Below are 57,671 nucleotides of genomic sequence, written 5' to 3' on the forward strand. Positions count from 1 at the left end.
CCCATAATCAGTATACATACGCGCATTGCCCGCATGATAATTGCCTGTGCCCAGATGGGCATAACGGATCAACTGAGCATTTTCACGGCGTACGATCAAAATCATTTTGGCATGGGTTTTATAACCGACAATGCCATACACCACCACCGCGCCCGCTTCTTGCAAAATATTGGCCACGGTAATATTCGACTCTTCATCAAAACGCGCCCGCAACTCAATCACGGCTGTGACTTCCTTGCCATTTCGTGCTGCTTCTGCCAAGACCTGTACAATTTCAGAGTCAGGTCCACTGCGGTAAAGGGTTTGTTTAATCGCCAGCACATTTGGGTCTTTCGCTGCTTCTTTTAATAAACCAATCACAGGCTGAAAAGAATCAAAAGGATGATGCAACAATACATCCTGTGCTTTTAAGGTATCAAAGGTACTTTTTTGTTTACGCAAAACTTTGGGAATGACTGGAATAAACACTGTATGCTTTAATTCAGGCCGGTCACAACTGGTGCTGAGGCGTGAAAGATTGATCGGCCCATCAATGCGATAAAGCTCCTGCTCGGTTAAATCAAACTCCTTAAGCAAATAATCAATCACCGTTTCGGGGCAGTCATCTTCGATTTCTAAACGCACCGCACGACCAAAACGGCGTGAAGACAGCTCATCTTTCAATGCCACCGCCAAATCATCAACATCTTCCGACAAAATCAGATCGGCATTACGCGTCACACGAAAAGCATAACAACCCGTGGCTTTCATCCCCGGAAACAGATCACTGATGTGCTGCTGAATCATTGCGGTTAAAAAAATCTGCGTGTCGATATTGCCTGCCACGTTTTTCGGCATCTGAATTAAACGCGGTAATGAGCGCGGTGCAGGGACAATCGCCATTTCAATGCTTCGTCCAAAAGCATCTTTACCTTGTAAACTCACAATGAAATTCAGACTTTTATTCACGAGGCGAGGAAAAGGATGTGACGGATCTAAGCTGATTGGGGTCAAAACCGGTTGAATTTCTCTGGCGAAATATTCTGCAATCCACGCTTTATGTTTTTCTAAAATATCTTGGAACTGGATGAACTGAATGCCTTGTGCTTGTAACTCAGGCAAAATCGAATGATTTAAAACTTCAAACTGTTTTTTAACGGCACGATGAATGGATTGGGACAGGTCTTCTAATATCACTTCAGTGGGAACAGCATCAGGGGTTCGTGCTATCACATTCATATCGCGTTGTTTCATTAAGCCCGCAATACGAATTTCAAAAAACTCATCTAAATTACGTGAAAAAATAATTAAAAAAGTTAAGCGCTCCAGCACAGGCAAACTCGGATCTAATGCTTGTGCTAAAACCCGCTGATGAAACTCAAATAACGATAGCTCTCGGTTAAAATACGTCGCCGATGAATGCTGAAAATTATCCATACCCTCTCAATGCTGTTTGCAACAGTCTGTTATGAAGTGTTTGGCAGGGATGTTAGGTAGTCTTTATGACAGTTTAGTTACAACCTCATGCCAAATAGAAAATTCATCCTGACTTTATGCTTAAAGCTGCAACAGCGTACAGTATTCAAACCGACATATGTTCCTTTTCACTTTTTTCTTTGGCTGTAGCGTCTGCTTTCGCGGCCCAATAACTGGCTAAAATTGGCCCTGAAATGTTATGCCACAAACTAAAGATTGCGCTGGGTACAGCCGTAATTGGCGAAGCGGCAAAATGTACAGCTGCCAAAGCCACGCCTAGTCCTGAGTTTTGCATACCAACCTCAATCGAGACCGCTTTACAGTCGGCATGTGGCAAGTGAAACATCCGTGCAGCTCCAAAGCCAAGTAAATAACCAATCGCGTTATGTAATGCCACCACAGCTAAAATCAATAAGCCTGATTCTAAAATTTGTGCTTTTGAGCCGCCAATAATCGCTGCCACAATCAGCACAATCGCCACTACAGAAATTAAGGGCATCACCGAAATATAGCTTTCGACTTTCTGTTTCAGCACGGCACGTACCACCAGCCCTAAAATAATCGGGAACAGAACCACCTGTAAAATTGAACTCAGCATCGACCATGCATTAATTTCAATCCATTGGCTGGCCAACAGATAGAAAATCGCGGGAGTCAGAACAGGCGCCAATAAGGTCGATACCGTAGTACATGCGACAGACAAAGCCGTATTGCCTTTCGCCATATAAGTAATCACATTGGATGCTGTGCCACCCGGACAGCAACCCACCAAGATCACCCCGATCGCAATTTCAGTCGGCAAGCGAAACAATAAACACAACAGATAAGCCACGCTTGGCATCACCACAAACTGAGCTGCTACCCCAATTGCAACCGCTTTAGGGCTTTGCATCACCCCTTTAAAATCATCCAATGTCATGGTCATGCCCATACCAAACATGATTAGACCCAACATCCATGTGATATAAGCTTTCATCCAAACAAAAGTTTCAGGGCTCAGGAGCGCAATGCCTGCAAATAACACGACCCATAGAGCAAAGGTTTTTTGAATCCAAGCGGTAAATTTTAAAAAAGTGCCCATGACCTTTCCCTACTGCATGTTTTTATAATGTCGATATTGGTGATTGAGGTGAGCCGATTGGCTCAGCGCATCAATTCACGGCATATTGTTGCACAATATCTTTGCAATACAGACGTTTCACACCATGGGCCAGCATTTCTTGCCATGCATGTTGTAAAGAACCATGTAAATCAATACCTTTGGTGGCATCAGCAATCACATAAGTTTGAAAACCGAGTTTGCAGGCATCTATTGCCGTCCATGCCACACAAAAGTCAGTTGCAATCCCAACAATAAACACGGTATCAATCCCACGCTCTCTTAAATAGCCTGCGAGTCCCGTTTGGGTTTTATGATCGGCTTCTAAAAAAGCAGAATAACTATCAATGTGCGCATGACATCCTTTACGAAGGATCAACTGCGCTTTGGCAAGGTCAAGATCGGGATGCAGTTCAGCATCCTGTGTGCCTTGTACACAGTGACGTGGCCAGAGTACTTGTGTGCCATAGTCTAATTCAATGGTTTGAAAGGCCTGTTGATCGGGATGGTTGTCTGCAAAAGAAACGTGATTTTCAGGATGCCAATCTTGGGTGAGTACAATAGTGTCAAAATAAGCGCCAAGCTGATTAATTTTAGGAATAATTTGATCTGATCCTGCTACCGCTAAATTTCCACCAGGCGTAAAACCATTTTGTACATCCACCACAATCAATGCCATATTCTTCTGCATTCTTCTCTGTCCTTTTAGTTCTGCGCTCGAAGGCCAAGCTTAGCTTAATTTATAAAACAGTATTCATCCTCACGGGTCAAAACTAAATGACTACAACCTTGAGTGCAATGGGTATTGCGGCAAATTGAAGCAAAAATAAAATATAGAACAAAATGTTGGACATTGATCTATAACATTAAAAGGACGATGTCGTCGCTGTTTAGAGAAATCGTGTAAGCGTTAAAAGCACTTCAATCCTGACCTTGCATCCCAATATTCCGTTTGATCGGGTTCTAAGCCTCAATTGAAATGAAGAGATTCTTTCTTTAAATACCTCAATCCGCGGCCATAGGTTATGCAAAACGCCCTTTTCAGATGCAAAATAAGATGCTTTTCTTTGTCTACCATTTGAACAAGCTGTATTTTTGTAGCGAAAGATAAAGTTTTTATACACTTTGACTAAAGCATATTGTTCTTCATGTTGTGTTCGTTCATAATTTGCATAAGCATTATTCAATGCATCAGCGCTTTGAAAATGCTATAAATTAAAATACGCACCCATCCAATCTTATGTTTTTCTGGCCTAACTGGATGGACAAATAGGATATTTTTTTAAAATGACTCAGCAAGCACAGACCATCCAAGGCTCAATTGTCGCAATCGTCACCCCTATGTTTGAAGATGGCAGCGTAGATTGGAAGGGTCTAGAGAAGCTCGTTGAGTGGCACATCGCACAAGGCACAAATAGCATTGTTGCTGTCGGTACAACGGGTGAAGCGTCTACTCTAAGCATGAAAGAGCATACACAAGTGATTAAAGAAATCATTCGTGTCGCAAACAAACGCATCCCTATTATTGCGGGTACTGGCGCGAATTCAACGCGTGAAGCCATCGAGTTGACTAAAGAAGCCAAAGAACTCGGTGCAGATGCTGCTCTTCTGGTTACCCCTTATTATAATAAACCGACCCAAGAAGGCTTATATCAGCACTATAAAGCTATTGCTGAAGCTGTTGATCTTCCTCAAATTCTGTATAACGTACCTGGTCGTACGGGTGTCGATATGGCGAATGAAACAGTTATTCGTTTGGCCGATATTCCTCAAATTGTGGGCATCAAAGATGCCACAGGTGATGTCCCGCGTGGTCAAGCACTGCTCGAAGGCCTTGCTGGCAAAGCGATGACCGTCTATTCAGGTGATGATGCAACGGCTTATCAACTGATTCTGTCGGGAGCAAAAGGCAATATTTCTGTGACTGCAAACGTTGCACCCAAAGAAATGAGCGATGTTTGCGCGGCTGCACTGGCAGGCGAAGCTGAACAAGCTGAAAACCTAAATACCCAAGTTGCAAATTTACACGAAATTCTATTTTGCGAATCAAACCCAATTCCTGTGAAATGGGCACTTCATGAAATGGAGTTAATCGAAACGGGTATTCGTTTACCATTAACACCACTTGCAGAACAATATCGCACACCGCTCCGTGAAGCACTCACAACGGCGGGTGTCATTAAATAAAGAGCACATCAATATGCAATTACGTTTAGGTCTTACTCTCGCACTTTCAGTCGTCAGTTTAGCGGGTTGTAGTTCCCTTGCAGTCAATAACGGTAGTTTGGACTATAAAGAAACAGCAACCTTAGAACCTCTTAAGTACCCTGAAGGCTCTATGGTTCGACCTGCAACGCCGTTGTATCCAGCTCCAACGGTTGAAGCACTCGCTCTTGAACATGCACCTGTACTTGAAAACAAGCGCGGAAACCGTTTTGCAATGCCGCGCCCTCAAGCTGCTCAAGTCATGTCGAATGCAGAATCAACGGAAACAGTTGATACAGCTGTGAGTCGCCCTCAATTGATTATTGACGGAAATAAGAATCCGCTGCTCAAAATTGAGGGAAATTCTGCTACAATTTGGCAATATACGCTTGCCACCCTCAGCAGCCTCAACCATCAAATTGTTGGTCAAAGCAAAAATGGTTATGAAGCAACCATTAAAATCGATCAACAGGTCTATGTGTTAAGACTGACCGCGGTCGGCAGCAGCAACAACCTCGCTGTGTTCAATGCCGATAACAGTTTTGCAGCGCCTGAAAAAGCCACAGAATTGTTAACCCAGATTTACCAAAATTGGCCAGCCTAGTCGTACTAGGCATTTTTTTTTGAAAAAGGTTCCCTCATGTTAAAACAAACCTTGCTCTATACTGGTAAAGCGAAATCTGTCTATGAAACAGACAGTGCAGACCACCTGATTTTAGTCTTTCGTGATGATGCTTCGGCATTCAATGGTGAAAAGATCGAACAACTAGATCGTAAAGGTAAGGTGAACAACCGTTTTAACGCCTTTATCATGGATAAATTGGCTGCGGCTGGCATTGAGACTCACTTTGAAAAACTTCTTTCTCCAACAGAAGTTCTAGTGAAAAAACTCAGCATGATCCCTGTTGAATGTGTAATCCGTAATTATGCAGCAGGTTCTTTATGCCGTCGCTTAGGTGTAGAAGAAGGCAAGGAATTAACACCGCCGACTTTTGAATTATTCTTCAAAGATGATGCACTTGGCGACCCAATGGTCAATGAGTCTCAAGCAATTGCTTTAGGTTGGGCAACTGCTGAGCAACTTGAGCAAATGAAAGTCCTCACTTACCAAGTGAACGAAGTTCTTAAAAACTTATTTGACCAAGGTGGCATGCTACTTGTAGACTTCAAACTTGAGTTTGGTGTATTCCATGACCGTATTGTTCTTGGTGATGAGTTCTCTCCAGACGGTTGTCGTCTATGGGACAAAGAAACCAAGAAAAAACTCGACAAAGACCGTTTCCGTCAAGGTTTAGGCGGTGTGGTTGAAGCGTATGAAGAAGTTGCTGCACGTTTAGGTATCGACCTTTCTGATATCTAATCAGTTACAGATTCAAGAAAACCGAGCCTAAACGCTCGGTTTTTTTGTTTTCAGCTCCATAGCTATTACAGTACTTCAGTTTATTTGTGAGCTATTCAACACTGAAAAATAGTCTTGTAAAACACTGAGCCACTGTTAAAAAATCAACAATCCTGTACGTCATAGCGCACAAGACTTCAGGTATATTTCAGCTATGTCTCAACTTCATTTTTTAATATGATAAAAACATATGAACAGGACGTTCTCAGATAAAAATTATTCCAACCGAAAAAATACCCTTATTTCCTCATCTCTCATGGCGACAAGATCCATCGATCCCCTAAGAGCAGAAAACTGGTATAGATGTTGCTTTTATTCAAAAGTACTCAGTAGGGTAAGTTCTATCTTCGTCTTATTTCTTAGATTTGATTTTTTACGGATGGCTATATTTAAAATGAAAAACTGGCAAAAAAAATTACTACTTTCCACTACATTCGTAGCCGTAGCACTGAGCAGTACTGTCCAAGCAAAAGAATGGAAAACCATTCGTTTTGGCACAGAATCCGCATATGCACCTTTTGAATATAAAACACCAGACAATAAGCTGGTCGGTTTTGACATCGACTTGGGCAATGCCATTTGTGCCAAATTAAAAGCCAAATGTGTGTGGGTAGAAAACTCCTTTGATGGGATGATTCCTGCACTCAAAGCGAAGAAATTCGACGGTATTCTGTCTTCAATGACAGTTACTACAGATCGCGCAAAACAAATCGCGTTTAGTAATAAAATTTACAACACGCCTACCCGCATGGTTGCAAAGAAAGGCTCTCCTTTACTCCCTACGCCTGCATCCCTAAAAGGCAAACGTGTGGGTGTACAACAAGGTACGATTCAAGAAGGCTATGCAAAAGCCTATTGGGCGCCTAAAGGTGTGAATGTAGTTCCTTATCCAAACCAAGACGTGCTTTACCAAGACATGGTTTCGGGACGTCTAGATGCAACATTACAAGATGCGATTATGGTCGATGCTGGTTTCCTAAAATCGGCGAAAGGCAAAGGCTTTGCTTTTGCAGGCAATAATGTGGTCGATGCCAAAACACTCGGTGTGGGTGCTGCAATCGGCTTACGTAAAGAAGATGTCGATCTGAAAAAGAATATTGATAAAGCGTTAGCTGAAATTATTGCCGACGGTACCTATAAGAAACTCGAGAAAAAATACTTCTCCTTCAGCATTTATTAATCTATAGGGTGTCGGTTCAACACCGACACCCTATATATATTGCTGATTTATAAAATTTTATATTTTTACTCGGAGAAACTGAGTATGTTTCTGTCTGGCTATGGTCCCGTATTACTCAGTGGCACTTGGATGACCATACAGCTTGCTTTGTTATCACTGGTACTTTCGATCATTATTGGATTGTTTGGGGCAAGTGCCAAACTCTCTCGTATTCAAATCTTACGTCACGTTGCAACTCTCTATACCACGCTCATTCGTAGTGTTCCTGATCTAGTGATCATGTTGTTGTTGTTCTATAGCCTGCAACTTGGATTGAACTTGATTACCGAATCGATCCATATGGAGCAAATTGACATCAATCCCTTTGTGGCAGGGGTGATTACTTTAGCCTTTATTTATGGGGCCTATTTTACGGAAACCTTCCGTGGAGCATTTCAAGCCGTCCCCAAAGGTCAACTTGAAGCTGCATATGCCTATGGCATGACCCCATTTCAAGTCTTCAGGCGTGTCCTCTTTCCACAAATGATGCGCTTTGCCTTACCTGGGATTGGCAATAACTGGCAAGTCCTGATTAAAGCCACCGCCTTGGTGTCCTTAATTGGTTTGACCGACATCGTCAAAATTACCCAAGATGCAGGTCGAAGCAGCATGCAAGTGTTCTATTTCAGTATTGTTGCAGCCGTCATTTATCTGGCCATCACCACCCTTTCGAATTTGATTCTCATGTGGCTGGAACGTCGTTATTCTGCTGGTGTGAAAAAGGGACAACTATGATTGAAATTATTCAACAATACTGGCAGTCCTATCTGTGGACCGATGGTTTTCAAATGACTGGGGTCGCCATGACCGCGTGGCTACTGGTCTTATCGATTGCGATTGGTTTTGTTCTGGCTGTGCCTTTGTCAATTGCTCGAGTTTCTGAGCATGCTTTTTTACGTGCACCTGTTTGGTTTTTTACCTATATTTTCCGTGGTACACCGTTATATGTGCAGCTGCTGATTATTTATACTGGGATTTATAGCCTCGAATTTGTCCATGCCCATGAACGGCTCGATGAGTTTTTTAGAGAAGGGCTCAATTGCACCATTTTAGCGTTTGCACTCAATACAGCGGCTTATACCACTGAAATTTTTGCAGGGGCGATACGTTCGATTCCCTACGGCGAGATTGAGGCGGCAAAAGCCTTTGGCATGTCACCTTGGAAACGCTATACCCGTATTATTATTCCATCTATGCTACGCCGAGCATTGCCGTTTTATGGCAATGAAGTCATTTTGATGCTGCATGCAACCACCATTGCCTTCACTGCAACCGTGCCTGATATTCTCAAAATTGCACGGGATGTCAATGCTGCCACTTATGCCACGTTTGATGCCTTTGGCATTGCCGCTGTGCTGTATGCCTGTCTGGCATTTATCCTCATTTGGATCTTTCGTAAATTGGAACAACGCTGGTTGGCGTTTTTAAAACCATCGAATCATTAGGAGAAACAATGGAAAATTCAGCAAAACTGGTGATTCGAGACCTTTGTAAAAGTTTTGGCGATCATGAAGTCTTAAAAGGGGTTTCACTTGAGGCACGCGCAGGTGATGTGATTAGTATTATTGGTTCCTCAGGTTCAGGTAAAAGTACCTTTCTTCGTTGCATCAATTTTCTAGAACAACCAAGCCAAGGCAGCATTCAGCTCAATGGTGAACAGTTAGAGACCACTTTAGATAAAAATAGCGATCTCAAAGCGACAAATCCCAAACAACTGCAAAAAATGCGCACCCAACTGATGATGGTCTTTCAACATTTCAATTTATGGTCGCATATGACGGTATTAGAAAATATTATTGAAGGACCCATTCATGTCTTGGGGCTAAAGCGGAGTGAGGCGGAAGAGCGTGCACGAAAATACTTAAGAAAAGTTGGGCTTGCTGAAAGTGTCGAAAAGAAATATCCGTCTTTTTTGTCAGGAGGACAACAACAGCGTGTTGCAATTGCCCGTGCCTTAGCGATGGAACCTGAAGTGATGTTGTTTGATGAACCGACCAGTGCTCTAGACCCTGAACTGGTGGGTGAGGTGTTGAAAGTGATGCAAAGTTTGGCTGAAGAAGGCCGAACCATGATTGTGGTCACCCATGAAATGGGCTTCGCACGCCATGTGTCCAATCATGTCATTTTCTTAGATCAAGGCAGAATTGAAGAACAAGGTGATCCAAAAGAAGTTTTAATTCACCCCAAAAGTGAACGCCTACAACAGTTTTTAGAGGGTAACTTTAAATAATTGAATAGTCTTCAAGAGCTTGATGCAGCAATGATTCAACATTCAATGCTCTGTTGAAAAGATAAAGTGCCTCGTTTGATCTGATCCCGCGAAACTATATGCATTCAGTTAAAAAACCGAGCGGTTTCGCTCGGTTTTTTATCTTCCCACCTAAGCATTTATAGATTGGTGTATCGATTTTTAGTGGTATCCATCACCAAAAAACTGGTGATCGAGCTAATGGATGGAATCGTTCCCAAAACATCAGTATGAAACTTTTTATAAGACTTGATGTCTGCCACTTCAACCCTGAGCAAATACTCAACCAAGCCTGTAATGGTATGACACTCTGTGACTTCATCCGTGTTTAGTCCCGGCATTCCATGTGTCGGGGTTTGGGCTGTCGGTGGTCTTTTCTTACGCAAATATCTGATGAAACCACGCTTTGCCTTGAGCTTTAACATCACGATGGCAATCGCCTTATTGGTCGCTGTGTTACCTGTGGCATTAAAATTGATAAATACGCACATCGGAACATAAAAACGCTACAGTGCTTAAAGACAAAACTGCTCAATGAATGTGACTAAATCCTAAGCCCCAAAAACAAAAAGCCTGATTTATTCATCAGGCTTTTTTATTACTGCTGCTGTTGCTGTTCTTGTTGCCAACGGCGTTGCTGTAAACGCTCTCCCTCAACCTCACGCTTATTGCGTGCCGACTCATACAGTTTGGTTCCTTTGAGCTCAGGGGGTAAATATTCTTGCATCACAAAATGCTCTGGATAGTTGTGCGGATACAAGTAGTCGACGCCATAGCCCTGCTCTTTCATCAACTTGGTCGGAGCATTTCTTAAATGCAACGGCACAGGTAAATTCGCTGTTTTCTCGGCCAAGTCCAATGCTTTGTTGATGGCAAGATAAGTACTGTTACTTTTGGCACTGGTCGCCAAATACACTGCACACTGTCCAAGAATAATTCGACACTCTGGCATGCCCACCACTTGAACAGAACGGAAGCATTCTCCAGCAAGCAGAAGTGCATTAGGGTTTGAGTTGCCAATGTCCTCAGAGGCTGCAATCAACATCCGACGGGCAATAAAAACAGGATCTTCACCGCCTTTGAGCATACGTGCCATCCAATACAAAGTAGCATCAGGATCACTCCCTCGAATCGACTTAATAAAGGCCGACACCAAATCATAGTGCTGCTCACCCGATTTGTCATAACGGGCGATATTTTGCTGTGCAACTTTGACCACCATTGCATTGGTCACGATATTTTCAAGGTCCGGTTCGAAGGTGCCCGCAATCAGTTCAATTAAATTCAAGGCTTTGCGGGCATCACCTGCAGCAAACTGCACCAATGCTTCAAATTCTTCAATTTGAATATAACGCTCTTTTAAAAATGGATCGTTCTTAATCGCTTGCAGTAATAAAGTTTGAATCGCATCGGCATCGAGCGCATTTAAGGTATAGACCTGACAACGCGACAACAACGCACTGTTGACTTCAAAAGAAGGATTCTCGGTGGTGGCACCAATGAGGGTAATTTTGCCTTTCTCCACAGCATTCAGTAAGGCATCTTGCTGTGATTTGTTAAAACGATGAATTTCGTCAATAAACACCACAGGTGGCATTAAATCTCCGCCATCAGCAATGATCTCACGGAGCTCTTTAACCCCCGTATTGAGCGCAGATAGACTGACAAATGGTCGGTCGATTGCTTGCGCCAACAGTAAAGCAATCGTGGTTTTCCCCACACCTGGCGGCCCCCAAAAAATGATCGATGGCAAATGCCCTTGATCGATCATTTGGCGGAGCGGTGCCTGCTCACCCAATAAGTGATCCTGCCCAATAATTTCAGATAAATCACGCGGGCGTAAACGTTCAGGCAGTGGAATATTGCTATCGGACATAGGGCTAGGACTTATCATGCGTTCATCGAATGCTTATGTTATGGCAAATTCAGGCAAATGACACAAGCTTTTCATGCAATTTGATGGTGCTTTTATCGACTAGCGAACCCAACGCACAATATAGTCTTCAATGTCGTCATCCTGAATCTCTTCTTCAGAAATACAACGTCCTGCCGCAGACTTTTTCGCTTTCAGAATACTTTGCCGTGAGCCCGTGTTCAAATAGTGCCATCTGGGCAAATTTTTACCTTCATGCAGACGGCGGTAAGCACAGCTCGGAGGTAACCAATGAATCGTGTCTAAAAGTTCGGGCGTGAGCTGGATACAATCGGGCACATGCTGCTTTCGGTTCGGATAATCCCGACAACTGGCCGTTTGACAGTCCAGCAGTTTACAGGCCACTTTGGTATAGGCGACTTCTTGGCTTTCTTCATCTTCAAGTTTCACCAAACAGCATAGACCACAACCATCACACAACGCTTCCCACTCTGCTGAACGTAGCTCAGTGAGCGCATAATGCTTCCAAAACTCTGGTCTTAATTCGTTGGACATAACCACTGCCAATAAAACTGAATGCACTATTATAACCTATAGTCACATGGCTTTCAGAGCTATCTAAAGTGTCAATATTTACATCATATTCATAAACTTAAAATACAAACGGAACACTTTTTAAACAAAAGTAACACAGTGTGTCCGAACGTTGTTTCTATACTAATAGAGTAATAAATAAGAACATCTATGGAGAAAAATTATGTTTCGTTGGGCGATTATCTTCGCAGTGATTGCACTGATTGCAAGTTTACTTGGTTTTGGCGGCGTAGCAGGTTTATCCAAAGACTTTGCGATTATTTTATTGGTGATTGCTGTGATTCTTGCGATTGTCGGATTTTTATCCCGTGGCAAAGTCTAAAGTACACAACTCTTAATAAAGAAAAAGAAGGATTCAGATCCTTCTTTTTTTATATGTGCCTTTAAAAAATAATTTCTCACATTTCTCATGTACATCGGAATATTTTTCAAATCCTTGTAAAAGTTTTTATGCTTTAATCAGAGCAGATCATCTATCAGGATTTGAGCATGACAATCAGTATTCAAACTCGAGAAATTCAATATAACGCAGCCGATGGACAACGCTTAGTTGGTTATTTTGCAGCACCAAGCTCTCAAACACCGCATGCAGGTATCATCGTTGCACCCGAATGGTGGGGCCGAAATGAATATACTGAACAACGTGCTCGCGAACTGGCTGAACACGGTTATGCCGCACTGGCGATTGATATGTACGGCGACAAAAATGTTACCACAGATGCGAAACAAGCCTATGAATGGATGATGCAAACTTTTGCCGATGCAGACACCATCGTCAACCGTGCGCAAGCAGGTTTAGATACACTTGCAGCCCAGCCTGAAGTGAATCCCACTCAACTGGCGGCGATTGGTTTTTGTTATGGCGGTAAAGTGGTTTTAGACTTAGCTCGCTCAGGTGCACCGCTTAAAGCAGTGGCGACTTTCCACGCGACATTGGCACCGAAAGCCCCCGCGATCGAAGGTCAAATTCAGGGTGAAATTTTAGTTTTACATGGTGAGTTAGACAGCATGGTTACTTTGGATGATGTTGCCAGCTTCCGTGAAGAAATGCATGCTGCAAAAGTGGACCATGAAGTCATCATTTTTGAAGATGCGAAGCACGGTTTTAGCAACCCATTGGCCGATGAGCGTGCCAAAGCCAATGGCGTAGACTTGGGCTATAACCCAGAAGCAGAAAGACAAGGGCTAGATGCAATGTATGACTTGCTAGAACGCAATCTCAGTGCTTAACTAGAGCTGAGAATTCAAATATTTGATTTTTCAGATCCAACAGGATACATAATTAGATTTTAGAGGAGATAACAATGACTGAGACCCACTGCCAATATTGTAATTTTGATGAATATGACGTGCTTGATAAAAATGACTTTGGGGTGATTTTGCCCGAACCCAATGCACTGTCTAAAGGTCACTGTGTCATTATCCCTCTACGTCATGTGAGCTCATTTTTTGACATTACCGATAAAGAACGTAAAAGTTTAATGTCTTTGCTGGAACTAGCACGTAATGAACTCCAATTACGTCATCAACCTTCAGGCTTTCATATTGGTTTTAATGACGGTGAAATATTTGGGAATGTGTCTGAACACTTACATATCCATATTATTCCACGCTACAAAGACCAAGAGCTAAAACTCGATGCACGTTGGGGCATGACGAAAGACTAAGTTTTTATGGTTTTAAATGGCGCGTAAGCGCCATTTTTTATGCGCAAAAACTCGGGCTCAGAAAAGACATTCAGTTATACTAAGCCGAATTTTTTGCTTGTGCCTCCGATGTCTCCTTTCTCTTTTTCAGATGCATTACTGACTTGGTTTGATGTTCATGGTCGACATGACCTGCCATGGCAAGTGGCCGATGATCCCTACAAAGTCTGGGTGTCTGAAATTATGCTGCAACAGACCCAAGTCAAAACTGTGCTGCAATACTTCGAGCGTTTTATCGAACGCTTCCCAACGGTTGAAACTTTAGGGACAGCATCATGGGATGAGGTCGCACCTTACTGGGCAGGTCTGGGCTACTATGCCCGTGCACGTAATCTGCATAAAGCCGCAGGGGTTGTGGCCCGTCGGGGGTACTTTCCTCAAACTTTAGAGGACTGGATTGAACTGCCAGGTATTGGTCCATCAACCGCAGGGGCGCTGATGTCTTTGGGTTTACGTCAGTACGGTGTCATTATGGATGGCAACGTAAAACGCGTGCTCGCGCGTTTTTTTGCCATTGAGGATGATCTAAGCAAACCTGTGCATGAACGCAGCATGTGGCAACTGGCCACTGAACTCTGTCCAACTGAACGTAACCACGACTATACCCAAGCCATCATGGATTTGGGGGCAACCGTCTGTACCCCTAAAAAACCGCTGTGTTTATACTGCCCAATGCAGCAACACTGTAAGGCTCATGCACAAGGGCTAGAAACTGAACTGCCTTTTAAAAAACCCAAGAAAGCTGTGCCTGTGAAGTCAGCCCAAGTTTTGGTACTGCGTCATCACAATCAATGGCTGTGGCAACAGCGTCCCAATAGTGGACTCTGGGGCGGTTTATGGTGTTTACCTATTTTTGAAAATCGTGATGAGTTCTCGCAACTGTGCCAAAGTCTAGGACTAAAACAAGTCTCGCAACGCGCTGACATTTCGCATAGTTTCACCCATTTCACTTGGCAACTAGAAGCGCTTTGCTTTGAAGTCGATGCCGACCAGCTCGAACATTTAGGTATAGAATTGGCCAGCACATGGCTAGACATACAAAACGTCACAGAAATGGGCATCCCAACTGCGATGAAAAAATTGATCTCGGCAATTCAACTGTGACATAGTTGGGTGATCCATTGGGTTCACCCTGACACTTTAAAATTAGATCACTGAAATAATAAAGGATTGTTCGTGCGTAATTGTTTGCCCCGCCTTTCTGCGCTTGCCAGTTTATGTTTTGTGATTCTGTTACTCGCAGCTTGCCGTACTACGCCGCCTGCGCCGAGTGGAAGTCAATTACCGGCCTCACAAGTCCAACAGCTGAAAAACATGCGTTTAGCTCAGCAGCTGCCTGTACCCGTTCAAGGCATTAAACGTCACGGGCTCACAGATACTTGGGGAGCGTCCCGCAGTAGCGGACGGACGCATGAAGGCATCGACATTCTGGCTCCACGTGGAACAAAAGTTTTTTCTGCCACAGAAGGACTCGTCGCAGACTTACGCAATAACAATTTGGGTGGTAAAGTGGTTTGGATTATGGGGCCAGCAGGCACTTGGCATTACTATGCTCATCTTGATGACCATAAACGTGGCTTAAGTGTCGGCGACTATGTCAAAAAAGGCGACCTGATTGGCTATGTCGGCAATACAGGCAATGCACGGCACACAGCCCCACATTTGCATTATGGACTTTATTTACAAGGTAAAGGCCGTGGTGCAGTAAATCCCTATCCTTATTTACGTTAACTTTAGGAATTTTTCATGTCAGAAGCGTTGATCAACCGTCTGGTCGAATTTGCTGAATCAGGCAATCAACAAAAAATCATCTTGGCTGGACAAAGCCACCAAGGTTGGATCATGGAAATTACCGAAGATGCGCTTTTAATCAGCACTGGATTTACTGAAAAAACAGGAAAAGATGTTTGGATTAACTTTTCCGACCTCGAACACGCCCAATTATTTTATTGGGACAATCAACACGACCAATGGGCACCTTTTACCCTATAAAAAGATCAGGAGCATGTTCATGACCACTCAACGCTGCGGATGGTGCTCCTCAGACCCACTTTACATCGACTACCATGATCATGAGTGGGGTAAACCACTACATGATGAAAAGCAATTATTTGCGATGCTCTGCCTCGAAGGTCAACAAGCGGGGCTGTCATGGATTACTGTCCTGAAAAAGCGTGAACATTATCATCGCCAGTTTTTTCAATATTCCATTGAACAGATTGCGGCTTTAAGTGATACAGACTTAGCCGAAAAAGTCCAAGATATCGGCTTAATTCGCCATATCGGGAAGCTGACCGCCATTCGTGACAATGCGATTGCATGGCAAGCCCTGAAACAACAAGGCATCAACCCCGTTGAGTGGCTCTGGAACTTTGTCGAGCAACACGCAATCAACAATGATGTCCCAGACTACCGCACAGCGCCTGCACAGACACCTCAAAGCCAAAATATGTCTAAAACCCTAAAAAAACAGGGCTTTAAATTTGTCGGACCCACCACCTGCTATGCCTTTATGCAAGCGGTCGGCATGGTCAATGACCATGAAAACAGCTGCCATTTTAAATAAAAGTACATAAAAAACAGGAAAATAAGGATATAGAATATGACGGACAATACCATTCGTGCCTATGCGGCAATGCAAGCAGGCGCAGCATTACAACCCTATCAATTCGATGCCGGTGAACTGCAACCCCATCAGGTCGAAGTCCAAGTCGAATATTGTGGATTATGCCATTCCGATGTTTCGGTCATTAATAATGAATGGAACTCTTCGGTCTATCCCGTTGTCGCTGGTCATGAAATTATTGGCACCATCAGTCGCTTAGGCTCCGAAGCCAAAGGGCTTAAACTTGGACAGCGCGTCGGTATTGGTTGGACGGCAGAAAGCTGCCAACACTGTGACCCCTGTGTGTCGGGCCAACAAGTGCTCTGTACAGGTGGGTCGACAGCAACCATCGTCGGTCATGCAGGTGGCTTTGCCGATAAAGTTCGCGCAGGTTGGCAGTGGATTATTCCTTTACCAGAAGAACTGGATCCTGAGTCTGCGGGTCCTTTATTGTGCGGCGGAATTACCGTTTTTGATCCGATTTTAAAACACCAAATTCAAGCCATTCACCATGTCGGCGTGATTGGCATTGGTGGTTTAGGGCATATGGCTATTAAATTACTTCGAGGATGGGGCTGTGAAATTACGGCATTCACCTCGAACCTCGACAAAACTGACGAGCTGAAGGCCATGGGTGCAGATCATGTGGTGAATAGCCGTGATGTGGATGCGCTTAAAACCCAGCGAGGCAAATTTGATCTCATCCTCAGTACGGTGAATGTCACGCTCAATTGGCCTACCTATATCAGTACACTGGCACCAAAAGGCACGATCCATTTGCTAGGCTTGCCTCTAGAGCCCATCAAATTAAATGCAGGTAGCCTAATTGGTGGAGCAAAGTCTATCACGGGTTCACCCACTGGCTCCCCTGCAGCATTACGTCAGCTACTCAAATTCGCTGCACGTAAAAACATTGCGCCACAAATTGAACTGTATCCTATGTCACAGTTGAATGGAGCACTGGAACGGTTACATTCTGGAAAAGCTCGTTATCGTATCGTCCTCAAAGCCGATTTTTAATCCATAAGCGCCTAAAAAGAGGCGCTTTTTTATACCGCTTTTTTGACCAGCGTCGAACTGCTGAGTTGCGCTTTCACCCAATCGGCCAACAAGGTGACCGCTGCGCGGATATCTGTTGAAAGTTCATGGCCTGCATTGAGTCGGATACAGTTTTTATAACGCTGCCCTTCACCAAAGACTTCACCCGGCACTATATTGATGCCGTGCTGCTGAGCAAAATAGTACATATCTAAACCATCGATACACTCGGGCAGCTGTAACCACAGTGCATAGCCGCCTAAGGGCTGGTTGATACGTAACTCAATTCCGATAAAGGCATGCTGAATCATGTGTCGGTATTGCTCAACTTGCTGTTTCAAAATCGGCTTTAACTGCTGTAAATGCTCCCGATAAGCACGACTATAAATGAGATCGGCCAGTGCCAACTGCAAGGGTGTATTCACTGTGATATTTTGCATCAGCAACGTAGCCTTCAAATGCGCTAAGCGCTGCGGAATACAAAACCAACCTACCCGATACGCAGTTGAAAGTGATTTGGAAACCGAACCACAGAAAATCACATAACCCTGCTGATCCCAATACTTAATCGGCAACGGACGACTCGAACTGAAACAACATTCACCATAAATATCATCTTCAATCACATAGCACTGATAGCGCGCAGCCAGCTGTGCAATTTTTTCTTTTTCTGCATTGCTTAAGCAAAACCCCAATGGATTTTGATAATTGGCCGTGAGTAAGCACGCTTTTGCGCCTGAACTTTGCATGACCTGCTCTAAGCGTTCAAGATCAAAGCCTTGAGTATCGGCTGGAATTTCAATAATTTTTCGCTTTAACCCCGCCAACATTTGCAACTGACCATTAAAATTTGGGGTTGGTACAATTACGCTGTCGCCTTCCTTGCTGAGGTGTTGAATCATCACCGACAACGCAGGCATACAGCCATTGCTGATGTAGATATCATCCTGCGAAATATAAAAGCCATCTTCAGCCCAATGCTCAGACAAAGCCTGCCGCAAGCGAATATGACCTTGCTTATCGCTATATAAAAAATCTTCAGGTTGACTGTGTTTTAAGGCGCGTTGAATGGAGCGGCGGAGCGCTTCTACAGGCACATGTTTTGGAGAAAGCTGAATCGCTCCCAAATGGATGAGACGGCTATTAATGGAAGACTGTTGAATTTCCAGCTGTAGCTCTAAATTAGAAATATCACGGGCTTGAGACTGAAAATCAGGATGCTGCGGTACAGGAATAGATGGGCTGGTATTTTTTTGATAACTGACAAAATAGCCCGACTTATTTTTCACATGAATATACCCCTGCGACTCGAGTAGCTCATAACAGCTCTTGGCCGTATTCAAGCTGACCTTTTGTAAGTTGGCAAACTGGCGTAACGACAACAGCTTTTGCCCTGCGGGTAATTCAGCATTTTGAATTTTTTCAAGCAACTGTGCAGCCAAGCTTTGATACTGAAATGCCATTCATCTGTACCTATTTTTTTAACTTTTATGTATCTGTATCCATTATGCCAACAGAATTATGCTTCTGTCATTCGTTCACAACCATAAATAGGCACTTTTATGAAAAAAATAATCATATCTCTCTTTTGCTTATTGAGCTTATCGGCTTGCCAACCGACACATGTTTCACAGCAGGTACAACAGCAGCATTTTATTTGTAAAGCCCTGATTGAAGGGTTTCTGAAAACGCAAAATTTAACTGATTATCAGTTTTTAAGTTTAGCGCCGAGCTTGACTGAAACCTCGACCCAACGAACCTATCAATATCGGTTGAACAATCAACGTGAAATGCAGATGAACTTGCCTCGCCAGAAAAATTTACAGTTCCAATGTGACCAAAGCAGTGCTGAAAACTTCAAGATCTCGCTCGCTGGTGAAGGACATGCCATGCTCAGTTTAATCCAGTTAGACCTGCCTAAGGCTTCAACCTTAGAGCTGCTGAACGCTTATCAACAGCCTTAAGTTTTAAAACATAAAAAAGCCTGCATTGCAGGCTTCTTCGTCTTTAAAATTAACGTAAGGCAGCTGGTAAATGGGCAGGAGTATCTTCTTGTTCCAGCAATTGATTTTTCATTTTTTGCAGCATTTGATAGGGTTGTTGTTGGACAAACATATTCACAAACTTCAGTGGTATCGATCCCTCAGGGTTAGCATAACCTGAGGTCGAAACCTTGACTTTATTTGATCCCAGTTTCTGAAAGGTCCAATCGCCCTCATAATGATTTAGGCGTACATAATCTGGATTTTTAAGGATGTTTTTATCAATCGCTTTATTTTTAATGCTAATAATGCCCTGACTGTCCTTGGTCATTTTCCCCTGCACCACCAAGTCGCGATCTTTTAAAGGAAAAGGAAAATCCAGCACCATATACAGCTGAAACTCGCCTTTTTTATCATCGCGCGACAAGACTTTCACACTGCCCATATACGGCACCCATTTCACCGCATGGTCAACATCTAAGATCAATGACACTGCTTTTTCAATCGGTACATCAAACGTGGTTTCAGCCTTATATAAAAAGACCGGATTTTGCGCATTTTGATAGGTCCAAACTTTAATATTATTTTTATGAATACTGAGTTTGGCTTGATCCATAGGTTTGGCCTGTGCTGTCGTCATCACGGCAACAACACAAGCCATATATATGACTTTTTTCATTCTATTCTTCATCTTATTTTAGTTTTTTATCTTGTTTTTATGGCGAATGAAGCAGGTTTTTAAACTTGAATGTCGTTAAAACCCAGTACATCTTTCATGTCATATTTACGTGCTTCACGTCCTACCACCCAAGCCGCAGCACGTACCGCACCCGAAGCAAAGTTCATACGGTTGGTCGCTTTATGAGTAATTTCAACGCGCTCACCATCGGCAATAAACATAGCCGTATGTTCACCGACAATATCGCCGCCTCGAATGGTTTGGAAACCAATACTTTGACGCTCACGGGGTCCTGTATGACCTTCACGGCAATACACTGCATCGGTTTTCAAGTCACGCCCTAAAGCACCCGCAATGGCCTCACCCATCATCAATGCGGTGCCTGATGGTGCATCGACTTTATGACGATGATGCGCTTCAATCACTTCAATATCCACTGTGTCGCCAAAGACTTTTGAAGCCAATTCCAATAATTTAATCGAAACGTTGACCCCCACAGAATAGTTGGCTGCATAGACCACAGGTATTTGAGTCGCAGAGTCATCCAAATAAGCTTTTTGTTCGTCATTCATACCCGTGGTCCCAATGACAATGGCAACCCCAGCTTCACGACAAATTTTTAAATGCTGAACGGTCGCTACTGGTGCAGTGAAATCAATGATCACATCACAATCTTTCACTACCGCTTCCAGACTACCCACCACCTTCACGCCTAGGCTGCCAATACCTGCAAGCTCACCTGCATCTGTACCAACCAGTGAGCTTTCAGGGCGTTCCACTGCCGCAGCCAGTTGATAGCCTGCTTCATGTACCGCTTGAATAAGGATGCGACCCATACGACCGCCGGCACCTAAGACACCAATGCGTGGAGCTGCTGACATAACATATTCCTAATCTAGCTTCAAAATTGCTCTTACTATAGCAAAACTGATTGCCCAGACTAAGGTTTGTTGGGCATTTTCATCGAAAAAATCGCTTTATTTTCAAACATGATTTCTCCAGCTTTTCACAAATTTGCAATCAATCTTACGCAGACTAGGTTCGCGTTTAAAAACAACTTTAAAATGAGGAAAATAGAATGAAAGCAAAGGTACTTTTTCTAGCGATGGCGTTTGGGGGCAGTTGGGCACAGGTTCAGGCTGAACCCGCTGTTCAAGTGGGAGACACGTTGGAAAGTTTGTCACAAGTCAAAATTAGCACCAGTACACATCCAAAGGCCAATACTGAACATCAAGCACCATCAGTTGCACCTGTTGAAGAAACTGTCTCTGTAGATCAGATTGATCAACCTGAGTTGCCAGCAGAAGCGCAATAACATAAAAAAAAGCGGGAAAATATTCCCGCTCTTTTCAACACCAATTCAGACGTACTGTATTCAATTAATCAAACAGTCGGTCAAAGAAAGACTTTTTCTTTGGTGATGATTTGTGATCATCTCCATCTAAAGTTTCTTGCAACTCTTTCAACAGTTCACGTTGACGTGCTGTTAAGTTGACTGGCGTTTCAATCACGATACGGCAGAGTAAGTCACCTTGCATACTGGTACGTACAGGTTTAACCCCTTTGCCACGTAAACGGAACATTTTACCTGTTTGTGTGCCTTCAGGAATTTTCAAACTCACACGACCTTCGAGTGTCGGGATTTCAATTTCTTTACCCAAAGCAGCATCGGCAATGCTCACAGGGACATCCATATACAGGTCTGCACCATCACGTTGGAAGATTTCGTGCTCACGCACCACCACTTCTACGTACAAGTCGCCTGACTGACCATCACGAATCGCTTCGCCTTTACCCGTTAAACGAACGCGGTCACCGTTGTCGACGCCCGCAGGAATCGTCACTTCTAAGGTTTGTTGACGGTCTTTAACGCCTGAACCATGACAGGTATTACATGGATTCTTAATGATCTTGCCCTGACCGCGACAGGTACTACAGGTCTGCTGTACAGAGAAGAAACCTTGCTGCATGCGAACCTGACCTGCACCATGACAAGTTTTACAGGTTTCAACATCGTTCGGGTTTTTAGAGCCTTTACCATCACAGGTTTCACATGGCGCTGGTGCAGTAAAAGTAATGGTTTTTTTCACCCCTCTTACTGCTTCTTCCAACGTCAGTTCCATCACATAACGTAAGTCAGAACCACGACGTGCACGCTGTTGACCACGACCGCCGCCGCCGCCAAATGCGCCGCCGAAAATGTCACCGAATTGACTGAAAATGTCTTCTGCGCTGAAACCACCACCGAAGCCGCCTCCGCCGCCCATACCACCTTCAAAGGCTTGATGCCCCATACGGTCATACATGCTACGCTTTTCGCTATCCGATAAAATTTCATAAGCTTCAGCCGCTTCTTTAAATTTCTCTTCAGCTTCAGCATTGTCAGGGTTGCGGTCCGGATGATATTTCATCGCCAACTTACGGTAGGCTTTTTTAATTTCATCATCACTAGCGGTTTTAGCAACACCTAAAACCTCATAATAATCACGTTTAGCCATGTCTGGCGATGCTCCTCACGGAATTTATTTAATACTCAACTGTGGTCTGAAATTGGGTTCAAACCAAGTTTTACAAGGGGGTGTTTGAAAAAAAATCAGTAGAATTAGAAAACTGCTTTATTTTTCAAAAATTTAGACAGGCCTTTAAACCATGCATTTAGAAGGAAGAGAAATGCAATACAGCTAAAAACCACACCTGCAACCGTGCATGCAGTCACCCACAATGCGCTGTCCCAAGTGAAGAAAATAAGAGGAATAAACCACAGTGCTGCAAATAAAGCCAAAATACTATAAATCACAATATTGCGCATGACCCAAAGTGCTTGCGCTTGTAGCCACACTTCGGCATGATCAATTTGCGTGACTTTTCGGGCATACCAATAGGAAAATGCGCCACTAATCACAGTAAACAAAGCCAAAAACATGAAGACATAAGAAATCGCGATAGAGCGGCGATACTTGGTTACATTGTCTTGCATCATGCGTTTAACCCCATTTGCCACATCGTTGGTTTTTTAATGTGTAGCAAAAAACTGCTTTATAAAAATGCCATAAATTTCAGGTGCTACTATATTGAAATTTTCAACGTTTCGCACCTGATATTGGCATAAATTTACAGCTTATGGCTAATTTTTTTTACTTTAAACCACTGCGCGTACAAGGCAGGTAAAAAGAACAGGGTTAATAACGTCGCCACAATTAGTCCGCCCATGATCGCAACGGCCATAGGTCCAAAGAAAATACTTCTAGACAATGGGATCATAGCCAGAACAGCTGCCAATGCCGTCAGCACAATTGGTCGACAACGTCGCACTGTCGCATCGATGATTGCATCCCATTGTTCATGCCCCGCTTGAATGTCTTGCTCAATCTGATCAATCAAGATCAGCGAGTTACGCATGATCATGCCTGACAAGGCAATGGTGCCCAACATTGCAACAAAGCCAAAAGGTTTGTTGAATAGTAGCAAGAACAACACCACGCCGATCAAACCTAAAGGTGCAGTGAGCAAGACAATCGTGGCACGAGACATACTGCGCAGTTGAATCATCAGCAAAGTCATGACCACGGCCAAGAATAAAGGCATACCCGCTGCGACCGATTTACCCCCACGTGCAGACTCTTCCACTGTGCCGCCAACTTCAACCAAATAACCATTCGGCAGTTCCGCACGCAGCTGATTCATCTGCTCCGCCATTTCATCCACCACAGTGGCAGGTTGTAACTTGGTCCGAATATCTGCACGTACCGTAATGGTCGGTAGGCGGTTACGATGCCAAATCAAACCTTCTTCAAAGCTATAATCAATTTTTGCAATTTGTGCCAACGGTACTGTTCCGCCATTTGAAGTTGGAACTGCAAGGCTCGCCAATGATGCCACTTCAACCCGCTCGGCTTGATCGCCACGTAAACGGATTTCAATCAGTTCACGTTTCTCACGGTACTGGTTAATGGTGGCACCCGAAATTGAGCTGTTCAAGAAATTGGCCAAATCTAAACTCGATACCCCCATTTGGCGGGCACGGTCTTGGTCAATCTCTAAATTGATCATCTTGCTTGGTTCACCCCAGTCCAAGTGCACATTGGTGGTGTTGGGGTTAGCACTCAGCATTGCCGCGACTTTATCCGCCCAAGCACGCACTTGGGTTAGGTCTTCACCCGATACGCGATATTGAAGTGGATAACCAACAGGTGGACCGTTTTCAAGTAAAGAGACACGAGTACGTACATCGGGCAATAACTGACGGATTTGGGTGTCTAAGGATTTGCGAATTTCATTGCGATCATCCAGTGAAGAAGCCAAGACCACAAACTGAGCAAAGCTGGCTTGTGGTAGCTGCTGATCGAGCGGTAAATAAAAACGTGGCGAGCCTGTGCCCACATATGCCACATAATTATCAATGCCTTCTTGCTTCGACAGGAACTGTTCAACTTTTTTCACCGCATTTTCAGTTGCGGTTAAAGATGCTCCTTCTTCAAGTTTTAAGTCGACCAAAATTTCGGCACGATTCGAAGGCGGGAAAAACTGCTGTGGTACTAACTTAAACATCAACACCGAGAGTACAAAAATAGCCACAGTCGTCGCAATGACCGTTTTACGATAGGTCACACACAGATCGACCCAACGGCGAAAACCTTGATAGAACTTGGTTTGATAAGGATCGTGATGCTCACCTGCATGATGCACCATCGGCTGAGGTTCTGGCTGTTTGCGCAAGCGTGCCCACAAACGGCTATACCACGGCGCTTTTTGAATCAGCTCTTTATTAAAATCGGGCAGGAGTTTGTCACCCAAATAAGGGACAAAAAGCACCGCTGCAAACCATGACACAATTAAGGCAATGGTCACAACTTGGAAAATAGAACGAGTGTATTCACCTGTACTGGACGCTGCTGTAGCAATCGGTAAGAAGCCCGCAGCGGTAATCAAGGTTCCCGTCAACATTGGGAAGGCCGTTGTTCGCCACGCATGCCCTGCTGCTTGTAGTCGACTGTAGCCTTGTTCCATTTTGATCGCCATCATTTCCACAGCAATAATAGCGTCATCGACCAAGAGGCCCAGCGCTAAAATCAGCGCACCCAAAGAAATTTTATGTAGGCCGACATCAAAAATATTCATGCCTGCAAAAGTCATGGCCAAGACCAGTGGAATGGAGAATGCCACCACCAGTCCAGTACGGAAACCCAGCGAGAAAAAGCTGACCAGCAAGACAATAATCACCGCTTCAGCCAAAACCTTCATGAACTCGTTGACACTACGCTTCACCGCCACAGGCTGGTCTGAAACTTTCTTCAGCTCCATACCTAAAGGTAAGGTTTTTTGCAGCGTGGAAAACTCAGTTTCTAAGTTTTTACCCAAAGCCAAGATGTCGCCGCCTTTACGCATCGATACCGCAATCCCAATGCCATTTTCCCCCATAAAGCGCATACGGGGTTGAGCGGGTTCACTAAAGCCACGATAGACGTCGGCAACGTCGCTCAGCTGGATGGTTTTTCCATTCACCAATAAAGGCATACGTTGCAGTTCTTCAACGCTCTTAATTTGCCCTGTGACTCGGAGTTGAATACGATCCGATTCTGTTTCAAAAAAGCCTGCACTGGCCATGGTATTTTGCTGTTGCAGGGTTTGTTGCACCGCTGTCACAGGAATGCCTAACTGTGCCGACTTGGTGTTGGAAATTTCAATCCAAATCTTTTGATCTTGCAGCCCAACCAAGTTGACCTTGGCGACATCTTTGACGCGTTGCAGTTGTAACTGTAAACGGTCGGCATATTCTTTCATCACCGCATAATCAAAATCTTTACCCGTCAGCACATAAATATTGCCGAAAGTATCGCCAAACTCATCATTAAAGAATGGTCCTTGTACCCCATTGGGCAGCTGATGTTTGATGTCTCCAACCTTCTTGCGTACGTCATACCACACATCCGGTATCTCACTGGAGCGCATGGCATCTCGTGCCACAAAAGTCACCATCGACTCGCCGGGTCTGGAGTAGGCCATAATGCGCTCATACTTACCCGTGGTCATCAGCTCTTTTTCAATACGGTCGGTCACTTGTTCAGACACCTCGCGCGCCGTTGCACCCGGCCAATAGGTCTGTACCACCATCACTTTAAAGGTAAAAGGTGGGTCTTCGCTTTGTGCAAGTTTGGAATAAGACACCACACCCACGATGCCCAGTAACAACATCAAATAAAGGACCAAGCCCTTATTTTTTAAGGCCCATTCCGACAGGTTATAGTTCATACTTAACTCCCTATCGCAATCTTGACCGTTTTATTGTCACGGCTAATCGGTTGAATTTTTTGTTTTTCACGCAGTAAATGTACCCCACCCACCACGACATAGTCCTTTGGCTGTAAACCTGAACGAATGGTAACGCTGTCTCGACCATACTCCCCCACGCTGACAGGGACTTTACGAATGCTATTGTCGGCATTCACCACCCAGACATAGGCATTTTTGCCCGCAGCGGAAACACTGGCTAACGGTACACTCAGCACATTGCGCTCAGTTGAGCTGAAAAACACCCGTGCACTCTGTCCCAGTTGAATCGTATTTTGCCCTTCACGCAAAGCCACTTTGACACTAAAAGTACGTGACTGATCTGCGGCAGGTGAAATTTCACGGACGTAGGAAGCAAAACGTTCATCGGGTTTAGACCACAAGGTGACGATTGCATCCTGTCCAACTTTAATCTGAGCAATCGCTTGTTCAGGCACACCAATTACCACTTCACGATCACCTGAAATGGCCAGTTGAAACGCGGGTTGCCCTGCTGAAATCACCTGTCCAATTTCAATATTACGCTCGGTAATTACGCCGTTTTTATTGGCGATCAGTTGGTTATAACTGGTTTGGTTTTGCGTAACGTTATAATTGGCTTGTGCTTGTTTCAAGCTCGACAGTGCGGCTTTGTATTGATTTTCAACGCTGTCGTACTGTGAACGACTCACTGCATTACTCGGTAATAATTGTTTAAAGCGATTGAGTTCATCCTGCGCATTTTTTTCAGCCGCTTGAGCACTTTCTAACTGTGCTTTGGCTGCATTTAATTGCAACTGGGCATCTTGCACATCTAAGCGCGCTAAAACTTGTCCGACTTTGACTTGGTCACCCACATCGACCAAACGCTCCGTGACTTGTCCCCCAACCCGAAAGGACAGTGCCGTTTGTTGGCGGGCTTGCACTTCGCCTGCATAGCTTTTTTGTTCTAGATGCGTGGTATTCGGTTGGCTCACCATTACCAAAGGCACTGACTCTGGTTCGGTCGTGTCTTTGCTACATCCCCACAAGGTGATACTACACACCACCATCATACTTGCCACAAGGGTCTGAATTTTGCTCATGAAGTCTGCTCTTCTTCCATAACCACCAATTAATCAGGCACAATATCCAGACTTAATTTGGTTATTTTTTAATTAATATACTGCATAGTACACTAATTAAAGATATGCTCAGATGTAAATGACTTTTTGAACTTTTTTTAGGAAAATGTGTGCAAGCTTCAGCAGGACGTCCCAAGGATTTAGAAAAACGGCAACGTATTTTGGAGGTGGCACGTCAGTTGTTTTTACAACATGGCTACCACGGCTCCAGCATGGACCATATTGCCAAGGAAGCGTACGTCACCAAACTCACGGTGTATAACCATTTTCAGGACAAAGCCAATCTGTTCAGTTGTGCGATTGAGGAAACCTGTGAAAAGCTGATGCTGGGTCGTTCATTTCAACTGCAACGTGCCGAAGACTTTGTGCCCATGCTCGAACAGATTTGTGCGTTATCGATGCATATTATTAACCTGCCTGAGGCCATCAAGCTGGAGCACCTACTATTACAGCTGGCCGCTGAACAAAACCCATTACTAGAGAACTTCTATAAAGCCTCTCACCTCAAAATGCGGGCGATTTGGGAACAGTTCTTTGACCAAGCTCAAGCCTTAGGCGTTCTTCAGTTTGAACAGGTCAACGAGGTCATCACCTTATTAATGTCTCTGCTGTTTGGATATCGTCACCAAGAAATGTTGTTAGGGATGAATGAGGTGCCCAATGCCAAACAACGCGAGCAACTGATTCAAGAGGCTATGGCGGTTTTTTTATTAAAATACCCCTTACAAAAACCTTAAGACTCGGTTAATTAAATTTATATTTTTTATAATTAATTCAAATATTTGGAAGCAAAATCCCTCTTTACTTTAAAATAATTTCTTGCCCTAAGTTGTTCATTTGCTTCTAAATTCAGCAATTAATCCCCTACTTTTGTCTGCCCCTACTTGGATTGTCATCGAATCGGGGTATAGTCAAATTAAGAACAACGAGGGAATAATAATCATGATTCAACAAATTGATGCTCCACTACGTGAAGATGTCCGATTACTCGGCAATCTATTGGGTGAAACTCTCAAGGAGCATGCAGGACAAGATTTGTTTAATCAGGTCGAGCAAATTCGGGCATTGTCTAAAGGTGCTCGTGATGGTCAAGTTGAAGCCGAAAAGCAACTGGAACAACTTTTTTTCAGCCTTGAAGATGATGAAATTTTACCTCTGACACGTGCCTTTACCCACTTTTTGAACTTTGCCAATATTGCAGAGCAATATCATGTGGTCCGTAGCCGTCGTCAAAGTGAATTTGATGAGACCGCACCCTCTCCAAATCCGCTCGACCACCTCTTTGCTAAATTTAAAAATAACGACATTTCAACCGATACGCTGTTCCAGCAAATCTGTGATTTAAATATTGAACTGGTTCTGACCGCTCACCCCACTGAAGTCAGCCGTCGTACTCTGATCCAAAAATATGATGGTATTAACGATGCCTTATTTAAAATGGATCAGCAAAAATTGACCCCTCGTGAGCGCCAAACAGTCCTTGAAGACTTAAAACAGCTAATCTGTTCGGCGTGGCAGACCGATGAAATTCGTCAACACCGTCCAACCCCAGTCGATGAAGCAAAATGGGGTTTCACCACCATTGAGCAAACCTTATGGAATGCCGTGCCGAAGTTCATGCGTGAACTAGACGACATGGTGATTGAGCACTGTGGGCAACGTCTGCCTCTCCATGTCGCACCTGTACGTTTCGCTTCATGGATGGGTGGTGACCGTGACGGCAACCCGAATGTGACACACAACATTACTCAAGAAGTCCTGTGGCTATCGCGTTGGAAAGCCGCTGATCTTTACTTACGTGACATTGAAGACTTGCGTTGGGAACTGTCGATTCAAAGCTGTAGCGATGAACTGCGTAAAGCCTTGGGTCAAGACCATCCTGAACCCTACCGTGAATATTTACGTGATACCCGCGAACGGCTGAAAGCTACGCGCCATTGGCTCGCAGAAAAACTGCGCGGTGCCGATGCCGATGACAGCTTGGTGATTAAAGCCAAAGAGGAGCTGCTACAGCCTTTACTGCTGTGTTATCGCTCTTTAATTGCCAGCAACCTGCCTGAAATTGCCAATGGCAAATTGCTAGACTTTATCCATCGAGTGAACTGTTTCGGGATTGAACTGCTAAAACTGGATATTCGCCAAGAGTCAGGCCGTCATCGCCAAGCGATTTCAGCCATTACTGAATATTTGGGTCTGGGGAATTTTGAAACGTGGACCGAACAAGCACGTCAAAACTTCTTATTGCAAGAGCTACAAAGCAAACGTCCACTGTTGCCCAAGCATTTAAATGAACCTGCGCAAAGTTTAATTGAACAACCTGAAGTACAAGAAGTGTTTGCCACCATGCGTACTTTGGCAGCGCAGCCTCAAGAAAGTTTAGGTGCCTACATTATTTCGATGGCTGAATATCCAAGTGATGTGCTGGCGGTACTGCTTTTGCAAAAAGAAGCAGGCATCCAACATCCACTACGTGTGGTGCCATTGTTTGAAACATTGAAAGACTTAGATGGCGCGGCAGCCACCATGAATACCCTATTCAATATGCATTGGTATAAACAGCATATTCAGGGCAAACATGAAGTGATGATTGGCTACTCAGACTCGGCAAAAGATGCAGGTTTTATGTCAGCCAATTGGGCACAGTACCGTGCGCAAGAAGAATTAACCGCGATTGCAAAAACGCATGGCGTACAACTCACACTATTTCATGGTCGTGGCGGTTCCATCAGCCGTGGCGGTGCGCCAACGCAACAAGCCCTGTTTTCACAGCCACCCGGTTCGATTTCAGGTGCAATTCGAGTCACTGAACAAGGTGAAATGATTCGCTTCAAGTTTGGCTTAGAAGGCATTGCGCTGCAAAACTTAGAGATTTATACCGCTGCCACTTTAGAAGCCACCTTACTTCCACCGCCCGTCCCAAAACCTGAGTGGCGCGAGTTGATGCACAGCATGACCGATTTGTCGGTACAAGTGTATCGTCAGACTGTGCGAGAAAACCCGCACTTCGTAAAGTACTTACGTACAGTCACGCCAGAGCTTGAACTGCAAATGTTACCGCTTGGCTCACGCCCTGCAAAACGTAAAGTCACTGGCGGCATTGAGTCCCTACGTGCCATTCCTTGGGTATTTGCGTGGACCCAGATTCGTTTGATGCTACCCGCTTGGTTGGGTACAGGCGCGGCAATTAACCAAGTGATTGATCAAGGACATAAAGCCACCTTAGATGAAATGCTGGTGGCATGGCCGTATTTCCAAACCCTGATTGATATGTTGGAAATGGTGCTCTCAAAGTCTGATGCTCATGTAGCGCTATATTATGAGTCGCACCTGACCGATGATGAGGACTTGAAAGTGCTCGGTGAACATCTACGTCAGCGCTTAAAGTATGCAGTGCAAACCCTCTTGGCGCTTAAAGGTGAGTCTAAACTCCTCAGCAGTAACGAAGTTTTAGATCAGTCAATGAGAGTGCGCAAACCGTATTTATTGCCTCTGCATTTACTCCAAGCAGAGTTAATGAAACGTCGTCGCCGTTACCTAGAAGAGCGTCAGGAAACAAATACACCTGTAGATCATGCACTTATGGTAAGTATCGCAGGCATTGCAGCGGGTCTTCGTAACACAGGATAAAGTTTTAAGCCCACTCCATTTAAAGCACATCACTATGATGTGCTTTTTTATTGACCGCATGGTCAAACCTTTTATAATTTTTTATCAATCCAATCATAAATATTTATGAATGAGCGATTGGCTAAATTTACCAATTAAACCTTGATTTTTCATTATTTTTAAAAATTAAAAGTTTTACCATACGGTAAAAAGTTCTGAAAAGTCATAAGATTAGTTTGAACAATTTTTTGTATCACTGATTAAATCTTCTAAAAAACAAGAGTATGATGTGCACAATTTATCTTTAGAGTGCTCAAAAAATGTCCAATTGGTTTCCCAAATGGCGCCCGTACGAAGGCAATATCGATGCACGTCCTGTTGGCACAAGTGAATACCTCCCTGCTTCACAAAGTGCAATTTTAGGTGTGCAGCATGCCTTTGCCATGTTTGGAGCAACGGTTCTTGCACCTTTCTTAATGGGCTTCGATCCCAACCTTGCTATTTTAATGTCGGGGATTTGTACCATCTTGTTCTTTATTATGACGGGTGGACGTGTTCCAAGCTATTTAGGTTCAAGTTTTGCCTTTATTGGGGTCGTGATTGCAGCAACGGGCTATACCGCATCGGGCACAGGCGCACTCAATCCAAATTTAGCTATGGCGGGCGGCGGTATTATTGCCTGCGGCGTGCTCTATACCTTGTTTGGTTTTATGGTCATGGCAACGGGCACTAAGTGGATTGAAAAACTGATGCCGCCTGTGGTGACAGGTGCTGTGGTGATGATTATTGGTCTCAACCTTGCGCCAGTGACGGTCAAAGGCGTTGCGGGCAATTCCTTTAATATGTGGATGGCACTAGTTACCGTATTATGTATGGGCTCGATTGCAGTCTTTACCCGTGGTTTATTGCAGCGTCTCTTATTATTAATTGGTTTGTTACTGTCTTACTTGGTCTATTTCATCGTGACCAATGTTATGGGCTATGGCACAGCGATTAATTTTACCCCGATTCAACAAGCCGCTTGGTTTGGTTTACCGACTTTCCATGCGCCTGAATTTAATGCCAATGCCATGATGATCATTGCACCAATTGCGTTAATTTTGGTGGCAGAAAACCTCGGTCATATTAAAGCCGTGAGTGCGATGACCGGTGAAAACCTTGATCCGCACATTGGTAAAGCGTTTGTTGCCGATGGTGTCGCAACGACATTAGCGGGGGGTGTCGGTGCACCAGGCATGACCACCTATGGTGAAAACATTGGAGTCATGGCAGTCACACGAGTTTACTCGACCATCATTTTTGCCATTGCAGGTGTGTTTGCCATTTTCTTAGGCCTATCACCAAAGTTTGGTGCCATCATCCATACCATTCCGACCGCGATTTTAACCGGTGCATCGATTGTGGTCTTTGGTTTGATTACCATCGCAGGTGCAAAAATCTGGATTGAAAACAAAGTCGATTTTTCACAGAACAAAAACCTGATGGTCGCTGCAGTCACCATCATTTTAGGTACAGGTGATTTTGCCTTACAAATTGGCAACTTTAACTTGGGTGGTATTGGTACTGCTACGTTTGCAGCATTGTTCTTAAACTGGTTCTTCAGCTTAGGGCAAAAAGATTAATCTATCTGATATTTTGAGAGTTCATTTTTGGTCGCAGCCTTCCGGCTGCTTTTTTTTGGTCTAATACTCTTGCTCCGATTACACATACCACGATGCTAAAGGATGTCTCAAAACACAAAAAGGACTAAGATAAAGCAACATTTTCCGCTTTGACCCTGCCATGCGCCTTGATTTTTTTGATCTGCAATTGTTTATCAATATCCTGAGTACAGGCAGTCTGACCAAGGGTGCAGAACGTTCCGCCATTTCTTTACAGGCCGCCAGTGAGCGGATTAAAAAATTAGAACACCATTTTGAAGTCAATTTATTTACCCGCCATGCAACAGGGGTAAAAGCGACCCTTGCTGGACAAACCTTTGCGGAACATGCGCAGCACTTACTACAACAACAGCAGCAATTACAACAGGCCATGCTGCCCTTTGCCCACAGTGCAACGAGCAACATTATATTGTGGTGCAACTCATCGGCGCAGAGTGAGTACTTACCGCATTTATTGCCGCAGTATTTAATGGAAAATCCGAAGCTCCATATTGAATTAAAAGAAGCCGAAACCAATGACATCATTCAGGCCCTCAGTACAGGCACGGCGCAGTTAGGACTGATCTCTGGTTTTTTTGATGCGGGACAGCTTGAAACTCAAGAGTTTGCTGAAGACCCTTTGGTACTGATCTGCCCAAGCCAGCATCCACTTGCTACTGCGGCACAACTAGAACTGGGTGAATTACTGCAACATCCATTTGTGGGCCTCATGCAATATCACTCCTTACAACAGTCAATAGAAGCGCAAGCCAAACGCTTAGGCTGTGACATCCAGTATCGTCTACGGGTGCCGAACTTTGCCGCGATCGCCCAAGTCGTTGCCAATGGCGTCGGCATTGCGATTATTCCCAAACGGGCAGCACTGCGTTTAAAAGCACAGTATGATTTTCAGCAAATTGAACTCTTAGGCAAATGGGCCAACCGCAAGTTGCTGTTAGCAGCACGGTGTTTTGATCTGCTCCCCGCAGATTATCAACGCTTTAGTCAATTCCTCTTGAGCCAACATGAGCAACTCATTGCGCATTAAAGCCAGCCCAGTTGATGTAAAACCATATAACTGCCAAATAGCACTAGGCCCACAAAGAACACCTTACGAAAGGCTTGTTCAGGAATGCGGTAACGAATTTTAGTGCCCAACCACATTCCGAGCAATGCAGGCAGCAGAGCGATCAACGACAGTTGATAGTCAATGGGAGTGTCTTCAACAGGATTTAGATGTAAATACGTGGCCAGACACAAGGTTGAAACGGTAAAGGCAAGGCCGAGCGATTGTACCAAATCATCCCGTTTCAAATGCAAGGACTGCAAATACGGCACCACGGGAATCACCACCACCCCTGTCGCCACTGTCAAAGCACCGCCTAAATAGCCCATGATTGGTGATAAATATTTTTCATACGGGGCTAAGTTGGGCATGTTTTTGGCAAACAAACCATATAGACCGTAAATGGCCAACATCCCGCCCAACAGCGCTTCACTTTGAAATTCGCCATGTCCAAGTGTAGGAAAAACACTCCAAACTGAACCAATGATCATGCCCACCAGCAATGGCCAAAAGCGTTGTACCAGTCGCAGTACACGCCCTTCTGCAAACAATTGCCAGAAGTTCGTAACCATGGAAGGGATTATGAGCAAAGTTGCCGCTTGAAATGGACTAATCACCAAAGATAAAAGTCCCATCGACACGGCGGGCAAACCTAGGCCAATGGTGCCCTTAATCATGCCTGCGACAGCAAAAACAAAAATAACAAAAGCAAGCATGACGCTTCTCTCTAAACACTTAGCGCCATGCTATATAATTTAAATCTGGACTCATATCACTGTTTTTAGAAGTAAGCCTCAACCAAAGATTGAGGCTTACTGGGAAGAATGGACTGGACTCAACTGTTATTGAATCCAGATGTGATGCAGTGCAATTCTGCTTAGTATTTGAAATTTAGGCTGAAGCGGAAAGTACGTGGATCGCCCCAGCTCACCAATTGCGCATTTGGCGTGGTGCCGACTAGATACTCTTTATCAAACAGGTTTTTTACGCTGAATTTTGCGCCCCAATTTTTCGCCTCATAACCTGCACTGACGTCATACAGCGTATAGCTCGATAGTGGCACATAAGAAGTCCCACGTTGTACTGTACGCTCGCCTTGATAATTCGCACTGGCACCAATATTCCAGCCCAGTTGCTCATCCGCAAAGAAGTATTGGGTTGATAAAGAGGCTGCATTTTTAGGCACATGGTTAATTCGCTTGCCGATATCACTGCTGGTGGTACTTTCTGTCGTTTCCGCAGTAGGAATATAACTATAGGTTGCGGTCAAGTTCCATTGATCCGTCAACGCAGCGGATAACTCAGTCTCAAAACCTTTTGTTTTTTGTTCACCGATTTGCACATAATAACCGAGGGTAGAATCCGACTCAGTCACGTTCTGACGGGTTAAATCATAATAAGCCACATAACCTTGCAGTCTTTGATTCAGCCCTTGGAACTTAACCCCAACCTCAAACTGCTCTCCCTCTTCAGGGTCCAATAGTATTCCGCCAGCGCCAGTGTCGCTCACAGGAAAGAATGAGGTTGCATAACTCACATAGGGCGCAAACTTATCATTGATTTGATACATCAAGGACGCATTACCCGTGAAAGCATTGTCCGAGTTTTTCAGCGTCGTACCATTGAAAAGGTCATCGACTTCGACCTGCGTCCAGTCATGACGACCCGATAAGCCCAAGATCCAATGATCATCAATTTTAAAATTATTACGTAGATATACACCCATATATTGGGTATCTGTAATTTGATGCGTTTTGGTTTTGGTCGCCTTTGCCATTGAAGTGTAAACAGGATTGTCCGCATTAAAATCCGTTGTTGCTGTATAACTTCTCCGTTCATAATCACTACGCTCATGCATCATGTCCAAACCAACCATCAAATCATATTGGGTTTTGCCCCAGTCGAAATGACGTGACACATTATTATCTAATGCAAAATTTACATCATCTTTAATCTGTCTTTCTACCGTCCGTTTGAAGGTTGGTAAAAAAGCGCCACTAGCTGCCAATACAGGATTATTATCTGCATCGGTTGTAGTGACTGCAAAATTTTGCTTAAAGCTCCAGCCATTATCAAAATAATGTGCATAGTTCGACCCTAAGCGCAGAACATCGACCGTATTGCTTAGATTCGGCGCGCCAAAAAATAAGGTCTGTGAATAGTTTTTATAAGCGCCATTACTATAGGGAATCCCCTGTTGGCGAATAAAATCCCGATGCTGATAGCTGGCAATCACAGACAGTTCGTCTTTTTCACCTAAGTCAAAATTATAAGACGGTGCAATATAATAATTTTTATAATAAACATAATCGGTTGGATCATCTTGGTCAGAGGCATGACCCACCACACGAAACGCCCCTTTTTCGCTATCATTTGGCGCATAGTTGATATCAAATGTGCCATCCACAAAGGCATTGCTGCCATAGCTTACACTGCCCCGAGAAAAAGTTTCAGCTTCAGGACGTTTGGTGGTTAAGTTAACTAAGCCGCCCGGTAAGGCAAAGCCAAAACCAGTCGATGTCGGCCCTTTCACCACTTCAATCGACTGTAAACCACTGATGTCTTCTGAACGTAGGGCATTATCTGAAGTTTGAATACGCAAGCCATCGACATAGGTCTGTGCGCTGGAAACCTGACCACGAATAATAAAGTCATCCCAACCACGGCGACCATACTGTCCTGCGGTGACCCCCGCTACACCCTGCAAGGCTTCAGACAGTGTTTTTGCTTGTTTCTGTTCGAGTTGTTTTTCACTAATCATGCTGATCGATTGTGCAGTTTCAAACAGCGGTGCATCTGAACGCAAAACAGCTGATGCTGTTTTTGCTGCATATGCCGCTTTTTCATCTGCATCTTGGGCTTCAAATTGCAAAGTCGGTAAAACTTGGGATGATGCTGTTTCCTGTGTCTCACCCTGAGCAAACGCTGCTGTAGTCATCACGGCCAGAATGGATAAACTCAAAGAAGAAATATGAAAACGCATAACATCGATCAACAGACAGAAAGAATGCCAATTATAATCATTTTCATTTGGAAGCCTATTTATTAATAAAATTTAACAATGAATTTAATTGTTAAACCTCATTAACCTTATTAATAAGCACTTCAATGACTCAGCCTAAAAACACCATCGGCTTTAGGTTTCATGTGTTATTGGACTGTTTTGATCAATAAGAGATATACAAAACTCAGCCTTCGCTTTCATCCACAGGGTCGGTTTTATATTGATCTTCCAGCACATTACTGAAAATACTTTCAATCATCCAGACGCGATATAGACTATTAAAGACATAGCTCTGCCCATCCACACGCAGTTCAATCACGGGGAAATCAGGCTGGGACTTCATTTCACAGAGCATGTCATTTTCTTGAAGCTTGGCCTCTACATCTTCGGTGATCAATGCTGCAATTTCCAATTCTTGCATCAGTTGATCAAAATGCGATTTAAAGGATAAATCTTTGCCTTGGGTCCAAACAGCTTTCAAAATCCGATACATGGCATCAACGCGCTGCTCTTCAGGCACGCTATAAAATAACTGTGCCATCGCCAAAGTGGCTGCTTGCGTCGGACGGCAAAACGGTGTGAATTTGATTTCTGTCCGTTTGGATAAACGCGTTGCCAAACTCCAATCAAACCCGTCTCGGCCGTGATAGCTGAGCGGATAGACATTGAGCTGAATATTATAATAATCGGCCAGTTCTTCTTTAATATAAGCCAATAACAACCATGAAATTGGATCTTCTAGCGCAACGTATAGATCTAACTCTGGATCGAGCGCCTGAATTTCATTTAACTCTTCAGCATCACTAATCAAATGCTCACGCCAATCAATATGATTGATCAAGAAAATTGGGTTATCGGTAAATAATTTTTGTTGTTTTAAACGACGCGTTAAACGCAGCAGATCATCGACGGCATGATACTGACGGTCACCGAGCTGGAAGTAACTGGCCAGTACCGCATCATCATTAAAAATACGTTCTGGAAAGTGTTGCTCTTGATGATGACGGCTGGCCATCGCATATAAAGTGCGCAGCTTACCCTCTTGTTTTTGCCACAGCATGTGAAACACATCTTCAAGCAAATACAAAAAGTCCTGCCCACGCAGCGGCGTATGCCGCAAGATGGTTTCCGCTTGGCTCAATGCCTCTGGACTAGGTTGTTCTGGCGTTTCATGGAAGCTAAAACGGTGCTGACGCGACAGAATTTTGGCATCATTTAAACAATAAGTTTGCCACTCCAAAGCCGACATTTGGTTCGGGGGTTCAGCAGCCTGACTTGAAATGACCACCTTCAATGGCTTCAGTTCATCCGCTAAAATTTCTTCAATTTGTGGTAACTGCTGAACCGCTAAATAGCTATATACATCGTCGAGGCGTAAATGAATACTCAAGCCTTGTTCTGTAGATACGACCGTTTGACGAATCGGTTTTTGGTAAAACCAACGCGATCGAATCGGATCGAACCATCGACGCAACAGTGACATGAGCAAAGCCTCTAAATTAAACCCTTGAAAGTACTACAAGGGTTTATATCAATTCACAGCAAAATGATCAATTAGACATCTAAATTTAGATCAGTTACCGCGCCTTTTTCCGCACCAGTGGTCAGTTTTGCAAACTTGGCCAAAGCCCCATAACGATAATTCGGTTGCGGTTTCACCCACGCGGCTTGACGCGCTGCGATCTCTTCTGCCGAAACATGCCACGTCATTTCGCGGGTTTCTGCATTAATCGAGATTTTATCGCCATTTTGCACCAAACCAATTGGCCCCCCTTCATAGGCTTCTGGGGTGACATGACCAATGACAAAACCATGACTACCGCCGGAGAAACGACCATCGGTGATCAGCGCCACAGATTTACCGAGACCTTTACCAATAATCGCTGAGGTCGGTTTCAGCATTTCTGGCATGCCCGGTCCACCTTTAGGCCCTTCACCACGAATCACCACCACCTCACCCGCTTGAACTTCACCATCTAAAATGCCACGCATTGCGCCAATTTCACCTTCAAAGACACGTGCTGGCCCTTCAAAGTACAGGCCTTCTTTACCGGTAATTTTAGCCACAGCACCTGTTGGAGACAGGTTACCTTTAAGCACCACCAAGTGAGAGTCTTTTTTAATTGGCGCGTCGAACGGTAAAATAATCTGCTGACCTTCTGGATAGTCTTCCACCTCAGCCAAATTTTCCGCCAAGGTCTTTCCAGTTACGGTTAAACATGAACCATCGAGCATGCCAGCATCCAGCATACGCTTCATCAGCGGTTGAATGCCCCCAATCGCAATCAGCTCAGACATCAAATATTTGCCAGATGGACGCACATCGGCCACCACGGGAATATCTTGGCCGATACGGACAAAATCATCCAAACTCAGTTCAACCCCAGCGGTATGTGCCATCGCCAGTAAGTGCAGCACGCCATTCGTTGAACCACCCAAGGCAATCAGCACTTTAATTGAGTTTTCAAATGCGGCTTTGGTCATAATATCGCGTGGTTTCAAGTCTAAGCGCAGCAAATTCATTACCGCTTCACCTGCTTTTTGACAGTCGATCCGCTTGTCATCCGAAACTGCTTCTTGTGCAGAGGAGCCTGGTAAACTCATGCCCAAGGCTTCAATCGCAGAAGCCATTGAGTTTGCAGTGTACATACCGCCACATGATCCTGGCCCTGGCAACGCCACTTCTTCAATCTGTTTGACTTGAATGGCACTGATTTCACCTTTGGCGTGCTGACCCACAGCTTCAAAGACAGAAATCATGTCGGTATGCCCTGCGCCCGGCTTAATGGTCCCGCCATAAACAAACAAACCTGGACGGTTTAAACGGGCTAAGCCCATGATACAACCCGGCATATTTTTGTCACAACCACCGATCGCAATCACCCCATCATAGGCCTGACAGCCCACCACGGCTTCTATCGAATCGGCAATAATTTCACGAGAAAGCAACGAGTATTTCATCCCTTCGGTGCCGTTCGAGATCCCGTCAGAAATGGTAATGGTATTAAAAATAATGCCTTTACCGCCAGCTTGATTAACCCCTTTTTCAGCCTCACGTGCCAAACCATCGATGTGCATATTACACGGCGTGACATTGGCCCAAGTAGACGCAATACCAACAAAGGGACGGGTAAAGTCTGAATCTTTAAAGCCTGTGGCACGCATCATGGAACGTGCGGGTGCATTTTCAATGCCTTCATAAACAGGAGCTGAATGTTCGCGGATATTGTCTTTACTCATTGTATTTGTCCTTAGCGATGGCTGCGTATTACTCTACAGTCTTGGCAATTTTTGCTGTTTTTATTGTATAGAAAGCAAGCTAGACATGAAAGCGACTCACTGGGTATTACATGAAGCCATTTATTGTGGTTCTACCCAAATCAGGTCGCATGATGAAGCGACATGGATGTCGCTGTTTCACTGTATGGCAGGAAAAAAAGGCGTTCGACCTACTTTTGCTAAAACAAAAGTAGGTCGAACCGAAGGTTATCAACTGCAATTTGAGAAACCTATTTAAGACTCCATTGTGCTGAACCAATGACTTTTAAATAAAAAGCACCCCAAATGGAGTGCTCTTTTTCATCCGTCAAAGACTAGCGATTAAATGTCACGTACCGCACCTTTCGAGGCACTGGTAGTATGCATCGCATAGGCTTTTAAGGCTTTAGAGACTTTACGCGGACGCTGTTCAGCAGGTTGCCAACCTTTGGCTTCTTGCACTTCGCGGCGCGCAGCCATGGTTGCTTCATCCACCGCTAAGTGAATACTACGGTTTGGAATATCGATTTCGATACGGTCGCCATCTTCCACCAAACCAATCGCACCACCTTCAGCCGCTTCAGGAGACACGTGACCAATAGACAGACCTGATGAACCGCCCGAGAAACGACCATCGGTGAGTAAAGCACAGTCTTTACCAAGGCCTTTCGATTTTAAGTAACTGGTTGGATACAACATTTCTTGCATACCCGGACCACCACGCGGACCTTCGTAACGAATCACCACCACATCGCCAGCAGTGATTTTTCCACCTAGAATCGCCTCTACTGCAGCATCTTGGCTTTCAAAAACACGGGCCGTGCCGTTGAATTTTAAGATGGAATCATCCACACCCGCTGTTTTCACAATACAGCCTTCAAGTGCGATGTTGCCGTACAGGACAGCCAAACCACCATCTTGAGAGAAGGCATGTGCAGCATTACGAATCACGCCATTGTCACGGTCACCATCTAAACGAGAGTAGTAACGGTCTTGTGAAAATGCGGTTTGCGTTGGTACACCGCCCGGTGCTGAACGAAAGAATTGATAAACGTCTTCATCTTCAGTACGGATGATATCCCACTTATCCAAAGCATCTTTTAAGGTTTTTTCATGCACGGTCGGCACAGACGTATCTAACAAGCCTGCACGGTCTAATTCACCCAAGATCGACATGATACCACCCGCACGATGGACATCTTCCATGTGCACATCTTGCTTTGCAGGGGCAACTTTACACAGCACAGGCACTTTACGTGACAAACGGTCAATGTCGGTCATGGTAAAGTCAACTTCTGCTTCATGCGCCGCTGCCAACAAGTGTAAAACGGTATTGGTTGAACCGCCCATTGAAATATCAAGCGTCATGGCATTTTCAAAGGCTGCTTTGGTGGCAATTGAACGCGGCAACAAGCTGTAATCGTTTTGTTCGTAATGGCGTTTGGTAATTTCAACGATCAATTGACCCGCTTTTTCGAATAATTTTTTACGATTGGCATGGGTTGCTAAAGTTGAACCATTGCCCGGAAGCGATAGGCCCAAAGCTTCGGTTAAACAGTTCATTGAATTTGCAGTAAACATGCCTGAACATGAACCACAGGTTGGACAAGCTGAACGTTCGTATTCAGCCACTTCTTCATCAGTGAAGCTGTCATCTGCTGCGACGATCATGGCATCAACCAGGTCAATCGCGTGTTCATTGCCACGGATTTTCACTTTACCCGCTTCCATCGGCCCACCAGACACAAATACCACAGGAATATTCAGACGCATAGATGCCATCAACATGCCCGGGGTAATTTTGTCACAGTTTGAAATACACACCATCGCATCAGCACAGTGTGCATTAACCATGTATTCCACCGAGTCCGCAATCAAGTCACGTGAAGGCAATGAATACAGCATGCCATCGTGGCCCATCGCAATACCATCATCAACGGCAATGGTATTAAACTCTTTAGCTACGCCGCCTGCCGCCTCAATTTGACGTGCCACAAGTTGACCTAAGTCTTTTAAATGAACGTGACCCGGTACAAATTGAGTGAATGAGTTGACTACCGCAATAATCGGCTTACCAAAGTCTTCATCTTTCATCCCCGTTGCGCGCCATAAGCCACGCGCACCCGCCATGTTTCTTCCGTGTGTTGATGTTTTTGAACGATAGTCAGGCATTGTACTTTTCCAACATAGTTGTGCTTGAGATGAATGTCCACATTCACTCTGGCTAAAATCTGAGTTCTGAGAGTGTCAAACTGTCAAAAATTTAAACATAACATATTCGCATTCTGCGTAAATCTCGTTTTTAGGCATCTCGACCTAAATTATCGAAGGCAGTATGTTTGCACGCTACATTTTAACCGATGAGCTGACATTCAATTGCATATGGAAACTACTATAACCCGTTCACTCACCTTGCAATGCAAAACTTCTATGAATAATTTTTAAATTTTGCATGAGTTTTATTTATATGAAATACAAATTTTGAGCGATATGCTATCAAGGATCCTTCCGCTATTTTTTGAATAAAACTCTCGCACATCATCTAGTTAGAACTACTCTATCGGCTTTTTATGCAGGATAAATCTGTAGCTGCTCGAGTTTTGCTATAATTGTTTTAATCTTCTCCTTTTTTCCGAGTATTTCTTGAAAATCATCTTTGCAGGCACGCCCGAATTTGCGGCTGTGGCATTAGACGCTCTCCTAAAAACAGAACACGAAATTGTAGCCGTCTATACGCAACCTGACCGTAAAGCAGGTCGTGGGCAGAAACTTACCGCTTCAGCCGTGAAGCAGTTGGCTTTAGCACATGATATTCCTGTCTATCAACCGCTGCATTTTAAGTCTTCAACTGAAGAAGGCTTAGCGGCTCAGGCTGAATTGAAAGCCTTAAATGCAGATGTCATGGTGGTGGCGGCTTATGGCCTGATTTTGCCTCAAGTGGTTTTGGATACGCCTAAATATGGCTGTTTAAACATTCACGGTTCGCTGTTGCCACGCTGGCGGGGTGCAGCACCTATTCAACGCGCAATTTCTACTGGAGATACCGAAACTGGGGTCACCATTATGAAAATGGCCGCAGGTTTGGATACGGGCGATATGATGTATAAAACCTACTGCCCGATTGAAGCTACAGATACCTCTGCAAGCTTGCATGACAAATTGGCACAACAAGGGGCTGAAGCGACGGTCAAAGTGTTAGCCTCTGAAAGCACATTGCAGCACTATTTAGACAACCGCGAAGTGCAAGATGAAGCTTTGACAGTCTATGCACACAAACTCTCTAAGGCTGAAGCGCAAATTGATTGGACTTCAACAGCGGTGCAAATTGACCGTAATATTCGCGCATTTAACCCATGGCCTGTCGCATTTATCGCACTGGATGAAAGCAATAATCTGCGCGTTTGGGGTTCGATGTTGTCTCAAGAAAATGCCCAAGCTCAAGCTGCAGGGACCATTTTAGCCATCGATAAACAAGGTGTTCATGTCGCTTGTGGCGATGAACATGCGGTGTGTTTAAGCTCTCTGCAATGGCCGGGTGGTAAACCCCTAAATGCCGTACAAATTTTACAAACCCAAAAACTGAATATTGGACAAATTTTATAATGAAACAATCTCCCCACGCCTCAGGTAAGACCCTAAACTTACGTGCTCAGGTTGTTAAAACGTTATTGGCTGTCCAAAATGGTCAATCACTGGCATCTGTGCTTCAGCAACACATGGCGATTGTGTCTGACAAAGACCGTGCCTTGTACCATGAGTTAGTTCTTGGTTGCTTACGCCAATGGCATGCGCTTAAACAAGTGACTTTACCGTTGTTGACTAAGCCACTGGAAAACCAAGTCGTTGAAACTTGTTTATATGTGGGTTTATACCAATTGCTGTGTACCCGCGTTGCAGCGCATGCCGCAATTTCTGAAACGGTAGAAGCAGCCAAACAATTGGGGATGGAAAGCTTAAGTGGTGTGGTGAATGCCATTTTACGCCGTGCAACACGTGAAACAGAACAATTCTACGATGTGCTCGAGCAAGCCTCGAATCTGCCAAGTTGGTTATCCAAACGTTTGAAAAAGGACTGGGGCGAGCAACTGGCTGAAATCAGCTATGAGCTGAAACAAGTTGCACCCTTAACCTTAAGAGTGAACACCTTACAAGTCAGCCGTGACGAATATCTTGAAATTTTAGAAGATGAAGGCATTGAAGCCCATGCCTGTGAACTTTCAAATGTTGGCATTGTGCTGGATGACAGTCTTCATATCCCAAGCCTGCCGGGTTTTGAGGTGGGTGGCTTTTCAGTCCAAGATGAACATGCCCAACTCTGTGCAACTTTGTTACCCGACTTGAATGGCAAATTTGTAATTGATGCTTGTGCAGCACCTGGCGGCAAGACAGCGCATATTTTAGAGATGTATCAGCCGAAAAAACTGATTGCACTCGACCAAGATGAAAAGCGCTTAAAACGTGTCTCTGAAAACTTAGAGCGTTTGGCTTTAAATGAAAAGTATGTCGACATTATCTCGGCAGATGCGGTGAAATGGACATCGCCTGAGCTTGCAGATTGTATCGTACTGGATGCACCTTGCTCTGCCATTGGGGTGATCCGTCGCCATCCCGATATCCGTTTGCTGCGTCAGTCAGGGGATATTGCCAAAACGGTACAGCTGCAAAAGCAGATTCTTGAAAATATGTGGCAACAGCTCAAAGTGGGCGGCACATTGTTATACATCACCTGCTCGATTTTGAAAGCCGAAAATGAACAGCAAATGGTCGACTTCTTTGCTGAACATACGGATGCGAAAGAAATTAAAATTGATGCCGATTGGGGTATTGAGCAGATTTATGGTCGCCAACTACTCCCACAAGTAGGGCGTGGCGATGGTTTTTATTATTGTCGCATTGAAAAGATTTAAAAATAAAAGGAGCTGAAAGGCTCCTTTTTTCATGTGTGTACTGATTGCAGTTGCTGCAATTTTTCTAAAAAGCGAACTGCGTTAAGTTAAAGTGTGCCACAGTTTTCAGATAAATAAGTGGCTTGATCCATCAAACGTTCTGCTGAAGCAAAAATCTCACGCGAATGATGCCAACCTAATTCACGGTACTCAGCAGCTGCCCAAACCAAATTCACTTCAGCTTGTGCAAGTTCTTTATAGGCACATTGAAACCCAGTCTGTGTTTTTAGGGTTGCGGCACGCGTCCATAAATCACGGCGCATCAGTTGGGAAAACGCTAGCATTGCTGTTTCTACACTTAACGTTGCACGCTGATCTGCATATACAATCTCTAAAACCTGCTGATAGATCAGATCAATATTTTGACGCTTCGCTTTTTCACTATATTCATGGTCAGCATAACTCAGCCATGTTCGTGCTTTTTCTAACTGGTACTTGTCTCGTACGTCCATCGCTTGCTCAATTGCAGTGTGCAATTGCTCATGCACCTGCTGCTGCGAAACTGGATAATTTGAGCTGACAGGGACCTCTGCAGCATGCGCCACCACAGTACCCAAAGCTAGAAGCCACAACACATGTTTAGCATGGTGTTTCAACATTATTTAGGCTCCAAGGCTTTATTGACTGAAGGCTTATTTTTGTTAAATAAGTTTTCGTCAAATTTGAAGCGGAAACGGAAATATGCTCCATCCATCGTTGTATCACTATCAATCAGATCTTTATCTTGATAGCCCACAAAGTTATATCCACCTGAAACCCAAAGGTTCGACGCTAGTAGATAACCCACTTCAACCCCTGCCATCAACTTGGTTCCATCCGAAACACTGTTCCACATCACGCCAGCATTCACTCCTGCATCCCAACGCTCATTAATGTCGTACATAAAACGACTGTTGAGCATTTGAGTCATACCACTGGTTTGCAGTAGATCATAAGTTTCATCCAAATATTTAACCGCATATTGCCCAGATACATGCACCGAACGTGTTGGATGATAATTCATATGATGAGACATAATATAAACATTGCGCTCATATGGATCATTCAGCGTTGTTTCATTTTTCTCGTAGCGATATTCAATTTTGCTCAATGAGTCAAAACGATTGGTTGCCAAATCACGATATGCAGCACCGACCTGAACACGGTCAATCACGCGATCGCCAGAATCTGCAGACTTATTGTCGGTAATATTCAAGACATTTTTAGCCAATAAGGTCACTTCGTCTGAATACTTGTACGCGGTACCTAAAGTATTTAAATAGCTATCACTTTGATTAGACCAACGCCCTTCTATACGTGCCACATTTTTCCAGCGTGGATTGGAAAGGTGTTCAAAGCCCAAAGTCGCAGCGGTAGACTCTAGTGAATCTTTATTTTCACCTTCAAAGACTTTTACTTTTTCAAAACTGGTATTAAAGAATAGCCCTTCTTTAAGCTGCCAACGATTACGCACACCCATCGCGGCTTCAGCTTCACGTGCGCTCATACCATCACGTACACGATATTCACTAAACACAGAGCCATCACGCATATATTCACTGTCTAAACCAAAAACGGTGGTATTACGTTTTTGCGTGTCATTGAGCTCGTATAATCCGCCTATACTTGAAATGAACTCATGGCGCGCATAGGCATGAATATTTTTATAAACTTGTGCATCACCACCTACAGCAAATACACGGCGGTCACTATCCGCGATGTCTTGCTCATATTCTAGGAAAGCACTTGAACCATCAAAAGGGAGTGCTGTTTTTAATTTAGCGCGCACAGTGGTACCGTCATATGGCGTTTCAACATTTTGGGTTGAAGCACTGGCTGCATTGGCTGACTCATTATAATAACGTGCACCCAGCTCTAAACTTACAATACGATTAATCGCTTTCTCAATCGAAGCGCTCACGCCATGGCGAACACCTTCATTCACACTATCTTCAGTTCTTACCGCTTCAACACGTAAAATACCAAACTGATCTAAACGTGCATTAAGTTTGACTGCACTTTCTTTGCGCCCTGAACTGATTGAAGACGCTGCATTACGGAAACCTTCATCTGCTTGTTGATGGTAAGCACGTAAATCGACCTTGTCATTTTTGTATTCCAATTCAACGCGTGCCGCTGTGCCATCACCAGATGTGTCTGTACTATTTGACGCATTCACATCTGTCAATTGGTCAATGTTTAGGGCATCGTGGTCAGAATATGCATATTCCGCAATCAGTTTGGTCTTATCATTCCAATGAATGACGGTATTGGCACTGGCAATTTTCTCTTGATCCATAGGATCATCATTTTGAATATAAGAGCCACCCACCGTCACTTTGTCATTGAGTTTATAACGGCCATTCACGCCAGCAACGGTATATTCCTGCCCCCCTTGATCCGACTCTACAGTAATCCGTAGATAAACAGGATTCAGGTTTTCATCAATACTGCTTAACGGTGAGGTCAGATAAATACTGTTGGTATAGGTATCTACTTGATAGTCGCTGAAGCGATTTAAAGTACGCTGTGCAATAATCAAACCTGGATTGTTACGATCACGAACAATCACTTCCACCTTTTCACTATTTTCTAAAATATCGTCGGTATCAATACCTAGAGAATATGGACCAGAAACCCCCATTGCACGTAATTCATTCACGATTTGCGTTGCATTGGTTCGTGCTGCGAAGCCCGAAACTTGGTAATGATTCCCTTCAACAGTTGACTTCAGGCCTGTCAATGAACGGCTGTATTGACCCAGTGAAAGCCCTTCGTCATTTTCTGTACGTGTAACATAGTCCCCATACATGGCATAAGAACGGCCTTTATCCACACGGACATAAAGTTTACTGGTGGATTGTGCATCGAAGCCTTTCGCTGATGCATCGCCATACACGGGGTAATATTCATCTGGACGGATATCACGGAATAGGCGCTGATTATTTTCTTTGCTCGAGTCATAAGCCAAAGTCAGTAAGTAATCTCCGCGCACCTTCCCTTTCAAGAATAAAGCCGCACGACCACGAATGGTGGTTTCACCATCCCCTGAACTGGATAAATCATTCAGTTCTTCTTCGAAGCCATCTTGTGTTGAGCTTTGCGATAAATTTTTTGGGTCGAATTTGTTCAATGCAAATGAACCTTCGATAATCCCCGCAACCAACATTGGGCGTAATTCTGCTAAAAAGCGAACAGGAACTGTCTGCTCATAAATACCACTACGAATACGCAGTACACCTGAACCCGCTTCTAATGGCGCAAGAACTGGGATAACCAGTGAGCCACCTTCAGCAAAAACTTGAATACCCGGTTTATCTGGATCTAAATCTTTGAGTTGAACCGTTCCCACCGATGTTTCTATCGTAATTGGGGTACGTGTTGCAACAGCCGTGCCATTGCGGTCAAGCACCTTAACAACAACTTGATAAACGTCTTTGCCATTGGCATAAACCACTTGTTCTACAGGCTGTGCAGCCAGTTGACTCATTGCATCTGGTGCGATTACTGTCACTTGCTGTTGGTCACGTAAATTGCCAAAGCTGTCGTACTGGCGAACTGCAACTGTGTTTTTGCCTGCAAGCAGCGGCACACCAATAAAGTCTAAACCAGCAACTCCATGCTCTTGATAAGCTGCTTTTTTACCAATACGTTTTTCCGAAATTTGCTCGTCATTCACAAATAAACGGATGTCAGTTCCTAAAGCACCCTTCACCTGAATGGTTGCTTGTTGAGCAGGTAGCACTTGCTGTTCATTTAAATTCAAAATTGCAAGTTGGTTCGACTCAGAACGTTGTAGTTCTTGCTCTAAATCTAAAATCGTTGGTGTTTTAACAGGTTCAACTTGAACCGTTTTAACGTCTTTAATCTGCTCTTTTTTATATTCAATATTACAGTTTGCCGAGGCCCCTGAAGCACTAATACAACCACTTGCAGGCTGACCTTGAACATCAGTCACATAACTGCTCTGTGCATCTACGTTTAAATCTTGGCGTAAGGTTTGCTCAAGTGCATCAAGTTGTGCATCAATTTTGCTACGGCGCGCTTCAATTTGTGTTGCCAACGCCTGACTACATTCGCCTGCGGTATCTGCAATCGCGAAATCGGCACGATGCAATTCACCGCGTTTTAGGTCCACAAATCGGCTAGCTGGATCACCCGCTTGACGGTTACTGATCAGTACCAACTCAGCATTATTCGGTAAAGTGGTATTGTCGACTTTCAGGACATGGGTAATTGGTTTAATGCCATAGAAGTTATATTTCCCTTCACGGTCAGTGACCACAAAGTTACCATCTTCCATATAAATACGAACACCTGGAACACCAAGCTCGCCCGCATCTTGCACCCCATTACGGTTACAGTCAGTAAATACTTTACCCACCACGAAACCATCTGGACTAAATACCCCTGGTGTCACTTTGACTGCCGCTTGTGCTTCATTTGAAGTCGTATTTTTATTATCCTGTGCATAAACACGGTTAATCCCATCGCCACTTAAAGCATTTGGCCCGACATACACACGGTATTGAACTTTCGCTTCTTGTTTCGGTGTCAGTGTCCCTAAACCTAAAGTTAAATAAGGACCTTTACCACCCTGTGGGTCATTACTCTTTTGACCATTGACACGCGTAGTGCCTGATACATACACAAAGCCACGTGGCAAAGTATCTTTCATATTGACGTCATACAGTGTTGAGTCACCCATATTGGCAACCGTCACCATATAATCTTTAAAGTCACCAATCTCAGCTGTTTTATCGCCCACCACTTCTTTTTTAATGACCAACTTGTCATTAATTGGCGTCACAATATCAATTGGGTCGATTGGGATATCAATATTGAGTGCAGCATCACCTGTTTTTAAAGTGAAGTTTCCGCCATAAGACCATGATGCATCGACCACACGCTGATCAAAATTATTATAAATGGTTTTGTCACTGGTAAATTTATAGCGGGTTCCACCCGCAATCGTTGAGGTGTCGATATATAAGCTATAGGTACCATTTTCAATATAAGGGTAAATAAACTCACCATCACTATTGGTTACCTGCTTTGCAGGAATAGCAACTTTGTCCCCTGTGGTTTCATCTAGTTTATAAGCAACATTTTCAGCAGGCTTGCCATTCGCATCCAATAAAGTAACGGTTGCACCCGCAACAGGTTGATTGGTTTTGGCATCAAAAACAACACCATATGGATCAATGAGTACATTGGTATCTACATCACTGATACTGGTTGTGGAGTTACCATTTTCATCCAAGCAATCCGTTAAGCTAACAACCACTTGATCGCGCTTAACCGTTTGTAGAATTTGATCATTCTGCTGTGCTGTCGCAGACTCCTGAGTAGGTAATGAAAACCGGAATACGCCTGTGTTGATGCCTGTTTCAACACCCTGTACATATTCAATATCACCAGTTTTCGTCGATTGAACTTTGATTTTAACTTTGTCTACACTGCTGCGCGTGGCATTACACATGGCACTATTTGCAGCAATATACAACGGCTTAGTTAAACTGCCAGTCGCTAAAATATTAGAATAATCTTTGCTGTTATTGGTGATGGAAGAGCTTCCACCCACTGTGGTGACCACTTCATTCGACAGAGTCTTTTTAATACTTGAGACTAGGCCATGCTCAACACTAAAGATGTTCGAAATCGATGTACGACTAATATTAGAATTCATCGTCACAACCAGTTCGACCGTTTCAGTCGCATTGGCTGCTAGCGCTTGCGGATAAGCCACCACTAAAGTATTGATGAGTGATTTATCGTTCGGGATCTGCTGGGTAAATTTATCTTGACCTAATGGATATAACACCAAAGCTTTTGTGTTATTTGCTTTTGCTGATTTAAACGTGGTGTTGGCTGGTAACTCGTCCAATAACACCACAGCATTAATGGTTTGTCCATCGACCTCAATCGGCTTAGTACCCGAGTTGCGCGTAGAGGTGTTTTTAATACTTAAAGTGTAGGTTAAATCGTAAGATTGGCTCGCTTTTGGTTCGAAACTACTTTTATCGACTGCTTTAGTTGCTGTTAACTGAGGTAAAAAACTAATTAAGCCGTTAACAGCATCTGCAATAGCTGTTGGATCTTGAATAACATATGCACGCAGTGGTAAATCAACTTGTTGACTATCATTCAAAGAGCTCGATGAATCAGCGATGACCCATAGGTCAACTTTTTGACCGCTTTCTAAACTCAAATGTCCTGTCACCAATAAGTCTGAACGATCAAACTCACCATTTTGATTACTGTCGACATAAATTTTTATATTGGATAATTCTGGAACCGAATTTTTATCAATTGAAATATCGGCTTGTGTATTACTGTGATTAGTTAAAGTGTTTAACCAAATAACTTTTGCACCGGCATTGATTTCCTGACGAGCTGGTGAAGTCAGACTAATGACATATTGGGGATTAATCGTCACTTGAACAGTATTAGAAACGGCCTGACCAATCAAACCGTCCTTTTGTACAAAACTTGCATACGCAGTATTGGTGATATTTTGCCCAGCAGCAGGCATCACAGCATAAGCATGATTTACCAAAGCCATAGCGGTTGCTAAGCTTGAGAAAATGAGCTTGATCTTATGATTATATAGCGGCTGAACTCGTTTAATCACGAAAATACCCCAATACCAAGTAAAACAAGGTTAAGGGATAGGCATTTTGACAATGCCTATCCACAAAAATAGTTATTAATGTTATGACTTAATTATTGTCCATCGACCTTAACACTGAACTTCATTGTGACCGTTTCAGAAGGTGCTAAAGCAAACTCAGTTGACTTCAAGTTGTTTGCTGTATTTGACACTGAACCTTTTGATACAGGATCTAAAGCAGCTGCTGGTGTTGACCCTAAAGTGGTATAACTTGGTACCGCATCTGTAATCACAACTTTAGTTACCGCTTGGTTACCATCATTCACCGCCTTAATTTGGTAAATGATACAAGCACCAGGTTTTGCTTGAAGCGTCGATGTTCCGAAATTGCCTTCTTCAGCGCCATTACAATCAGCGTCTAGCGCTTGTAATTTTTCCAAACGGACTTGACCAATGTTCACTGTAGTTTTATCAGTTACAGTGACAGCATCTGGGGCAGCAATACTGTTCAACTCACCTGTCGGAGTGATGGTTACAATAGATAGATCGGCCTGACCCGCAGTTGCATTACTTGGCGCTTCAACCTTCACCAAAATACTGACGCTTTCATTTGGAGAAAGTCCATCAAACGCAGATGTTGTTCCACCCGTTTTTTCTAACCAAGCTGTTAGATCATTTCCAGTAACTAGTTCAGTTGAGTCCGCAATACCGTCATTGTTCTTGTCTACATAAACAGACGTCACAAAACCAGATGTGGATGGATCATGCGTAATTGCAAAAGGAAGCGTACTACCGCCAGACACACCTTCTACAACGTTACCGTTGTTGGTCAAAGTATGCTTATAAACAATAGTACCGCCTGGAGCGACCTGACCTTGTTGATCAGCTAAGAACGACAGTCCACGCACAGCTTCTACAACAAGACGATCTTTCATCTTGTCGGTTAAGCCCGTTGCAGGAGAGTTAATCGTGAAGACAATATCTTGGCTATTTGCAGGTGTTGCATTTGCTGAAGGTGTCACTTTGGCACAGAAGTAAGCCGTCGCATTTGGCTGAATTGCGCCTGTATTGGTCACTTTAGTTGAAGAACATACACCAGCTGAATCAGCAACAAAGTATTCGACAGTCCAACCAGATGGTAATGGTTGATCTGTACCAAAGTTATAGTTGTCTGCAGTTGAACCACCATTGGTCACAGCAATCGGGAATGTTCCTGCAACACCAGGTTTGGTCGTTACTGTCGTTACAATATTACCTGCAACATATGCACCTTCACCTGTCAGTGGGGTATCTTCTAAATAGTCTTTATTACCCTTACCATTACTCAAATCGACTTTAGAAGCAGTGATGTCAGTAATACGTAAAGTAATCTTATCGGGTAGAGTGCCATGTACTGGTGTAATGGTTAAAATTGTGTCCAATGCGACAAATGGCGTAGGGCCTGTATAACCACTTGGTAAAGTAATACGCGCCGAAATTTCAAGATGACCACCAGATACCAATGGACCACTATCTACACTTGCATCACCATTGGTATCCGTTAATGGTGTATTACCATCTGACTTTAACAATTCAACGATAGAACCTGGTGGTAGCTTAGATTTGTCGACTTCAATATTATATGTCTCAGTCACATTACCTAAGTTATGAATCCAGATATCTTCAGTTAAGCTTGACGCACCAAATAAGATCGGTGAACCTTGAACCGCTGTTGTTGTGATCAAGTCATCCTTAGTAGAAACACTTATATCTTTTTGTGTATCCGAATAGGTATCTGTTTTATTATCATTGATCGTACCAATATAAGTCGACTGAACTGTGACATCATACGGGTTAGTAGGTTGAGGACTTTCTTTACCTGGACCATCTGGGTCAAATGTTGCGATGTTAGTAATTTTACCCGCTGGTGCGCTTGCGTTGACTGTGACTTGGAACGTTAACTTGCCGGTGCTATTACGTGGCACTGATGCCAATACTAACGTTAATATACCACGGTCATACTTGTATTTCGCAGCAGTTTCATCATTCGCGTCATCTGTCAATGGAGCAGTCTGACCACTCCAACGTGCCGATTCATCAACGTAAGTCACACCTGCTGGCAGGATATCTTCAATGGTTAAATTAGTTGCGTCGGCATTACCTGTGTTTTTATAGGTCAACTCATAAGTCACTGTATCGCCACGAGTTACAGCAGTGACATTCGCTGACTTAGTGACTTGAATCACCGCGCCACCTACGATTTTAACGGTATCGGTATTGGTTTTTGTTTTATCTGCTGGAACAGTAATATAGCCACTTGCCGCAGACAATGTTAACTGACCCGAATCATCCGCTTTCGCTGTTGATGCAGTTGTACCCACAACCACTAAACCTACAGACTCACCAGCATTTAGGGTAACTTTTTGACCTGCCAAATTAGTATTATTATCTGGCACGCCGTCTTTATTCGCATCTAAATAAATCGCAATGTTTGAGAAATCAAATGCATCACCAGTTGTTACATTGGCTAAATTCAGTGTGAACTCATCTGTCCCATTACCAGTGTTGGTCAAGACGTGTGATAGGGTCACCACACCATTCGGGTTCGCAGTCGCACTACGGTCTTGCTCAAGTGTGAAGCTGCCCACTTGTAAAACAGTCGTTTTGACTTCATTCGACGTCACTGTACGTGTAGTCGACGTACCATCCACATACGATGCTGTTGCAATGTTACTAATGTTCGTGCCCGCAGCTGGTGCAGCTGCATATGTGGTGCCTGTAGCAAAGAAAGCAAACCCACCTAAGACTGTCGCAATTGACAAATAAAGGTTATTTCGCTTTGTTGTTTTCAAATTCATAGACATGAAAGTCCCCCGACTCCATCGGAATGATGTGTGTAAAATTTAGAAATTAATCGTTTGAAGTATTTACTTTGGCTTGTGCACTAACCGTTACAGACTTTTTCGCTGGTAACTCTGCAATCTGCCACTGTAAAGCGCGGTATTCTTTCAGTGGAATATTGACCAATTTGCCATCTACTTTTTTCTTTAATGGCATTGCTGCAAAGTTGACACCATCCGTGCTCGCGAGTGCACCTGAAGGCAGACTTGCACCCAAATATTGAGTATCTGCTGGAATAGGTAATGTCGCCTTTAAGCTTTTGATATTACCTGTCGTGTTGTTGGTATAAGTCGCACGATACTCAATCACATCCTGCGGTTTAATTGAGTCTGCAGCTTTAAATTGTGCATTCCCCTTATTGTCTACAACTTTTTTAAACGCTTTAAGCTGAACAGAGACAGGCTCATTATTGGTCGCTGCAGTTGCCACCATCGCACTGGCAGCAACCCCAACAAACATCAAACTAATTGTCATTTTTTTCAGCATAGAGTTTTTGTTTAACATGATTTTATCCACTGAGAACCAATGCGAAATTTTTGTGACACTAATCACTTTTTTATAAATTAATGCAACAAATTCCAAAGCAATGTTAAACAAAAATCACACAAACAACCATACATTATTTAAAAAAAATGTTAACCAGTTCACCTTGTGTTTTTTTTAGTGAATACAAAAAATCAAAAATAACAATCAAGTTACTGATATTTATTATATTTTTATTTTAAAACCAAATTACATAGTGAAACATTTGTAAAAGATACAAAAAATGACAGCTGCTAGTAAAAATTTTAATGCTCTGTAAGAGTCCTAAATGTTATTTTTCTGAGAGAACCATCTGAACAAAATAGACGCTATAACTGTCTTTAAATTACTCAACCCACGCTTATTATTTAATATATTTTTCAAGTAAATAAATAAACTACATCTCCCTTTTATAAAAATGAGCAATAAAAAGCCCCTTCCTGTAGATCCCAGAAGGGGCTTGCCATATCAAAAATTAACTAATCGGGAATGCGTACACAGAAACCCACTTGCCCCTTTTGTTTCGGTGCCAACACACCAGGAATTGTCCATTTCAACTGCCCTGCATTTGCTTCAGTTTGACAACCTGTAGCTGTACACGACATTGCTCCATATACAGTACCAATGGGAACACTATCTTTTAAAACAACATCAACTAAGTTTTTGTTTGAATTATTGGTATAGGTCATTTGATATTCCAAATAATCCCCTTTCGCAGCTTGGTTTGACACAGTAAATGGCGTGGAATTATTGCTAGGTGCAGGACATGTAGATGTTTTTCGAACCAACTTAGTGATGTTTAAACCTGCAGTCCCAATCGTCGTAATGTCATTCACACTATTACTTTCTTTCGCTGTGGCAGTGCTATAAGTTCCTTTTCCATTGACTTTAAAACTCGCAATAAAGCGATCACCACCTTGTGCCGTGGTTGGTGAAACAACTCGCTGAATCAAACAGACTTTTTCATTGGCTTTGATAGTGCGACTCGTCAGTAAACTCTCACCTTGATCTAACTGTGCATTACAGTTGCTGTCCACGTAAACTAAACTCTGCCAAGGCTGATTATTTGCAGGTTGCTGTTCTTTGCTTTCCATTACATTGAGCACATTCATCACACTTTTAGCCATCAATTCATGCGGATAATCCACTACATCCCCAGCCACAATGGTTTTTTGTCCATTTTGGCTTAAGATCAATTGCAACTCAGCATCCCCAAATAAAAAGCCTTCATAACTGGTGACATTATTTGCTTTTGGAATCGTAAACTGATCATTTGTGCTATCTACTGTCGCTGTGACATTACTTGCTTTTGCAGAACTTACTGAATCAAACCCCGTCAGGTTCCGTTGCACGAGACAGACATTACTGCGTCCAGAAAAGACATCTTGTAATGTTTGGATTTTAAACTCACCATTGGCATTGCTTGTAGCAGAGGCCAAAACGGCTTTGCTACTACAATCTTGCAATTCAATAACACTGCCTGCTATACCCACTTCACCTGTATCTACAACAGCGTTATAAGCCTTAGAGGTGTCTGAGGTCGTTCCGCTATTGTCATTAAACACTCGACCAGAGAATACATAGCCAGCATTTTTGCTGTTGGTCACACGACAAACAAACTTAGACGCAAATTTCACATTTGCTGCTGGAATAGTTTGAGTCAGTCCACTTAAGCTTCCCAAATTACCTAAGCTATTCCCTGAAACAGCGGCATTGCTATCGATACATTCCACACTCTTAAGTGAATATAAAGTTGAAGCCGATTCAGCAAAACTAATCGCTGTGTTTGGGGTTGCATAGGCTACAGTTGAACCTTGCTCAACAGGTGATGCACTATTTTTTAGGCGCACAGACTGTGCCGTACCAACAACAGTTGTTACCACTTCCCCACTAGTAATGGTTTCAGCATTGGCATTGCTCAAATTTGAAAAAGAACTAAAGTTGAAACTATCTGTGCCATTTTCAGACACTTTATTCATTTCAAAGGTTGGTTTTAAGCACATATTTAATTCATTAAACCCAACACCAATATCATCTCCAATGATATTTGTACCCGGTCGAATATTTTGAAATTCCGTACGCACTATTTTTGCCATAGTGACAGTTGTAGGTAAGGTAATTGTAAAATTGATGGTGACTGGGTCTGTACTATACGAACCGATTGCGTATTCAGTTGTACTAACCTGAGCACCATTAAATGCAGTAAATGAAGCTCGAGTATTTGAACTTTTCGCTGGAGTAACGAGGATCGCGTAGACAACGCCATCGACCATAATTTTTAAAGTTGCCCCACTAGTACTTGTTTTAGGACTACCATTTGACCAATTTAAACGTCCTTTTAACTGCAATGCACCATTTGCGCCCGTGCCATACATGACTGAATTTGGCACGATAGTCGGACTAGTTCCAGCCGTTTTTAGAGCATTATCATAAGCACTGCTCGCATTATCGACTAAATATGCCTTAAAAGTTGTATCTGAAACCAAATTAGCCGATTGACCAGATAAGCATTGGTTTTGTGAGCTGCCGCTGGTAATCGGTGAATTTGAATTAATAATAATATCCACCGATGACGAGTTATTGGTTAAATTATTCTCAAAAGTACTCGTCGTTACTGATGCCGTATTCGTTACTGAACCACTTTTGTAAGCTAAACCGGTTATT

At 43.7% G+C, this 57,671-nt stretch carries 47 protein-coding genes (2 of these 47 cut by a window edge); 24 read left to right on the forward strand and 23 right to left on the reverse strand.

Going from position 1 to position 57,671, the window contains the following annotated elements; translation table 11 throughout:
- From ppk1 to pncA, 3 genes are all read right to left on the reverse strand, one after another.
- A protein-coding gene (gene ppk1, locus MF4642_RS01965) for a polyphosphate kinase 1 (RefSeq protein WP_078425127.1) crosses the window boundary here: on the reverse strand, positions 1–1,416 show its 5' portion. It extends 648 nt beyond the left edge of the window; only the first 1,416 of its 2,064 coding nucleotides appear in the window; its start codon is at positions 1,414–1,416; the stop codon falls past the left edge of the window.
- A gap of 145 nt (positions 1,417–1,561) precedes the next feature.
- Complete coding sequence (locus MF4642_RS01970) at positions 1,562–2,536, reverse strand: bile acid:sodium symporter family protein (protein ID WP_078425128.1); 975 nt, start codon at positions 2,534–2,536, stop codon at positions 1,562–1,564.
- A 70-nt stretch (positions 2,537–2,606) separates the two neighbouring features.
- Positions 2,607–3,245, reverse strand: coding sequence for a bifunctional nicotinamidase/pyrazinamidase (gene pncA / locus MF4642_RS01975; RefSeq protein WP_078425129.1), 639 nt, complete (start codon positions 3,243–3,245; stop codon positions 2,607–2,609).
- Between the two features lie 596 nt (positions 3,246–3,841).
- Here pncA and dapA point away from each other — a divergent pair.
- The 7 genes from dapA (at position 3,842) to MF4642_RS02010 (ending at position 9,607) form a co-directional block, all read left to right on the forward strand.
- A complete protein-coding gene (gene dapA / locus MF4642_RS01980) occupies positions 3,842–4,741 on the forward strand; it encodes a 4-hydroxy-tetrahydrodipicolinate synthase (protein ID WP_039890664.1) in 900 nt (299 codons plus the stop codon).
- Positions 4,742–4,754: 13 nt separating this feature from the next.
- Positions 4,755–5,363 carry a hypothetical protein gene (locus MF4642_RS01985; protein ID WP_005401459.1) on the forward strand — a complete coding sequence of 203 codons (609 nt, stop codon included), beginning with the start codon at positions 4,755–4,757 and terminating at the stop codon, positions 5,361–5,363.
- 36 nt (positions 5,364–5,399) lie between these two features.
- Complete coding sequence (purC, locus tag MF4642_RS01990; protein ID WP_004691818.1) at positions 5,400–6,119, forward strand: phosphoribosylaminoimidazolesuccinocarboxamide synthase; 720 nt, start codon at positions 5,400–5,402, stop codon at positions 6,117–6,119.
- A gap of 433 nt (positions 6,120–6,552) precedes the next feature.
- Positions 6,553–7,338 carry an ABC transporter substrate-binding protein gene (locus tag MF4642_RS01995; RefSeq protein ID WP_004691819.1) on the forward strand — a complete coding sequence of 262 codons (786 nt, stop codon included), beginning with the start codon at positions 6,553–6,555 and terminating at the stop codon, positions 7,336–7,338.
- Between the two features lie 84 nt (positions 7,339–7,422).
- On the forward strand, positions 7,423–8,112 hold the full coding sequence (locus MF4642_RS02000) for an ABC transporter permease (RefSeq protein ID WP_078425130.1): 690 nt from the start codon (positions 7,423–7,425) through the stop codon (positions 8,110–8,112).
- Entirely contained in the window at positions 8,109–8,822 is a 714-nt protein-coding gene (locus MF4642_RS02005) for an ABC transporter permease (RefSeq protein WP_078425131.1), read from the forward strand. Before MF4642_RS02000 ends, MF4642_RS02005 begins: the two co-directional genes overlap by 4 nt.
- Positions 8,823–8,830: 8 nt before the next feature.
- Positions 8,831–9,607 carry an ABC transporter ATP-binding protein gene (locus MF4642_RS02010; protein ID WP_078425132.1) on the forward strand — a complete coding sequence of 259 codons (777 nt, stop codon included), beginning with the start codon at positions 8,831–8,833 and terminating at the stop codon, positions 9,605–9,607.
- Positions 9,608–9,765: 158 nt separating this feature from the next.
- Here MF4642_RS02010 and MF4642_RS17095 read toward each other — a convergent pair whose 3' ends face one another.
- From MF4642_RS17095 to MF4642_RS02025, 3 genes are all read right to left on the reverse strand, one after another.
- Positions 9,766–10,116, reverse strand: coding sequence for an Lrp/AsnC ligand binding domain-containing protein (locus MF4642_RS17095; RefSeq protein ID WP_227518498.1), 351 nt, complete (start codon positions 10,114–10,116; stop codon positions 9,766–9,768).
- A gap of 107 nt (positions 10,117–10,223) precedes the next feature.
- A complete protein-coding gene (locus MF4642_RS02020) occupies positions 10,224–11,501 on the reverse strand; it encodes a replication-associated recombination protein A (RefSeq protein ID WP_078425133.1) in 1,278 nt (425 codons plus the stop codon).
- 99 nt (positions 11,502–11,600) lie between these two features.
- A complete protein-coding gene (locus MF4642_RS02025; RefSeq protein ID WP_039890724.1) occupies positions 11,601–12,053 on the reverse strand; it encodes a YcgN family cysteine cluster protein in 453 nt (150 codons plus the stop codon).
- A gap of 202 nt (positions 12,054–12,255) precedes the next feature.
- Between MF4642_RS02025 and MF4642_RS02030 the strand changes: the two genes are divergently transcribed.
- The 8 genes from MF4642_RS02030 to ahr all read left to right on the forward strand — a co-directional run bounded on the left by MF4642_RS02030 (position 12,256) and on the right by ahr (position 17,423).
- A complete protein-coding gene (locus MF4642_RS02030) occupies positions 12,256–12,414 on the forward strand; it encodes a DUF1328 domain-containing protein (protein ID WP_004647174.1) in 159 nt (52 codons plus the stop codon).
- Between the two features lie 167 nt (positions 12,415–12,581).
- Complete coding sequence (locus MF4642_RS02035) at positions 12,582–13,322, forward strand: dienelactone hydrolase family protein (protein ID WP_078425134.1); 741 nt, start codon at positions 12,582–12,584, stop codon at positions 13,320–13,322.
- 74 nt (positions 13,323–13,396) lie between these two features.
- Complete coding sequence (locus MF4642_RS02040) at positions 13,397–13,759, forward strand: HIT family protein (protein WP_004691832.1); 363 nt, start codon at positions 13,397–13,399, stop codon at positions 13,757–13,759.
- A 108-nt stretch (positions 13,760–13,867) separates the two neighbouring features.
- The gene (gene mutY / locus MF4642_RS02045) at positions 13,868–14,902 is read left to right on the forward strand and encodes an A/G-specific adenine glycosylase (protein WP_078425165.1); all 1,035 of its coding nucleotides are present in this window, start codon (positions 13,868–13,870) and stop codon (positions 14,900–14,902) included.
- 84 nt (positions 14,903–14,986) lie between these two features.
- Positions 14,987–15,529 (forward strand): M23 family metallopeptidase, encoded by a 543-nt coding sequence (locus tag MF4642_RS02050; protein ID WP_171262487.1) that lies wholly within the window; start codon positions 14,987–14,989, stop codon positions 15,527–15,529.
- A 15-nt stretch (positions 15,530–15,544) separates the two neighbouring features.
- On the forward strand, positions 15,545–15,790 hold the full coding sequence (locus MF4642_RS02055; protein WP_078425136.1) for a hypothetical protein: 246 nt from the start codon (positions 15,545–15,547) through the stop codon (positions 15,788–15,790).
- A gap of 19 nt (positions 15,791–15,809) precedes the next feature.
- The gene (locus MF4642_RS02060) at positions 15,810–16,364 is read left to right on the forward strand and encodes a DNA-3-methyladenine glycosylase I (RefSeq protein ID WP_078425137.1); all 555 of its coding nucleotides are present in this window, start codon (positions 15,810–15,812) and stop codon (positions 16,362–16,364) included.
- Between the two features lie 36 nt (positions 16,365–16,400).
- A complete protein-coding gene (ahr, locus tag MF4642_RS02065) occupies positions 16,401–17,423 on the forward strand; it encodes an NADPH-dependent aldehyde reductase Ahr (RefSeq protein ID WP_078425138.1) in 1,023 nt (340 codons plus the stop codon).
- A 29-nt stretch (positions 17,424–17,452) separates the two neighbouring features.
- Here ahr and MF4642_RS02070 read toward each other — a convergent pair whose 3' ends face one another.
- Positions 17,453–18,904: a PLP-dependent aminotransferase family protein gene (locus MF4642_RS02070; RefSeq protein ID WP_078425139.1), complete on the reverse strand. Its 1,452-nt coding sequence runs from the start codon at positions 18,902–18,904 to the stop codon at positions 17,453–17,455.
- 99 nt (positions 18,905–19,003) lie between these two features.
- Here MF4642_RS02070 and MF4642_RS02075 point away from each other — a divergent pair, with 99 nt between their 5' ends.
- Positions 19,004–19,405 carry a hypothetical protein gene (locus MF4642_RS02075; protein ID WP_078425140.1) on the forward strand — a complete coding sequence of 134 codons (402 nt, stop codon included), beginning with the start codon at positions 19,004–19,006 and terminating at the stop codon, positions 19,403–19,405.
- A gap of 49 nt (positions 19,406–19,454) precedes the next feature.
- Here the strand turns inward: MF4642_RS02075 and MF4642_RS02080 are convergent, their stop codons facing one another.
- Positions 19,455–20,102, reverse strand: a complete 648-nt coding sequence (locus MF4642_RS02080; protein ID WP_078425141.1) for an START domain-containing protein — start codon at positions 20,100–20,102, stop codon at positions 19,455–19,457.
- A 59-nt stretch (positions 20,103–20,161) separates the two neighbouring features.
- Positions 20,162–20,983 carry a 4-hydroxy-tetrahydrodipicolinate reductase gene (gene dapB / locus MF4642_RS02085; protein WP_078425142.1) on the reverse strand — a complete coding sequence of 274 codons (822 nt, stop codon included), beginning with the start codon at positions 20,981–20,983 and terminating at the stop codon, positions 20,162–20,164.
- 197 nt (positions 20,984–21,180) lie between these two features.
- Between dapB and MF4642_RS02090 the strand changes: the two genes are divergently transcribed.
- The gene (locus MF4642_RS02090) at positions 21,181–21,417 is read left to right on the forward strand and encodes a hypothetical protein (protein ID WP_058951479.1); all 237 of its coding nucleotides are present in this window, start codon (positions 21,181–21,183) and stop codon (positions 21,415–21,417) included.
- Positions 21,418–21,481: 64 nt separating this feature from the next.
- Here MF4642_RS02090 and dnaJ read toward each other — a convergent pair whose 3' ends face one another.
- The 4 genes from dnaJ to MF4642_RS02110 form a co-directional block, all read right to left on the reverse strand.
- Complete coding sequence (dnaJ, locus tag MF4642_RS02095) at positions 21,482–22,600, reverse strand: molecular chaperone DnaJ (protein WP_004978425.1); 1,119 nt, start codon at positions 22,598–22,600, stop codon at positions 21,482–21,484.
- 104 nt (positions 22,601–22,704) lie between these two features.
- Complete coding sequence (locus MF4642_RS02100; RefSeq protein WP_004978426.1) at positions 22,705–23,082, reverse strand: hypothetical protein; 378 nt, start codon at positions 23,080–23,082, stop codon at positions 22,705–22,707.
- A gap of 131 nt (positions 23,083–23,213) precedes the next feature.
- Positions 23,214–26,351 (reverse strand): efflux RND transporter permease subunit, encoded by a 3,138-nt coding sequence (locus MF4642_RS02105; protein ID WP_078425143.1) that lies wholly within the window; start codon positions 26,349–26,351, stop codon positions 23,214–23,216.
- Between the two features lie 2 nt (positions 26,352–26,353).
- Positions 26,354–27,454, reverse strand: coding sequence for an efflux RND transporter periplasmic adaptor subunit (locus tag MF4642_RS02110; protein WP_078425144.1), 1,101 nt, complete (start codon positions 27,452–27,454; stop codon positions 26,354–26,356).
- Positions 27,455–27,603: 149 nt separating this feature from the next.
- On the opposite strand from MF4642_RS02110, the gene MF4642_RS02115 reads away from it, so the two are divergent.
- The 4 genes from MF4642_RS02115 to MF4642_RS02130 all read left to right on the forward strand — a co-directional run bounded on the left by MF4642_RS02115 (position 27,604) and on the right by MF4642_RS02130 (position 33,787).
- Positions 27,604–28,230, forward strand: a complete 627-nt coding sequence (locus tag MF4642_RS02115) for a TetR/AcrR family transcriptional regulator (protein WP_078425145.1) — start codon at positions 27,604–27,606, stop codon at positions 28,228–28,230.
- Between the two features lie 205 nt (positions 28,231–28,435).
- Positions 28,436–31,120 (forward strand): phosphoenolpyruvate carboxylase, encoded by a 2,685-nt coding sequence (gene ppc / locus MF4642_RS02120; protein ID WP_078425146.1) that lies wholly within the window; start codon positions 28,436–28,438, stop codon positions 31,118–31,120.
- 299 nt (positions 31,121–31,419) lie between these two features.
- The gene (locus MF4642_RS02125; RefSeq protein ID WP_004691860.1) at positions 31,420–32,721 is read left to right on the forward strand and encodes a solute carrier family 23 protein; all 1,302 of its coding nucleotides are present in this window, start codon (positions 31,420–31,422) and stop codon (positions 32,719–32,721) included.
- A 160-nt stretch (positions 32,722–32,881) separates the two neighbouring features.
- On the forward strand, positions 32,882–33,787 hold the full coding sequence (locus MF4642_RS02130) for a LysR family transcriptional regulator (RefSeq protein WP_078425147.1): 906 nt from the start codon (positions 32,882–32,884) through the stop codon (positions 33,785–33,787).
- Here the strand turns inward: MF4642_RS02130 and MF4642_RS02135 are convergent.
- The 4 genes from MF4642_RS02135 to ilvD (MF4642_RS02150) form a co-directional block, all read right to left on the reverse strand.
- On the reverse strand, positions 33,784–34,521 hold the full coding sequence (locus MF4642_RS02135) for a sulfite exporter TauE/SafE family protein (protein WP_004691863.1): 738 nt from the start codon (positions 34,519–34,521) through the stop codon (positions 33,784–33,786). The genes MF4642_RS02130 and MF4642_RS02135 overlap by 4 nt on opposite strands.
- Positions 34,522–34,682: 161 nt before the next feature.
- A complete protein-coding gene (locus MF4642_RS02140; RefSeq protein ID WP_078425148.1) occupies positions 34,683–36,788 on the reverse strand; it encodes a TonB-dependent siderophore receptor in 2,106 nt (701 codons plus the stop codon).
- Positions 36,789–36,993: 205 nt separating this feature from the next.
- Entirely contained in the window at positions 36,994–38,292 is a 1,299-nt protein-coding gene (locus MF4642_RS02145) for a hypothetical protein (protein ID WP_004978435.1), read from the reverse strand.
- Between the two features lie 71 nt (positions 38,293–38,363).
- Positions 38,364–40,049: a dihydroxy-acid dehydratase gene (ilvD, locus tag MF4642_RS02150; protein ID WP_004691869.1), complete on the reverse strand. Its 1,686-nt coding sequence runs from the start codon at positions 40,047–40,049 to the stop codon at positions 38,364–38,366.
- Between the two features lie 85 nt (positions 40,050–40,134).
- On the opposite strand from ilvD (MF4642_RS02150), the gene MF4642_RS02155 reads away from it, so the two are divergent.
- Positions 40,135–40,326, forward strand: a complete 192-nt coding sequence (locus MF4642_RS02155) for a hypothetical protein (protein WP_058870579.1) — start codon at positions 40,135–40,137, stop codon at positions 40,324–40,326.
- 83 nt (positions 40,327–40,409) lie between these two features.
- On the opposite strand, the gene ilvD (MF4642_RS02160) is transcribed toward MF4642_RS02155, so the two are convergent.
- Positions 40,410–42,239: a dihydroxy-acid dehydratase gene (gene ilvD / locus MF4642_RS02160; protein ID WP_078425149.1), complete on the reverse strand. Its 1,830-nt coding sequence runs from the start codon at positions 42,237–42,239 to the stop codon at positions 40,410–40,412.
- A 471-nt stretch (positions 42,240–42,710) separates the two neighbouring features.
- Here ilvD (MF4642_RS02160) and fmt point away from each other — a divergent pair, with 471 nt between their 5' ends.
- Both fmt and rsmB read left to right on the forward strand, forming a co-directional pair.
- Positions 42,711–43,670 (forward strand): methionyl-tRNA formyltransferase, encoded by a 960-nt coding sequence (gene fmt, locus MF4642_RS02165; RefSeq protein ID WP_078425150.1) that lies wholly within the window; start codon positions 42,711–42,713, stop codon positions 43,668–43,670.
- On the forward strand, positions 43,670–44,974 hold the full coding sequence (gene rsmB / locus MF4642_RS02170) for a 16S rRNA (cytosine(967)-C(5))-methyltransferase RsmB (RefSeq protein WP_078425151.1): 1,305 nt from the start codon (positions 43,670–43,672) through the stop codon (positions 44,972–44,974). Before fmt ends, rsmB begins: the two co-directional genes overlap by 1 nt.
- 86 nt (positions 44,975–45,060) lie before the next feature.
- Here rsmB and MF4642_RS02175 read toward each other — a convergent pair whose 3' ends face one another.
- The 5 genes from MF4642_RS02175 to MF4642_RS02195 form a co-directional block, all read right to left on the reverse strand.
- On the reverse strand, positions 45,061–45,612 hold the full coding sequence (locus MF4642_RS02175) for a hypothetical protein (RefSeq protein WP_078425152.1): 552 nt from the start codon (positions 45,610–45,612) through the stop codon (positions 45,061–45,063).
- Complete coding sequence (locus tag MF4642_RS02180; protein ID WP_078425153.1) at positions 45,612–51,626, reverse strand: SdrD B-like domain-containing protein; 6,015 nt, start codon at positions 51,624–51,626, stop codon at positions 45,612–45,614. Before MF4642_RS02180 ends, MF4642_RS02175 begins: the two co-directional genes overlap by 1 nt.
- 92 nt (positions 51,627–51,718) lie before the next feature.
- The gene (locus tag MF4642_RS02185) at positions 51,719–54,448 is read right to left on the reverse strand and encodes a DUF11 domain-containing protein (protein WP_078425154.1); all 2,730 of its coding nucleotides are present in this window, start codon (positions 54,446–54,448) and stop codon (positions 51,719–51,721) included.
- A 46-nt stretch (positions 54,449–54,494) separates the two neighbouring features.
- Complete coding sequence (locus MF4642_RS02190; protein ID WP_058870598.1) at positions 54,495–54,989, reverse strand: hypothetical protein; 495 nt, start codon at positions 54,987–54,989, stop codon at positions 54,495–54,497.
- Positions 54,990–55,486: 497 nt separating this feature from the next.
- Positions 55,487–57,671 carry the 3' portion of a DUF11 domain-containing protein gene (locus MF4642_RS02195; RefSeq protein ID WP_161489502.1) on the reverse strand. Its footprint extends 1,574 nt past the window's final position, so 2,185 of the gene's 3,759 nt are visible here — the last part of the coding sequence; its start codon lies off the right edge, out of view; it ends in the stop codon at positions 55,487–55,489.

The sequence above is a fragment of the Acinetobacter sp. MF4642 genome (genome assembly GCF_002018925.1).
GTDB lineage: Bacteria > Pseudomonadota > Gammaproteobacteria > Pseudomonadales > Moraxellaceae > Acinetobacter > Acinetobacter johnsonii.

What these genes read in the sequence shown, in the direction of transcription:
- MF4642_RS02000 (WP_078425130.1), top strand. Translation starts at nt 7,423, where the DNA reads ATGTTTCTGTCTGGCTATGGTCCCGTATTACTCAGTGGCACTTGGATG.
- MF4642_RS02190 (WP_058870598.1), bottom strand. Translation starts at nt 54,989, where the DNA reads ATGTTAAACAAAAACTCTATGCTGAAAAAAATGACAATTAGTTTGATG.
- MF4642_RS02010 (WP_078425132.1), top strand. Translation starts at nt 8,831, where the DNA reads ATGGAAAATTCAGCAAAACTGGTGATTCGAGACCTTTGTAAAAGTTTT.
- ppc (WP_078425146.1), top strand. Translation starts at nt 28,436, where the DNA reads ATGATTCAACAAATTGATGCTCCACTACGTGAAGATGTCCGATTACTC.
- MF4642_RS02140 (WP_078425148.1), bottom strand. Translation starts at nt 36,788, where the DNA reads ATGCGTTTTCATATTTCTTCTTTGAGTTTATCCATTCTGGCCGTGATG.
- MF4642_RS02145 (WP_004978435.1), bottom strand. Translation starts at nt 38,292, where the DNA reads ATGTCACTGTTGCGTCGATGGTTCGATCCGATTCGATCGCGTTGGTTT.
- ilvD (WP_004691869.1), bottom strand. Translation starts at nt 40,049, where the DNA reads ATGAGTAAAGACAATATCCGCGAACATTCAGCTCCTGTTTATGAAGGC.
- mutY (WP_078425165.1), top strand. Translation starts at nt 13,868, where the DNA reads ATGTCTCCTTTCTCTTTTTCAGATGCATTACTGACTTGGTTTGATGTT.
- MF4642_RS02060 (WP_078425137.1), top strand. Translation starts at nt 15,810, where the DNA reads ATGACCACTCAACGCTGCGGATGGTGCTCCTCAGACCCACTTTACATC.
- MF4642_RS02135 (WP_004691863.1), bottom strand. Translation starts at nt 34,521, where the DNA reads ATGCTTGCTTTTGTTATTTTTGTTTTTGCTGTCGCAGGCATGATTAAG.
- rsmB (WP_078425151.1), top strand. Translation starts at nt 43,670, where the DNA reads ATGAAACAATCTCCCCACGCCTCAGGTAAGACCCTAAACTTACGTGCT.
- MF4642_RS02075 (WP_078425140.1), top strand. Translation starts at nt 19,004, where the DNA reads ATGAAAAAAATAATCATATCTCTCTTTTGCTTATTGAGCTTATCGGCT.
- MF4642_RS02130 (WP_078425147.1), top strand. Translation starts at nt 32,882, where the DNA reads ATGCGCCTTGATTTTTTTGATCTGCAATTGTTTATCAATATCCTGAGT.
- MF4642_RS02020 (WP_078425133.1), bottom strand. Translation starts at nt 11,501, where the DNA reads ATGTCCGATAGCAATATTCCACTGCCTGAACGTTTACGCCCGCGTGAT.
- MF4642_RS02030 (WP_004647174.1), top strand. Translation starts at nt 12,256, where the DNA reads ATGTTTCGTTGGGCGATTATCTTCGCAGTGATTGCACTGATTGCAAGT.
- MF4642_RS02070 (WP_078425139.1), bottom strand. Translation starts at nt 18,904, where the DNA reads ATGGCATTTCAGTATCAAAGCTTGGCTGCACAGTTGCTTGAAAAAATT.
- MF4642_RS02125 (WP_004691860.1), top strand. Translation starts at nt 31,420, where the DNA reads ATGTCCAATTGGTTTCCCAAATGGCGCCCGTACGAAGGCAATATCGAT.
- dnaJ (WP_004978425.1), bottom strand. Translation starts at nt 22,600, where the DNA reads ATGGCTAAACGTGATTATTATGAGGTTTTAGGTGTTGCTAAAACCGCT.
- MF4642_RS02035 (WP_078425134.1), top strand. Translation starts at nt 12,582, where the DNA reads ATGACAATCAGTATTCAAACTCGAGAAATTCAATATAACGCAGCCGAT.
- MF4642_RS01970 (WP_078425128.1), bottom strand. Translation starts at nt 2,536, where the DNA reads ATGGGCACTTTTTTAAAATTTACCGCTTGGATTCAAAAAACCTTTGCT.
- MF4642_RS01995 (WP_004691819.1), top strand. Translation starts at nt 6,553, where the DNA reads ATGAAAAACTGGCAAAAAAAATTACTACTTTCCACTACATTCGTAGCC.
- purC (WP_004691818.1), top strand. Translation starts at nt 5,400, where the DNA reads ATGTTAAAACAAACCTTGCTCTATACTGGTAAAGCGAAATCTGTCTAT.
- MF4642_RS02105 (WP_078425143.1), bottom strand. Translation starts at nt 26,351, where the DNA reads ATGAACTATAACCTGTCGGAATGGGCCTTAAAAAATAAGGGCTTGGTC.
- MF4642_RS02055 (WP_078425136.1), top strand. Translation starts at nt 15,545, where the DNA reads ATGTCAGAAGCGTTGATCAACCGTCTGGTCGAATTTGCTGAATCAGGC.
- MF4642_RS02100 (WP_004978426.1), bottom strand. Translation starts at nt 23,082, where the DNA reads ATGATGCAAGACAATGTAACCAAGTATCGCCGCTCTATCGCGATTTCT.
- ilvD (WP_078425149.1), bottom strand. Translation starts at nt 42,239, where the DNA reads ATGCCTGACTATCGTTCAAAAACATCAACACACGGAAGAAACATGGCG.
- pncA (WP_078425129.1), bottom strand. Translation starts at nt 3,245, where the DNA reads ATGCAGAAGAATATGGCATTGATTGTGGTGGATGTACAAAATGGTTTT.
- MF4642_RS02025 (WP_039890724.1), bottom strand. Translation starts at nt 12,053, where the DNA reads ATGTCCAACGAATTAAGACCAGAGTTTTGGAAGCATTATGCGCTCACT.
- dapB (WP_078425142.1), bottom strand. Translation starts at nt 20,983, where the DNA reads ATGTCAGCAGCTCCACGCATTGGTGTCTTAGGTGCCGGCGGTCGTATG.
- MF4642_RS01985 (WP_005401459.1), top strand. Translation starts at nt 4,755, where the DNA reads ATGCAATTACGTTTAGGTCTTACTCTCGCACTTTCAGTCGTCAGTTTA.
- MF4642_RS17095 (WP_227518498.1), bottom strand. Translation starts at nt 10,116, where the DNA reads ATGTGCGTATTTATCAATTTTAATGCCACAGGTAACACAGCGACCAAT.
- MF4642_RS02185 (WP_078425154.1), bottom strand. Translation starts at nt 54,448, where the DNA reads ATGTCTATGAATTTGAAAACAACAAAGCGAAATAACCTTTATTTGTCA.
- dapA (WP_039890664.1), top strand. Translation starts at nt 3,842, where the DNA reads ATGACTCAGCAAGCACAGACCATCCAAGGCTCAATTGTCGCAATCGTC.
- MF4642_RS02005 (WP_078425131.1), top strand. Translation starts at nt 8,109, where the DNA reads ATGATTGAAATTATTCAACAATACTGGCAGTCCTATCTGTGGACCGAT.
- MF4642_RS02080 (WP_078425141.1), bottom strand. Translation starts at nt 20,102, where the DNA reads ATGAAAAAAGTCATATATATGGCTTGTGTTGTTGCCGTGATGACGACA.
- MF4642_RS02090 (WP_058951479.1), top strand. Translation starts at nt 21,181, where the DNA reads ATGAAAGCAAAGGTACTTTTTCTAGCGATGGCGTTTGGGGGCAGTTGG.
- MF4642_RS02175 (WP_078425152.1), bottom strand. Translation starts at nt 45,612, where the DNA reads ATGTTGAAACACCATGCTAAACATGTGTTGTGGCTTCTAGCTTTGGGT.
- MF4642_RS02040 (WP_004691832.1), top strand. Translation starts at nt 13,397, where the DNA reads ATGACTGAGACCCACTGCCAATATTGTAATTTTGATGAATATGACGTG.
- MF4642_RS02110 (WP_078425144.1), bottom strand. Translation starts at nt 27,454, where the DNA reads ATGAGCAAAATTCAGACCCTTGTGGCAAGTATGATGGTGGTGTGTAGT.
- MF4642_RS02155 (WP_058870579.1), top strand. Translation starts at nt 40,135, where the DNA reads ATGAAAGCGACTCACTGGGTATTACATGAAGCCATTTATTGTGGTTCT.
- ahr (WP_078425138.1), top strand. Translation starts at nt 16,401, where the DNA reads ATGACGGACAATACCATTCGTGCCTATGCGGCAATGCAAGCAGGCGCA.